The following is a 55,075-nucleotide window of genomic DNA, read 5'->3' as shown; positions in this document are numbered from 1 at the left end:
TCGTAGGCGGAACGTTCCCGCAGGAGGAGCACACCTTCCACTGACCATCTCCGGCACCAACGACAGCCCGCCGACTTCCCCCATCGGCGGGCTGTCGGCATGAGGTCTCCGACGGCCGCGCGTAGCCTGAGAAGTGGACTCGGGGTCAGCAGAGGGTGCGCCCGGAAGGCGGACGGTCATGGCCGCGATCAAGCACAGGAACTTCGACAAGGCCGATGTCACCCGCACATTCGAGGACGGCAAGGGCAGACTCGACCTCCTGTCCACCGAGCAGGGGCCGGTCGGCCGCGCGGTGTTCGAGCCCGGCTGGCAGTGGACCAAGCACGTCAAGCCCATCGCCGGCACCGCCACCTGCCTGGCGTCCCATGTCGGCTATGTCGTCAGCGGCCGGATGAAGGTCGTGATGAACGACGGCGAGGCCGACGAGTTGAGCGCCGGCGACTTCTTCACCGTGCAGCCCGGCCACGACGCATGGGTGGTCGGCGACGAGACGTGCGTCATCCTCGACTGGGTCGGCTTCGGCGACTACGCGGTACCGGCCGGCTCCTGACCCGATGACCTTCTGACGCGCCCGTCAACAGGCTTGCCGGGAGCGCGAGTTCGAGCCGACGGCAGCCTTCCGACAACCCTGTCGGCGATCTTGTCGGCTGCTTGTCGGCGGGCTGTCTGCGGTCTGTCGGCGGCGACCGGCAGTGTCTACGGCATGACGCGAATCGACAAGAACCCCAGGGCCGGCGAGGGCATCGCCGTCCAGGTACGGGGCCTGGTCAAGCACTACGGCGAGACCAAAGCGCTGGACGGCGTGGACCTGGACGTGCGGGAGGGCACCGTCCTCGGCGTCCTCGGCCCCAACGGCGCCGGCAAGACCACCCTCGTACGCTGTCTGTCCACCCTGATCGTCCCGGACGCCGGGCACGCCACCGTCGCCGGCTACGACGTGGTCAAGCAGCCCCGGCAGCTTCGCCGCACCATCGGCCTGACCGGGCAGTACGCCTCCGTCGACGAGAAGCTCTCCGGCTGGGAGAACCTCTACATGATCGGGCGGCTGCTCGACCTCTCCCGCAAGGACGCCCGCCGCCGCGCCGACGAGATGCTGGAGCGCTTCTCGCTCACCGAGGCGGCCAAGCGGCCCTCGATGCAGTACTCCGGCGGTATGCGCAGGCGACTCGACCTGGCCGCCTCGATGATCGGGCAGCCGGCCGTGCTCTATCTGGACGAGCCGACGACGGGCCTCGACCCCCGCACCCGCAACGAGGTCTGGGCCGAGGTCAGGCGCATGGTCGCCGACGGCGTGACCGTGCTGCTCACCACCCAGTACATGGAAGAGGCCGAGCAGCTGGCGAACGAGCTGACGGTCATCGACCGCGGCCGGGTCATCGCCAACGGCGAGGTGGACGAGCTCAAGGCGAAGGTCGGCGGCCGGACCCTGCAGATACGGCCGTCCGATCCGGCGCAGCTGGCGGCGATGGCCGCCGCGGTCGCCGAGGCCGGGCTGGACGGGCTCGGGGGCGCGCAGGCCGTGCCGGACGACGGACTGGTGTACGTGCCGATCCTGAGCGACGAGCAACTGACCGCGGTCGTCGCGCTGCTGGCCGCCCGCGGCTTCGGCATCGCGCACATCGGCACCCATCTGCCCAGCCTGGACGAGGTGTTCCTGGCCATCACCGGCGAGAAGGCGCCGACATCCGACCCGTCGACCGACACGATCCCCGAGGAGGTCGCGGCATGAGCGCGGCAACACTCACCGCCCCCGCCGCCTCCCCCGCCGGGGAGGGCAGGATCGGGCTGCGCGCCAACCTGCGGCACATCGGCGCGCTGACGAGACGCAACGCATTGCAGATCAAGCAGGACCCGGAGTCGATGGCCGACGCCGTCCTGATGCCGATCGTCTTCATCCTGCTGTTCGTGTACGTCTTCGGCGGGTCGATCGCCGGCAAGGGCAACCAGGACGTCTATGTGAACTATCTGGTGCCCGGCCTGATGGCCATGACGGGCATGAACATCGCCATGGCCGTCGGATCGGGCGTCAACGACGACTTCAAGAAGGGCGTGATGGACCGGTTCCGGACGATGCCCATCGCCCGGTCGTCCGTGCTCATCGCGAAGGTCGTCGTCGAGATCGGCCGGATGGTGGTCGCCATGACGATCCTGCTGGCCATGGGCTTTCTGCTCGGGCTGGAGATCAAGTCGTCGGTGTTCGAGCTGCTCGGCGCGGTCGGCCTGTCGCTGGTCTTCGGCGCCTCGCTGATGTGGATCTTCATCCTGCTGGGGCTGGCCCTCAAGTCCGCGCAGGCGGTTCAGGGGATGGCGATACTCGTGCTGATGCCCCTGCAGTTCGGATCCTCGATCTTCGCTCCGCCGACGTCGATGCCGGGCTGGCTGGAGACGTTCACCGACTACAACCCGCTCTCCAATCTCGCGGACGCGGCACGAGCGATGATCAACGGCACCCCGGTCGGCGACTCGGTGTGGATGACCCTGGGCTGGGCCGCGCTGATCACGCTGGTCACGGCGCCGCTGGCGGTCTCCAAGTTCCGCAAGAAGACCTGACCGGGCGCGGGCGCCGCCTCGGGCGGGCGCCCGGCCCCGGGTCAGACCAGAGCGACGGCCTCCTCCAGCGTGCGGCCGTCGCTCTCGGCGCGCGCGGCCTCGTACGCGCACTCGTACGCGGCGTCGCCGAGGAGGGCACGGGCGGCCTGCTCGACCTCCTCACGGCTCTCGCGCTCCAGGGAGGGAGCGAAGTGGCCGGCGGGAAGCAGCTGTTCGTACGCGCCGAGCAGGCGGACCGCGTGCCGGACGCGGTCCTCGCCGCCGATGGCGGTGAGGGCGAGGGCGGCGGTCAGCACATGCGAGGCGGGCAGCTGCGGGGCGATCATCATCGAGATGGGGGCGAGGGCCAGCGCCAGGGCCCGGCGCGCCCGGTCGAGGGCGCGGGCGCCGTGGCCGTCCACGGTGTCGAGCCAGGCGAGGCAGCCGAGCACGATGCCCTCGAAGACGGCGAGGGTCTCGGACCGGAACTCCTCGCGGAGCAGGCCGAGTTGCTCCCGGGCCTCGGCGATACGGCCCGTGCGGCCGAGCCGCATCGCGATATAGAGCCGGGCGGCCGGCATCGCCTCGTGCCCGCCCTCCGGGCCCCCGGCGATGACCTCGCGCAGGATGGCCTCGCCCTCCTCGCCGTGGCCGGTCTCCATCAGCACGGACGCGAGGCGGGAGCGCAGCAGCGAGACCTGGCTCTGCGCCCCGAGCCGCTGGGCGTGCACGATGGCGACCTTGAAGTCCTCGGCGGCCTCCGCGTAGTCGCCGCGCCGCTCGAAGGCCTCGCCGCGCGCGGAGAGGGCCTCGGCGGTGCCCCAGGAGTCGCCGAGGCGTTCGTAGATCGCGTAGCTGCGGTCGGCGTCGCGGTGGGCGTCGCCCGCCCACTGGCTGCGGTTGGCCAGGATGTTGGCGCGCATCTGGAGCGCGGTGGCGAGGTCCCATGCGTGGCCCGTCTTCTCGACGGCGCGGACGACGTCGTCGAGCACGTTCCGCAGATCCTCGCCGTCGCCGGTGAGGAGCGAGGCGAAGAACCAGAGCGAGCCGGGGTGGCGGGTGCTCTGCGGGAGGTCGGGGCGGTAGACGCTGACGACGGCCCGGAGCCAGGCGCGCTTGTCCGGGGTGGTCCACTCCTCGAGGTGGTGGTCCATGCTGACCATCCCGACCAGCCGCACCTGCCGCCGGGCCTCCAGGTGGAGCTCGGGCCGCATGGGCGGCGGCGCGTCCGTGCACCGCTCGTGGATCGGGGGCGCGGGCGCGACGGGCGGCGCGAAGGGGTCGGGTCCGAGGTCCGCGACGGCCTGGGACCAGTGCCGGGCCTCGGACCGCAGATCGCGCATCTGCCAGTACCAGGAGAGGGAAAGCACGAGGCAGAGGGCCTCCTGCTCGTCGCGCAGGGCGACGGCGCGGCGCAGGGCGGTGCGGAGGTTCTCGTACTCGAGCTGAAGCCGCGCGATGGCGTCGCGCTGGCCGTGGCCGCGCAGGAGGGGGTCGGTGGTGCGGGCCAGCTCCCGGTAGTGGACGAGATGCCGCCGCTCGACGGCGGCGCGCTCCCCGCTCTCGTCGAGCCGCTCGCCGGCGTACTCGCCGACGGTCTCGAGCAGCCGGTAGCGCATGGCGCCGTCGGGGGCGGGGGCGGCGACGACGAGGGACTTGTCGATGAGCGACCCGAGATACGCGGCGACGTCCTCACGACCGACGACCGGGACGGGGACGCTGGGCTGGCCGGGGGCGGCTCCTGGGGCGTCCGGCGGGCTGGCCGGGGGCGACTGCTCCGCGGGACGCGTCGACCCATCGGCCCCGGCGCCCGCCCGGCCGTCCGGACCGGAGGCCACGGCGGCGGGGGTGCCCGGCTGCCCGTCGACGCGAGCGGGGGTGCCCGGCCCGTCTGCAGGGCCCGCGGGCGCGGGCGGGTGCGACGGGCTCGCGGAGGCGGGTTGGCCGGGGACGGCTCCCGAAGCGTCCGGCGGGCTGGCCGGGGGCGACGGCTCCGCGGGACGCGGCGGCCCATCGGTGCCGGCGCCCGCCCGGCCGTCCGGACCGAAGGCCACGGCGGCGGGGCCGCCCGTCCGCCCCTCCGCGCCAGCGGGGGCACCCTGCTGCCCATCGGCGGCCGCAGGGCCGCCCGGCCCGTCCGCAGGGCCCGTAGACACCGCCCCGTCCGTCGGGCTCGCGCCGCAGACCTCCTCCGCCGCGCTCAGGTCGCAGCCGCCCGCGAATGCCGCCAGGCGGCGCAGGACCGCCCGTTCCGGCGCCTCCAACAGGTCCCAGGACCAGTCGACCACCGCGCGCAGGGTCTGCTGGCGCGGCAGGACCGTGCGGCTGCCGTTCGTCAGGAGGCGGAAGCGGTCGTCCAGGCGGTCCGCGATCTGGCGCGGGGTGAGCATCCGCAGCCGGGCCGCGGCCAGTTCGATGGCGAGCGGCAGGCCGTCCAGGCGGCGGCAGATCTCCCGCGCCGCCTCGGCCGTCCGCTCGTCCTCGTCGATCCGGAAGCCCGGCCGCGCCGACGCGCCCCGCTCGGCCAGCAGGCGCAGGGCCATCGGGTCGGGCAGCGGGTCGACCGGGCGGACCAGCTCGCCCGGCACGGCGAGCGGTTCGCGGCTGGTGGCCAGGATCGTGAGGTTCGGGCAGCTCTCCAGCAGGCGTTCGGCCAAGGTCGCGGCCGAGGCGACGACATGCTCGCAGTTGTCGAGGAGGAGCAGCATGCGCCGCCGTGAGCAGTGCTCCACGAGTCGTACGAGGGCGTCGTCGCCGTGCCTCTCGGCGGCGCGCAGCTCCTCGGCGCCCGCGCCGCGCAGCACCGTCTCGCGAGCGCCGAGCGCGGTGAGGACGGCCTCGGCGACGTTCTCCGGGGCGTCCACGGGGGCGAGTTCGGCCAGCCAGACGCCGTCGGGCCAGGCGTGCGCGGCCTGTTCGGCAGCCTCCTGGGACAGCCGGGTCTTCCCGGCCCCGCCCGGGCCGAGGAGGGTGACCAGACGGGCCTGGGAGAGGTCGCCGCGGATGGTCTCGATGTCCGCCTCGCGCCCGACGAAGGACGTCAGACGGGCGCGCAGGTTCCCGGGCCGCGGCACGGTGTGCGACGAGCCGGGAGCCGGGGCCGGGGTCGGGGACGACACCGCGGGAGCCCGTACGGGATCGGGTATCCGGGCCGGCACGGGCGCAGGCGCAGGCACAGGCGTGAGCAACTGCGCGTGCAGCGAGCGCAGTTCGGCCCCCGGGTCCGCCCCGAGCCGGTCCGCCAGCTCTCTGCGCACCGCCTCGTACGCCTCCAGCGCCTGCGCCGCCCGGCCCGCGTCCCGCAGCCCCCGGATGCGCAACGCGTGCAGCGGCTCGTCCAGCGGGTGCTCCTCGCAGAGGGCGGCGAGCTCCGGCAGCGCCTCCTCCGCGCGCCCCAGCGCCAGCGCCGCCCCGAGGCGGGCGCGACGGGCGTCCAGTCGGCGAGCCTCCCAGCGCGCGGTCTGAGCGCCGCGGTCCGGCAGATCGGCGAGCGCCGGTCCGCGCCACAGCGCGAGCGCGTCGTCGAGCAGCGCGGCCGCCTTGTCGGCGTCGCCCTCCTCCAGCGCCCGCGTCCCCTCGCCCGTCAGCCGGTCGAAACGGTGCAGGTCCACGTCGTCCGCGTCCGCGCACAGCCGGTAGCCGCCGCCCTCCGCCGACGCCACGGCCTCGTGCCCCAGCGCCCGCCGCAGCCGGCCGACCAGCGCCTGCACCGCGCCCACCGCGTCCGCGGGCGGGTCGCCGTCCCACACCTCGTCGACGAGCACGCCGACCGGGACCGTGCGCCCTGCCCTGAGCGCCAGCACGGTCAGCAGCGCGCGCAGCCGCGCCCCGCCGAGGGAGACAGGCGTCTCGTCGTCGTGGAATGCCTGAGAAGTGCCGAGTACGCGATAGTGCACCGGCCCATTGTCCCCGCCGCCCGTGCGGGCCCGTACGGCAGGAACCAGGCGGCACCCACGGGACGTTCTCCCCACGTCACCGGTACGGTCCACCGGTACGGTCTACTCGCACGTCCCGCCACCACTGCCCCGCCACAGGAGCCGCGCCCATGTCCTTCGCCGCCACCCGCCACAGCGACCGGCGGATCAGTCCTGTCTTCATAGGGATCGTCGCCGTCATGGCGGTGACCGGGTGGGCGGTGTGGACGGAGTTCGCGGCGAGCGCGGGCCTTGCCGTGTTCCTGTTCGTCACCTCGGCGTGGATCGTCTCGCTCTGTCTGCACGAGTACGCCCACGCCCGCACCGCGCTGCACGGCGGCGACATCTCCATCGGCGCGAAGGGCTACTTGACCCTCAACCCGCTCAAGTACACGCATGCCCTGCTGAGCATCGTGCTCCCCGTGCTGTTCGTGATCATGGGCGGCATCGGCCTGCCCGGCGGCGCGGTCTTCATCGAGCGGGGCCGGATCCGCGGGCGCTGGAAGCACAGCCTGATCTCCGCGGCCGGGCCGCTGACGAACGTGCTGTTCGCGCTGGTGTGCACCGCGCCGTTCTGGCTGGACGCGCTGGACGGCGTGCCGCTGCTCTTCCGCTTCGCGCTCGCGTTCCTCGCGCTGCTCCAGGTCACCGCGGCGATCTTGAACTTTCTGCCGGTGCCGGGCCTGGACGGCTATGGCGTGATCGAGCCCTGGCTGTCGCACAAGATCCGCCGCCAGGTCGAGCCGTTCGCGCCGTTCGGTCTGCTCGCCGTCTTCGTCGTCCTGTTCATCCCCGAGGTGAACCACGCCTTCTTCGACGCGATCGACGCGATCATGCGCGGGCTGGGCGTGAGCCGCGACGAGACGTGGTGCGGCCAGGAGTTCTACCGCTTCTGGCAGACGGACGAGATGTGCGAGGTGGCGGTCAACCGGTAGCGCCGCGGGCCTCGCGCTCCGCCTTGGCCCTGCGCAGGTAGTACCAGGACATGTTCGAGGAGAGGCCGACCAGCAGCACCCAGACGATCCCGAGCCAGCTGCCCTGCGCGAAGGAGACCACGGCCGCGGCGACGGCGAGGGCGCAGACGACGAGGGAGTAGAGAGCGAGGCGGGGCATGGGGCAGGGCTCCTGTCGGGGTGCGGTACGTCCCGCCCAGTGTCCCCCATGTCCGCCTCGCGCTCGCACGTCGGGCGGCGGGTCGCCGCCGCCGGGCTGCCGGGGCGGCTAGACCGCCACGCGGGGATCGCGGCGGGCGCTCGACGCGTGGGGCCCTGTCTCGGAGGCGGTCGGGGACGGGTCGAAGCCCTTGGCGATGAGCCGGATCGCGAGGGTTGCCTCCCAGGCGAAGACGGGGACGGCGGCGATCGACCCCGGCACGGAGACCTGCTCGTAGAGCCCGAACATCACGGCGGTCGCCGAGAGGCAGATCAGCGGGCCCCCGACGAGCCCCAGCACGGCGATGAACCGCGGCACCAGGCGCGACCGGTACATCAGCCAGGCCAGCAGCAGCGTGTTCGCCCCGAGGGCGACATTGGGCCCGAGCAGGAACGTCCAGTCGTGGATCGCGACCAGGGCCCTGCCCGCGGCGACGAAGGACGACGCGTCGGGGTCCGGCGCCCCTCCCGCCCCTTCTACCCCTCCTGTGAAGTCCCGTCGCAGTGTGACGACCGACAGCACGCTGACGATGCCGACGACGATGACGGCGGCTTCGAGGAGCCGGCCGCAGACATGGCCCAGAGCGGCCCCCTCGCTCTGCCTCCTGATGACCGGGAACAGCGTCACCCCGGTGCCGATCACGGCAGTCGCGAGGACGATCTCGAACAGCGCCCCCAGGAGCACCTGGGTGTCGGCGCCGGCGCCGGCCACGTAGTCGGCCCCCTCCAGCACCGGCCGGTACAGCGCGAGCCCGCCGATCGCGGCGACCTCGGTGACCAGGAACAGCACCCCCGCGACGACCGCGGTTCTTCTCGTCGAGCTCATGTGCACACCCTCCCCAGAGGTGTACGGCGTACACCTGCGGTCGAGACTAGGCGTACGCCGTACACTCGTCAAGGCGGAGAGCCGGTCCACGCCGGAACACGACTGGACACGACCGGACGCGCCGCGACACGACGGGACACGAGGGAGCTGGTCGACATGGCCCAGCAGTCGGAGCCGGCGCGCCGGGCGCCCCTGAGCAGGGATCGCGTGCTGCGCGCCGCCGTCGCGCTCGCCGACGACATCGGGATCGAGGCGCTGAGCATGCGCAAGCTCGCCCAGGAGCTGGGCGTGGTGCCGATGGCGCTCTACAAGCACGTCGCCAACAAGGAAGAGCTGCTGGACGGCATGGTGGACGCCGTCGTCGGAGAGATCGAGCCCCCCGGCCTCGGACCCGACTGGCAGAGCGCGGTCCGGCAGCGGATCCTCTCGGCGCGACGGGCCCTGCTGGGGCACCCCTGGGCGGCGCAGGTGATCCAGTCGCGGACCCGCCCGACGCCGGCGGTGCTCGCGTACATGGACTCGGTGATCGGGATGTTCCGGGCCGGCGGCTTCTCCGTCGATCTCACGCACCATGCGATGCACGCTCTGGGCAGCCGCATGCTGGGCTTCACACAGGAGCTGTTCGACGACGCGCCGAGTGCCGATCCGGCCGGGCAGGCGGCCGCGCTGCGCGAGATGGCGGCGACGTACCCGCACCTCACGGAGCTGGCCAGGGGGGCGGCCCACGACGAGGACTCCGTCGTGGGCCCGGGGTGCGACGACGCGTTCGAGTTCGCCTTCGCGCTGGACCTCCTGCTGGACGGATTCGAACGCCTCCGGCAGCAGGGCTGGACGTCCGCGCCCCGCTCAGCCGAGGACGCGAGGGCGGGGGCGGGGGCGGGGGCGGCACGAGGGGACGCCCCGGCCTAGCCGGGGCGCCCAGGCGTCTCGACGTCGCCTAGACGTCGGTCACGCGCAGACCCGCGTGCGCCTTGTAGCGGCGGTTGACCGAGATCAGGTTGGCGACCAGCGACTCCACCTGGTGGGCGCCCCGCAGCCGGCCGGCGAAGACGCCGCGCATGCCGGGGATGCGGCCGGCCAGCGCCTGCACGATGTCCGTGTCCGCGCGGGCCTCGCCCAGGACCATCACATCGGTGTCGATCTCCTCGATCGACTCGTCCTGGAGCAGCACCGCGGACAGGTGGTGGAAGGCGGCCGTCACCCGGGAGTCCGGCAGCAGGACGGCGGCCTGCTCGGCGGCGCTGCCCTCCTCCGGCTTCAGCGCGTACGCGCCCTTCTTGTCGAAGCCCAGCGGGTTGACGCAGTCGACGACGAGCTTGCCGGCGAGCTCCTTCTGGAGCGTCTCCAGCGTCTTGGCGTGCCCGTCCCACGGCACGGCCACGATCACGATGTCGCTGCGCCGGGCGCACTCGGCGTTGTCGGCGCCCTCGATGCCGAGGCCCAGCTCGGCGGCGGCGGTCTCGGCGCGCTCGGCGGCGCGGGATCCGATGATCACCTTCTGGCCGGCCCGGGCGAGCCGGTAGGCGAGCCCGCGGCCCTGGTCGCCGGTGCCGCCCAGGACGCCGACGACCAGGCCGGATACGTCGGGGAGGTCCCAGGGGTCCTTCGCCGGAGCCTTCGGCGCGGCGGCTGCGCTGTCGTTGGAAGTCATGCGCCGACCCTACTTGCTGGTACACGCGCTCGATCGGGTGAGCCGCGGGGAACCGCTCCCGCCCGCGGGCGGCCTGGTGCAGGATGCACAGCCATGGATGCCGTACGCGTCGCGCTGCTGCGCGAAGTCCTGGCCGGCACCGAGTGGCCGGCGGCGACCCGGCGGTTCGCGGGGGTGCTGCGCTCCTCGGTGGTTCCGCAGGGCGGCGGGCTGCTGCTGGTGGGCACCGAGGAGTACGAGCCGTGGCACCTGGCGGCGCACCTCGTGGACGAGGCGGCCTGGTCGGGGCAGCCGGAGCTGGCGCCGACGCTCGTACGGCACCGGGTGCGGGCCGGGGACCCCGCGCAGCTGGCGGTCGGCCTGGGGCGGATCGAGGCGGCGCGGCGCGGGGAGACGCTGCTGGTGGTCGCTCCCGAGCGGCCGGACGCGGGGCTGCTGGAACGGGTGCACGACGCACGGCGGGCCGGAGCGACGGTGCTCTCGCTGGACGGCGGCGACCGGGAGGTGCACGGCCTGGCGCACGAGACGCTGACGGTGGCGGACGAGGCGGAGGTCGACCTCGACACGGTGCAGCATCTGGTGAGCGCGGCCACCGGGGAGAACAGCCTGCCAGGCCCGCGCGGCCGCAAGCGGCTGCGGGACCGCCTCTCGCGCCTCGCGGACCATCTGACGGCGCCACCGCCGCCCCGCTGGTGAGGGGGGCGGCCCAGCCGCCGGCAGGCGCGGGCCGGCGAGGGCGGTTGCCCCAGCCTCCGGACCGTAATTCGGTTGCTCCGGGCCACTAGCAGCGCAGAGCATGGCCGGTTGTGACCTCCAAGCTCTCCTCGATACTCCCCGACCTGTCCCCCTGGCGGTCCTCCCGCGACTTCCGGCTGCTGTGGGTCCAGGGCCTGGTCACCTTCTTCGGCAGCTCCATGGCGCTGATCGCCCTGCCGCTCCAGATCAAGGAACTGACCGGGTCGCCGCTCGCGGTGGGCGTGATGGGCGCGGTGGAGCTTGTGCCGCTGGTCGTCTTCGGGCTGTACGGCGGGGCGCTCGCGGACGCCGTCGACCGCCGCAAGCTGATCCTCGGCACCGAGGCGGGCATGGGCCTGCTGGCCGTGATCCTGCTGGTCAACGCGGTGCTTCCGGAGCCGATGCTGTGGCCGCTGTACGTGGTCGCGGCCGGCGTCTCGGCGCTGGCCGGTCTGCAGCGGCCGGCCCTGGACTCGCTGATGGCGCGGATCGTGCCGCACGACCAGCTCACCGCGGGGGCGGCGCTCAACGCCCTGCGCTGGCAGCTCGGGGCCATCGCCGGCCCCGCGACGGCGGGACTCGTCGTGGCCTACGCGGGCCATGCCACGGCGTACGGGGTCACGGTGCTCAGCTTCGTCGCCTCGGTGCTGCTCTGCCTCAAGCTGGCCTCGGCCCCGCCCGCGCACGACGCGGAGAAGCCCTCGCTGCGGGGGATCGCGGAGGGGGCGCGGTACGCGTGGTCGCGGCCGGTGCTGCTCGGGACGTACGCGATCGACCTGGCGGCGATGTTCTTCGCCTTCCCGAACACGATCTTCCCCTTCCTGGCGGACGATCTGGACGCGGAGTGGGCGCTGGGGCTGATGTACGCGGCGGGGTCGGTCGGCTCGCTGGCGCTGAGCCTGACCAGCGGCTGGACCTCGCGGGTGCGCCGGCACGGGCTGTTCGTGGTCTTCGGCGCGGCGCTGTGGGGCGTGTCGATCGCGGCGGCGGGATGGTTCGGCAACGTATGGCTGGTGCTGCTGTGCCTGGCGTTCGCGGGCGGCGGCGACATGCTCAGCGGGCTGGGCCGCTCGACGATCTGGAACCAGACGATCCCGGAGGAGCTGCGGGGCCGGCTGGCGGGCATCGAGGTGCTCTCGTACAGCGTCGGCCCGCAGCTGGGCCAGGTCCGCGCGGGCGCGATGGCGGGCTGGACGGGCACACGCGCGGCGGTGTGGAGCGGCGGCGTGGCGTGCGTGGTGTCGGTGGGGCTGCTGGCGGCGGCGCTGCCGAAGCTGGTGACGTACGACGCGGAGACGGACGAGGACGCGCTGCGCCGCAGGGCCCAGAAGGAGGAGGCGGGGGTCTGAGGCCGAGGAGGCCGGGGAGGCGGGGGTCTGAGGCCGAGGAGGCCGGGGAGGCCGCCGTCTCGCCTCCCCGGCGCGGACGCCCCGCGCCCCGCCCCTCAGGCGCCCGACGAACCGGGCGCCCCCGCCACTACGCCGCGCCGCCCTCCCCCGTGGAGGACTTGTCGTGCCACTTCGGGTCGGTCTCCCACTCCTCGTTCCGCTCCTGCGCCTTCTCCATCGCGTGGGACGCCTCCTCGGGGGAGGCGTACGGGCCGAAGCGGTTCTTCGCCGGGCACTCCGGGCCCTCCTCGACCTTCTTGTGCTGGAGGCAGTAGTACCACTCGCCCGGCTTTCCGGCCGTACGCTTCTTGAACAGGGCCATCGTCGGCTCCTTCCTCTCCCGCCATGCTGCCCCATCCCCCCTGGTTAGACTCGCTGGCATGTCTGGCCAGTCGCTGCTCGTACCAGGGGAGCTCTCCCCCACCCGTTCCGTTCCCGGATCCATCCGGCGTCCCGAGTACGTCGGGAAGCCCGCGCCCACGCCGTACACCGGGCCGGAGGTCCAGGACTCCGACACCGTGGAGCGCATGCGCATCGCGGGGCGCATCGCCGCGCAGGCGATGGAGGAGGCCGCCAAGCACATCTCCCCCGGCGTGACCACGGACGAACTGGACCGGGTCGCCCACGAGTTCATGTGCGACCACGGCGCCTACCCCTCGACGCTCGGCTACCGGGGGTTCCCCAAGTCGCTCTGCTCCTCGGTCAACGAGGTCATCTGCCACGGCATCCCCGACTCCACGGTGCTGCGCGACGGCGACATCGTGAACCTGGACGTCACCGCGTACATCGGCGGCGTCCACGGCGACAACAACGCCACCTACCTCTGCGGCGACGTCGACGAGGAGTCGCGCCTGCTGGTGGAGCGCACCCGCGAGTCCCTCAACCGCGCCATCAAGGCCGTCAAGCCCGGCCGTCAGATCAACGTCATCGGCCGTGTCATCGAGTCGTACGCCAAGCGCTTCGGCTACGGCGTCGTGCGCGACTTCACCGGGCACGGGATCAACTCCTCGTTCCACTCCGGCCTGATCGTCCCGCACTACGACGCGGCGCACGCCACCACGGTGATCCAGCCCGGCATGACCTTCACCATCGAGCCGATGCTCACCCTGGGCACGCACGAGTACGACATGTGGGACGACGGCTGGACCGTGGTGACCAAGGACCGCAAGCGGACCGCGCAGTTCGAGCACACCTTGGCAGTGACGGAGACCGGAGCGGAGATTCTCACGTTGCCGTGACCCGTCAGGGGGGTAGTGTTTTTACCGACAGCTCGTCGGGAACACATTGACTTAGGTAAGCCTAAGTAGAAAGATCGGTGGTGGCAACCGCCACCACCGACTCCTCCCTGGAGGCCGCCTTGGACGCCAGCGTCACCGCTACGCCGTTCTCCACGCTCATCCGCGTCGCCTCGCACGAGCAGCACACCCAGGCGGAGACCTCCAGCTTCATGAGCGACCTGCTGGGCGGCCGGCTGGGCGTGGACGCGTACGCCCGCTACACCGAGCAGCTGTGGTTCGTGTACCGGGCGCTGGAGGAGGCCGCCGAGCGGCTCCAGGACGACCCGGTCGCCGGACCCTTCATCCAGCCCGAGCTGATGCGCACCGCCGAGCTGGAGCGCGACCTCGCGCATCTGCGGGGTCCCGACTGGCGTGAGGGGCTCCTCCCGCTGCCCGCCACCCTCGCCTACGCCGAGCGGGTCGCCGAGTGCGCCCGCGGCTGGCCCGCGGGGTATGTGGCGCACCACTACACCCGGTATCTCGGCGACCTCTCCGGCGGCCAGATCATCCGCGACAAGGCCGAGAAGACCTGGGGCTTCGCGCGCAAGGGCGACGGCGTGCGGTTCTACGTCTTCGAGCGGATCGCCAACCCCGCCGCCTTCAAGCGGGGCTACCGCGAGCTGCTGGACGCCGTGAACGCCGACGACCTGGAGAAGCAGCGGATCGTCGACGAGTGCAAGCGCGCCTTCGACTTCAACAGCGCGGTCTTCCGGCAGCTGGGCGCGGAATTCCCGCTCAGCGCGTAGCGGCGAGCGGGACAGACCGGACGGGGGCCGCGAAGCGTACGCGGCCCCCGATCTCGATCTCGCCGTGGGGGCCGGGTGCCGTCAGGATCTGCGACCCCCGGCCCTGCCGGATGTTCAGCGCCCGGCCGAGCAGGTCGGTGAGCAGCAGCGCCGCGGCGCCCGTCGCCTCGTCCTCGACGATCCCGTCGTCCCTGCGCGGGAAGGCACGGGCGCGCACCCGGCCCGCGGCCTCGTCCTCCCAGGCCCAGGCGTAGAGCCAGCCCTCGCCGGGCGGCGGCGCGGGCAGCGCGTCGACCTCGGCCGAGGACGCGTACTGCCGCAGCTCCCGCGGCGGCGCCCACTCGGCGCGCGCGGTGATCCAGGTGAACTCCCCGTCCTGGCGTGCCCACACCTCGCCCGCCGGCGGGTTCACGGCCTCCACGTCGAGCAGCCACGCCGCGCCGACGAGCGGGTGCCCGGCGAAGGGCAGCCGCAGTCCCGGGGTGTAGATGTCGACGACGCCGCGCTCGGGGTCGTCGACGAACACGGTCTCGCTGAAGCCGAGTTCGGCGGCGAGCGCCTGGCGGGACGCCTGGTCGGGGTAGGCGCGGGGGTCGCGTACGACGCCGAGGGCGTTGCCGTGCCGCCCGTCGGCGCCGCAGAAGACGCTCAGTACCTCGAGGGCCTTGTTCTCGTTCACCCCCGCATTCAAGCAGGGCCGTACCGCGGCTGCGGTACGGCCCTGGAGAAACAGCGGGGTACGAGGAGGACGAGGTCAGGAACGGGCGGCCTCACGGCGCCGGATCGCGAAGACCACGCCCGCGCCGGCCGCCGCCGCGACGCCGGCCGCGGACAGCAGCGCGGCGGTCGGGACCGTGGCGCCGGTGGTGGCCAGCGCGCCCGATCCGCCGACGGAGCCGCCGGAGCCGCCGCCGACCGTGCCGCCCGTCGAGCCGCCGGCCGTGCCGCCGGTGCCGCCCGAGTCGCCGCCCGTGGAGCCCGCGGAGTCGCCGCCGGGGGCCGGGGTCTGGTCGCCGGGCAGTTGCGCGTCCTCGTCCAGCGCGACCGAGACCGTGAGCGCGTCCAGCTTCTCGCCCTTCTTGTACATCCCGCCGAACGCCTTCTCGCCGTCCGCGGTCAGCTCCGCCGGGACGCCCGACAGCGTGACCACGTCGCCCACGGCCTTCGGGCCGCCCGCCGGGAGGGTCAGGGTCGCGATGCCCAGGTTCTCGTAGACGGAGACCTTCTGCGTCTTCTTGTCCTTGGTGGACACGTCGGCGACCAGCGTGCCCTTCGCGCCCTTCGCCTCGACCTCGAAGCCGCTCAGCGACAGGTCCATGAGGTACTCGTCGCCGGTCTTGTGGCCCAGGAAGCGGACGCCGCCGTCGAAGGAGGCGGCCAGGGACTTCTCGTCCGCGTCGAAGGAGCCCTTGCCCTTGGGGAAGCGGTAGCCGGCGGCCGAGTTCGCCGCGCCGCCGCTCAGCTCCACCTTGCCGTGGGCGATGGGCCCGGTGACGTAGCTGCGGAAGGACTTCTTCACGCCCCAGTCGAGGTTGCCGTCGACGATCGCGCCCTCCTCGGGGCCCGGCCTCCCCGTCGTGCTCGCCGTCGGCGACGGAGTGGCCGTCGGCGCTTGCGTGGGCGCGGTGGCGGTCGGGCCGGGCGACGGCGCCGTGGCCGTGGCCGACGGGGTGGGCTTGGGGGACGGCTGCCCGTCGCTGACGGGCGTCACCGTGAGGGTGGCCGCGTCGAGCGCGTCGCCCTCCTTGTACATGCCGTTGAACGCCTTCGCGCCGTCCGCGGTGAGCTTGGTCGGGATGTCCTTGAAGACCATCGCGCCGCCCGGCCCCTGCCCCGGGGGCACGTTCGTCAGGTCGAGCTGGGCGACGGCGATGTCGTTCTGGGTCGCGCCGTTGAGGGTGACGTCGGCCTGGATGGCTCCGCCCTTGCCCTCGGTCACGACCTTCACGTCGGCGAGCTTGATGTCGAAGGCGTGGATCTTGGAGGAGAACAGGACGCTGCCCTTGAAGGCGGTGTCGGTGCCCTTCTTTGCCGTGTCGTACGTGCCCTTGCCGTCGGTGAAGGTGAACGGGCCGTTGTTCGCGGCCTGCTTCGCGCCGTCGGCGACCTCGATCTTGCCCGCCGCCATGCCGGTCACGTACTTGCGGAAGGACTCCTTGAAGCCCCACTCCAGTGTGCCGTCCTTCAGCTCCACCGTCGGGCCGGCGGCCGGCGCGCCGGCTGCGGGAGCGCCTGCCGCGGGGGCTTTGTCGGCCGCGAGCGCGGGGAGCGCGAACGCGGTGGCGCCGAGAGCGGTGGCGGTGGCGACCGCGGCGGCGAGTGCTATGGGGCGGCGGGTGGCTGGCATGTCCGAGTTCTCTCCTCAGTTCTGGGTGGTCGTACGGCGGCGCCGGACGACGTACAGGGCGATGGCCGCGGCGGCGAGCACTCCCGCGCCGACGGCGATGTAGGCGCCCGTGTGGGCGCCGGAGCCGGACGCGGCGGGAGCGGCCGCGGAGCCGGCTTTCTGGTTCTTGGTCTGGGAGTCGGCCCCCGGCTGGGCGGACGGCGCGGCGTCGCTGCCCAGGTCGGGCAGGGCGGGCAGCTTCGCCTTCTCGTCGACGGCGACGGCGAGCGAGACCGGGTCCATGGCCGTGCCCGCCTTGTACATCCCGCCGAAGGCCTTGGCGCCGCCCTCGGTGAGGGTCGCGGGGGCCTCGGTGATCCTGGCGAGGCCGTCCTTGGGCGCGAAGTCCTTCGCCTCGAAGGCGATCAGGGGGACGGCCTCTTCGGTCCTGCCCTCGCTGACGACGTCGGCGAACAGCGTGCCCTTGCCGTCCTTCACCTCGGCGGCGACCTTGGCGAGGCTCAGATCGAGATGGGCGCCGGTGAAGCGGACCGTGCCGGCGAAGTCGGCGTCCAGGGTCTGCTTCTCGGCGTCGTACGAGCCCTTGCCCTTCGGGAAGCGGAACAGCGCGCCGCCGTCCTGGGCGCCGTCGGAGAGGGTCCACTTCCCCTTGGCGATGGCGCCGGTGACGTACTCGCGGAAGGTGCGGCGGACGCCCCAGTCGACGGCGGCGTCCGTGAACGCGCCCTCGGCCCGCGGCTTGTCGCCCTTCTTACCGTCCTCGTCCTTCTCGTCGTCCTTCTCCTCGGCCGACGGGGCGGGCGAGGGCTTCTCGGGCGCGGCGGCCGCCACGTCGACGCTGAGGCTGACCGGGTCGAGCGGGGTGCCGGCGGTGTAGTAGCCGGCGAAGGCGCGGGCGCCCTGGGAGGTGAGGGTCGCGGGGACGCCGTTGAGGGCGACCGGACTCGAGCCGCCCCTCATGTCGACGCCGGAGAGATCGAGGGCGGCGAAGGGCACCTGGGAGGAAGTGGTGACCTTGCCGGTGGACCTGGCCTTGCTGACGATGTCGACGTAGACGGAGCCGCGGCCGCCGGAGATCTTGACGGTGGGGCGACTGATGGCCAGGTCGAGCTCGTGGGAGCCGTCGGGCTTGCGGTGGCCGGTGAAGTGGACGCCGCCGGAGAACCCGGACTGGAAGGCGCCGCTGTCAGGGTCGTACGAGCCCTTGGCGGAGTGGAAGCGGAACTGGCTGCCGCCGACGGTGGCCGCCCCGCCGGTCAGGCTCCAACCGCCGTTGGCGATGGGCCCGGTGACATAGCTCTGAAAAGACGATTTGATACCCCAGTCGAGTCTGCCGCCCTGCACCGGTGCGCTCGCCGCGTGAGCGACGCCGGCCGGCAGCAGGGCGCCCAGCAGCGCCACGAGCAGCGCCACGGGGAACACGCGGTCCGGTCTGGACGACGACATGGGAACCCCTCCGAGGGTCTGGCCAGCAAGGTAAGGCTAACCTAAGCTATCTCCAGTCCGACTCGGAAGCCCTCCGGTCACAGAAGTCTCAAGTGCGTTGCTTCTCAAGTGCGTTGCACCGCACGGCAGAAGACGACCAGGGGGCGACGACGGCGGGCCACGGCCGATGGACGACCACAGACGACGATCGACGGGACGGTGCCTCCGGTGCGCACACCTCGCATGGCGAGTGCGGTGATCACACTCCTCGCCCTCGCCCTGACGGCGACGGGCTGTGGGGGCACGGACACCGGCCCAGGCAAGCCCAAGGCGACCGCGTCGTCCGCCGCCGACCGGGTCGAGCCGCTGGCCGCCGCCCCCGAGTCCACGCTGCCGGTCACGGTCGCCTCGGCGGACGGGAAGCAGGTCACGGTCTCGTCGACCGACCGGATCGTGCCGCTGACCGGATCGCTGAACGAGATCGTCTTCACGCTCGGCCTCGGCGAGCGGGTCGTCGCCCGCGACATCACGGCGACCTTCGAACAGGCCTCGGATCTGCCGGTGGTGACCCGTGCGCACGACGTCTCGGCGGAGAGCGTGCTCTCGCTCAAGCCGACGGTCGTCCTCGCCGACACCTCGACGGGCCCCGCGGAGGCCGTCGCCCAGATCCGCGACGCGGGCATCCCCCTGGTCGTCGTGGAACCGGCCAAGAGCCTGGCCGACGTGGACAGGCGCATCGACGCGGTGTCGGCGGCGCTGGGCGTGAAGGCGGCGGGCGAGGAGCTGAAGAAGCGTACGCAGGCACGGATCGCGGCCGTGCAGAAGGAGATCCCGCCGCCCGCGGACGAGGGGAAGAAGCCCCGGGTGGCCTTCCTCTATCTGCGCGGCTCGGCGGCGGTCTATCTGCTCGGCGGCAGCGAGTCGGGGGCGCCGTCCCTGCTCGAGGCGGCGGGCGCGGTGGACGCGGGCAAGGAGTCCGGCCTGACGAAGGACTTCACCCCGATCACGAGCGAGGCGCTGGCGAAGGCGGCGCCGGACGCGATCCTGGTGATGCGCAAGGGCCTTGAGTCCGTGGGCGGTCTGGACGGCCTGGTGGAGATCCCGGGGGTCGCGCAGACCCCGGCGGGGATGGACCGCAGGGTCGTGTCGATCGACGACGGCGTCCTGCTGAACTACGGCCCGCGGACCGACCAGGTGCTGAAGTCCCTGGTCGCACAGCTCTACGCGAACGGAAAGTAGCGGATGGCGACCTCAGCCGAGGAGACCGAGGGATCCCCCGCGCCCCACGCCTCGCGCACGGGCGGGCCGAAGCCCTCTGCGCCCGGGGACGGTTCGCCGGCGGATGCGGGGGTGGCGCGGGTCGCGCCGAAGACGGCCGCGCTGGAAGCGGCCACGACCTCCGGACCCCACGACCCCGACACGGGCGGGACGAAGCCCTCCCCGTCCAGCGGCAGCTCGCCCGACGACGCCCAGGTCGCGCCCAAGCCCGCCGCCCCGACGGACGCGTCCGCCGCCCCGGAAGCCCCCGACCGCCCCAAGGCCCCCCGCAGTCACGCCCCCCTCCTCGGGCTCGGGCTCGTCGTGGCGCTGCTGGGGCTCTCCCTCGTGTCCGTCGGGCTCGGGGCGTACGAGATCCCCCTCGGCGACGTCCTCGCCTCCGTCCAGCACCGGCTCGGCCTCGGCGGGGCCCCGCTGGACCGGGTCGGGGAGAGCGTCCTGTGGAACGTCCGGCTGCCCCGCGTCGTCCTCGCGCTGCTCGTCGGCGCGTCCCTCGGGTGCGCGGGGGCGCTCATGCAGGGCGTGTTCGGCAATCCGCTCGCCGAGCCCGGGGTCATCGGCATCTCGTCGGGCGCCGCCGTCGGCGCGGTCGGCGCCATCGCGCTGGGGCTCAGCTTCCTCGGGAACTGGACCGTGACCGTGTGCGCCTTCGTCTCCGGGCTGGCGACCGTGCTGCTCGTGTACGCCGTGTCCCGCTCGGGCGGACGGACCGAGGTCGTCACCCTCATCCTCACCGGCATCGCCGTCAACGCGTTCGCGGGCGCCCTCATCGGGCTCTTCATCTTCTTCGCCGACAACGCGCAGATCACCCAGATCACCTTCTGGCAGCTCGGCTCGCTCTCCCAGGCGACCTGGCCCAAGGTCCTCGCCGTGCTCCCCTGCGCCGTCGTCGGGCTGATCGTCGCTCCGCTCTACTCGCGCAAGCTCGACCTCCTCGCCCTCGGCGAACGGCCCGCCCGGCACCTCGGCGTGGACGTGGAGCGGCTGCGGATCGTGCTCGTCCTGGTCGTCGCGCTGCTCACCGCCGCCGCCGTGGCCGTCGCGGGGATCATCTTCTTCGTCGGGCTGCTCGTCCCGCACCTGCTGCGCATGGCGAACGGCTCCGGCCACCGCTTCCTCGTCCCGGGCAGCGCCGTGGCCGGCGCGCTCGTCCTGGTCGCCGGCGACCTCGCCGCCCGGACCGTCGCCGATCCCGCCGAGCTGCCCCTGGGCGTGCTCACCGCCCTGTTCGGCAGCCCGTTCTTCTTCTGGCTGCTGCGCAGGACCCGTCGCAAGCAAGGTGGTTGGGCATGAGGGCCGTACGGAGCCGGTCGGCGGCGCGGAGCATGTCGGCGCTGCGGAGCCTGTCCGCCGTACGGAGCCTGTTCGCCGTACGCGAGCGGGAGCTGCCCGCCCGGCCGGAGCCCGGCGACGCGCTCGCCGAGACGCTCGGCCTCCATGTCCGCCTGGGCGCCCGTACCGTCCTCGCCGGCATCGACGTCGCCGCCCGCGCCGGCGAGGTCCTCGCCCTCGTCGGGCCCAACGGCGCCGGCAAGTCGACCCTCCTCGCCGCCCTGGCCGTCGACCTGCCCGCCGCGCGGGGCGAGGTGCGCGTCGCCGGGCGGCCCGCCGCCGACTGGTCGGCGCCCGAACTGGCCCTGCGCCGGGCCGTGCTGCCCCAGTCCGCCGCGCTGTCCTTCCCCTTCCCCGTGGCCGACGTCGTACGGATGGGCCGGGCGCCGTGGGCCGGCACCGCGGCCGAGGACGAGGACGACATCGCCGTCGCCGAGGCCATGGCCGCCACCGAGGTGTCCGAGTTCGCCGCCCGGCCCTTCTCCGCGCTCTCCGGCGGCGAGCGCGCCCGGGTCGCCCTCGCCCGCGTGCTCGCCCAGCGCGCCCCGCTCCTGCTGCTCGACGAGCCGACCGCCGCGCTCGATCTGCGCCACCAGGAGCTGGTGCTCCGCGTCTGCCGTGCGCGCGCCGCCGCCGGGGACGCCGTCGTGGTCGTCCTGCACGACCTCGGCCTCGCCGCGGCGTACGCGGACAGGGTCGCCGTCCTGCACGGCGGGCGCGTCGCCGCGGAGGGCCCGCCCGCCGAGGTCTTCGACGGCGAACTGCTCGGCGCCGTCTACCGCCAGCCGGTCGAGGTGCTCGCGCACCCCCGTACCGGCGCCCCTCTTGTCCTCCCCCTGAGAACACTTTGACCCGCCTTTGACCACGCCGTGATCCGCCCGTATCCGGGGCCCGGAGGTGAGAGCGGGATCACTGGACGGGCAGGCGCCCATCAGGTAAGCCTCAGTTAAGTTAGGTCCGCCTCACCACCGCTCAGCCCCGTAACTCAAGCCCTTGTGGAGCCCGTATGCAACCCGCCAGATCCTCAGCCGTCACCGTCGCCGTCCTCGCCACGGCTCTGGCCGCCGTCACGGGCTGCACGCAGAAGAGCGACGCCAAGGGCGACGGGTCGGTCCAGGTCGTCGCCAAGGACGACGCCTGCGAGGTGTCCAAGAAGGAGTTCCCCGCCGGCCACGTCGAGCTGGCGATCGAGAACAAGGGCTCCAAGGTCACCGAGGTCTACATCCTCTTCCCCGACGACCGCATCGTCTCCGAGCGCGAGAACATCGGCCCCGGCACCAAGCAGAAGCTCACCGCCGAGGTGAAGGCCGGCTCGTACGAGATCGCCTGCAAGCCCGGCATGAAGGGCGACGGCATCCGGCAGAAGGTCACGGCCACCGGCGACGGCAAGGCCGTCAAGCGCAGCCCGGAGCAGGACGCGGCCGTCGCCGCCTTCCGCAAGTACGTCCAGGCGCAGGCCGACGAGACGCTGCCGAAGGCCAAGGTCTTCGCGGACGCCGTGAAGGCGGGCGACATCGAGGCGGCCAAGAAGGCGTACGCCGACTCCCGTATCGGCTGGGAGCGCACCGAGCCGGTCGCCGAGTCCTTCGGCGACATCGACCCGAAGGTCGACCTGCGCGAGGACGGCCTGGAGAAGGGCCAGGAGTGGACCGGCTGGCACCGCCTGGAGAAGGCGCTGTGGCAGGACAAGAAGCTGGGCGCCGCGGAGGCGAAGCTCGCCGACACCCTCATGGCCGACCTGGCCGTATGGCAGAAGAAGGTCGGCGCCGCGGAGATCACCCCGACGTTCATCGCCAACGGCGCCAAGGAGCTCCTCGACGAGGTCGCCACCGGCAAGGTCACCGGCGAGGAGGAGCGGTACAGCCACACCGACCTGGTCGACTTCAAGGCGAACGTCGAGGGCGCGCAGAAGGCGTTCGAGCTGCTGAAGCCGGTCGCCGTGAAGAACGACCCCAAGCTGGTCGCCGAGCTGGACAAGCAGTTCGCGGCGATCAACACGCTGCTCGACAAGTACCGCAAGGACACCAGCTCGTACGAGTTCACGTCGTACGAGAAGGTCGGCAAGCCGGAGCGCAAGGAGCTCTCGGACGGCGTCAACGCGCTCGCCGAGCCGCTCTCCAAGCTGGCCGCCGCGGTCGTCAAGTAAGAGGGGCCACGATGTCAGAGGAGACCGGCGGCCGGGCCCCGTCCCGCCGCGCGCTGATCGGCTGGGGCGGCGCCGGGCTCGCGCTCGGCGCCGCCGCGGCCGGCGGGGCCGTCGCCCTGTCCCGCGGCGAGGAGACCGCGCCCGCCGCGGCGGCCGGCGCGGCCGTCCCCTTCCATGGGGCGCATCAGGCCGGCATCGCCACCGCGGTCCAGGACCGGCTGCACTTCGCCGCCTTCGACGTGAAGACGAAGGACCGGGCCGAGCTGGTCCAGCTGCTCAAGGACTGGACGCGGGCGGCGGAGCGGATGGCGGCCGGACGGCCCGTCGGCGAGGGCGCGTTCGGCGGTCTGGAGGAGGCCCCGCCGGACGACACCGGCGAGGCGCTCGGCCTCAAGCCGTCCCGGCTGACGCTCACGATCGGCTTCGGCCCCTCGCTCTTCGCCAAGGGCCGCTTCGGCCTGGAGGGCAGGCGCCCGGCGGGCCTGGCGGAGCTGGAGAAGTTCCCCGGCGACAACCTCGACCCGGCGCGCAGCGGCGGCGATCTGTGCGTCCAGGCCTGCGCGGACGACCCGCAGGTCGCGGTGCACGCGATCCGCAACCTCGCCCGCATCGGCTTCGGCAAGGTCGTGGTGCGCTGGTCGCAGCTGGGCTTCGGCAAGACCTCGTCGACGACGCCCGAGGCGCAGACCCCGCGCAACATGATGGGCTTCAAGGACGGCACCCGGAACATCGCGGGCACGGACTCGGCCGAGCTGGACAAGCATGTGTGGGTGTCGGAGAAGGACGGCCCGGCGTGGCTGTCCGGCGGCTCGTATCTGGTGGCCCGCCGGATCCGGATGAACATCGAGACCTGGGACCGCACCTCGCTCAAGGAGCAGGAGGACATCTTCGGCCGGGACAAGGGCGAGGGCGCGCCGGTCGGCAAGGCCGCGGAGCGCGACGAGCCGTTCCTGCCGGCGATGCTGCCGACCGCGCATGTGCGCCTCGCGCACCCCGACACCAACGGCGGGGCGAAGATGCTGCGCCGCGGCTACTCCTTCACCGACGGCACGGACGGTCTGGGCCGGCTGGACGCGGGCCTGTTCTTCCTGGCGTACCAGCGCGACGTCGACAAGGGGTTCGTCCCCGTGCAGCGTTCGCTGGCGGCCGCCGACGTTCTCAACGAGTACATCCAGCACGTGGGTTCGGCGCTGTTCGCCGTCCCGCCGGGCGTCCGCGACAAGGACGACTGGTGGGGCCGTGCGCTGTTCTCGTAACCGGAAGGGACCGACGTGTTCGGCAACTATCTGATCGGCCTGCGCGAGGGCCTGGAGGCCAGTCTGGTCGTCTGCATCCTCGTCGCGTATCTGGTGAAGACGGGGCGGCGCGACGCGCTGCGCCCGATCTGGATCGGCGTCGGGGTCGCGGTCGCGATCTCGCTCGGCTTCGGCTTCGCGCTCGAATACGGCTCCCAGGAGCTGACGTTCGAGGCGCAGGAGCTGCTCGGCGGCTCGCTGTCGATCCTCGCGGTGTGCCTGGTGACCTGGATGGTCTTCTGGATGCGGCGCACTGCCCGGCATCTGCGGGCCGAGCTGCACGGCAAGCTGGACGCGGCGCTGGAGATGGGCCGGGGCGCGCTGGTCGCGACGGCGTTCTTGGCGGTGGGCCGCGAGGGTCTGGAGACCGCGCTGTTCGTGTGGGCCTCGGTCCGGGCGGCCACCGACGAGGCCAACAGCACGCAGGAGCCGCTGCTCGGCGTGCTGCTGGGCATCGCCACCGCGATCCTGCTGGGCTGGCTGTTCTACCGAGGGGCCCTGCGGATCGATCTGGCGAGGTTCTTCGCCTGGACCGGCGGGATGCTGGTGGTCGTGGCGGCCGGCGTGCTGGCGTACGGAGTCCACGACCTCCAGGAGGCCCGGTTCCTGGGCGGCCTGGCGGACAAGGCGTTCGACGTCTCCACGACGATCCCGCCGGACAGCTGGTACGGCACGCTGCTCAAGGGCGTCTTCAACTTCCAGCCCAATCCGACGGACCTCCAGATCACGGTGTGGGCGCTGTATCTGGTCCCGACGCTTGTACTCTTCTTGGCCCCGGTAGGGTTTCGACGGTCAGTGGGGGTCGAGGATCAGAAGGCAACCGATGAGAAGGCTGGGTCGGGCGGCGACGGGGCTCGCGGCGACGGCGGTGCTGTCCTTGACGGCGAGCGCGTGCGTGACGGTTCACGGGGAGCGGGAAGTCGTTCCGGCGGCGAAGAAGGATGAGGCCGCCGAGGCCCTGAAGGCCTTCACCGACGCGTACAACAAGGCGGACAAGGCCTACGATCCGGCCCTGGACGCCGCGTACGTCACCGGCGCGCTCGGCGCGATCAACCAGGCCGGGCTCAAGGCGCGGCAGGTGAACTTCCCCGACGGCAACCCGAGCCATGTGCCGCTGGAGCTGACGGACGCGAAGTTCACGATCCCCAAGAAGGCGGGCTGGCCGCGCTGGTTCGTGGCCGACGCCGACTCCAACCGCGATGTGGACAGTGGCCCGCAGGACAACCGCTGGCTGCTGGTCTTCGTGCGCGGCGGCGTCGACGAGACGTGGAAGGCCGCGTATCTGACGATCCTGGCGCCGGACGCCATACCGGTGTTCAAGACCGACGCGGACGGCTGGGGCGAGCCGGTGGCAGCCGACAGCGCCGCGCTGGCGGTGGCGCCGCGGAGTCTGAGCGAGGACTACGCCTCGTATATGCAGAGCGGGAAGCCGGAGACCTTCAAGGACGGTCCGCACACCTCCGTCTGGCGGGCCGACCGCAAGAAGGAAGCGAACCTTCCGGGCATCTCCACCCAGCACCTCGACCAGCCGCTGGACACCGACGACTTCGCCCCGCTGGGGCTGGCCACGCAGGACGGCAGCGCGTTCGTCTTCTTCTCCGTGCGCAACTTCGAACGCCAGACGGCGGCGAAGGGCCTGAAGCTGAAGGTCCACCCGGATGTGAAGGCGCTGCTGACCGGCGAGGTGAAGTCCACGATCACCAAGGAGCGGGTCTCCAGCCAGGCCGCGGTGGTGCCGGCCAGCGGGCAGGTGGAGATACGGGGTCGGCTGACGGGTCTGACCGCGGCGACGGGGTCGTAGCGCGGGCTGTCACGGCGATCGGGTCGTAGCCCGGCTTGTACGCGATGGGGCGTACGGGGGGCTCGGCTCAGGCCGGGCAGCCGTCGGGCGTACGGGGCTCGGCTGTTCGGCTCGGGCCGGGTAGCCGGGGAGGCGCCGGGATTCTCGTGAGGCGGCGGGTCGCCCGTCGAGCAGCGTGTGGCGCGACGGGTCGCCCGTCGAGCAGTGCGCGAGGCGATGGGATCGCGGGCGCCGGGGCGCGTACCGTTCCCGGCCCCGCCCCCCGGCTCCCGTCCTCGGCTGTCAGCGGCGCAGCGGCCAGGCCACCTCGTGGCCCTCGCTGTCGCCCGCGTACCGCGCGCACGCGTCCGTCAGGGTCTCCAGCAGCGTCAGCGGATCCGGCAGCGGATGCTCGAGCCCCCGCACCCAGCTCACGCCGAGGTCGTCGGGGAGCCGCGCGGGCGGTACGAGGACATAGCTGCCGCGGCAGTGCCAGCGCAGCCCGGGGTGCTCGTCCATCGTCTCCGGGTGGCAGTCCAGCTCGCACGGCCACCACTCGTCCTCGTCCTCCGGGGTGCCCCGGGTGGCGGTGAAGAAGAGCATCCGGTCCCCGCCGGACTCGGCGACCGGACCGACGTCGATGCCCTGTTCGAGCAGGCGGGCCAGAGCGCTGCGACCGGCGTCCACGGGGACGTCGAGGACGTCGTGGACCATGCCGGTCGCGGTGATGAAGTTGGCCTGCGGCTGGCCGCTCGCCCAGCGCTGGATCTGGGCGCGGTCGGTCGTGGACTGCGTCTGCCAGGCGAAGGAGACGGGGTGCCTGGCGGGGGTGGGACAGCCGACGCGCTCACAGGAGCATCGGAAGCCGACGGGATGCGCGGCCGGTGCGATCGGCAGTCCAGCGGCGGCGGCGGCCAGGAGCAGGGCCTCGCGCTGCGAGTCCTCGGCGTCCGTGTTCTTGGGGCGCCGGCGCAGCCACTGGGGCAGCCTGCTCTCCCGGGACACTCTGCTCTCCGTGCCGCGGTAGCGGCCGATACCGTCGCCCATCTATCCCCTCACACCTCGTGCTCGCCCCAGGTGGACTCTCCCCATGGTCCCACCATCCTGCTCCCCGGGTGGCCACGATCCCCAACCGGGGTACTCATCGGTATCTGCCGGAGGCAATCACGGCCGTCCGGCGGGGGCAGTCACGGGCGGGGGGCGAGGCCGTTCAGGGCGTAGTCGACGATCTCGTCGGCGTACTCGTGGGTGAGCGGGAGCGTGCGCAGCAGCCAGCGGTGGGCGAGCGGTCCGGTGAACAGCTCCAGGGCGATGCGCAGGTCGATGCCGGTGCGCACCTCGCCGGTCTCCTGGGCGGCCCGCAGCCGCTTCACGTACAGCTGGAGCTGGGGCTCGAGGAGCTTGTGCACGAACTGGCCGGCCAGCTCGGGGCTGACCACGCTCTCGGCGGCGAGGGCGCGGGCGGGGGCGTCGTAGGCGGGGCTGTTCATCTCGTCGACGGTGGCGCGCAGCACGAGGCGCAGGTCGGCGGCGAGGTCGCCGGTGTCGGGGATCTCGGTCTCGCCCTGCGCGGCCTGCTCGGCGAGGTCGAGGAAGGCTTCGAGGAGGACGGCGGCCTTGGAGGGCCACCAGCGGTAGATCGTCTGCTTGCCGACGCCGGCGCGGGCGGCGATGCCCTCGATGGTCGTCTTGGCGTAGCCGATCTCGCCGACGAGGGCGAGGGCGGCTTCGTAGATCGCGCGGCGGGAGCGCTCGCTGCGGCGAGTGGAGTCGGGCTGCCTGGAGTCGGTCATGGCGTCAATCTACCAATGGGGAACCGAGACGTATCGTCTCCGAATCTCCCGCGGCGCTCCCCCAGCACTCCCCCGGCGCCCTCCCGGGCGAGCGCGTCGAGGGGTGTCGCCTCGCAAGTCGAGGGATGTGGCCTCGTAAAGCGGATGAATCACCCGATCGGTCCACATCCGGATCAGCTCGCAGGCCCGACCATGGCAGCAGCCGACCGACTCGTCCGTGAGGAGCCCTCATTTGCCACACCATCGCCCGGCCGCCCCGCAGCGAGGCGCTTCGCTCCACCCCACACCTCGTCAGGCCACCCCGCGGCGCTATCTGATGTGCCCGCCGGCCCACTTCAAGGTCACGTACTCCATCAACCCCTGGATGGACCCGGCCAAGCCCGTGGATCTGCCGCTCGCCCTCGCCCAGTGGGAGGACCTGCGCGATCGCTACCGGGCGCTCGGCCATACCGTCGAGCTCCTCGACGCCCAGCCCGGACTGCCCGACATGGTCTTCGCGGCCAACGGCGCGACGGTCGTCGACGGCCGGGTGCTGGGCGCGCGCTTCGCCCACCGGGAACGGGCGGGCGAGGCGGGCGTCCATCTGGACTGGTTCCGCGCGAACGGCTTCGCCGACATCCACGAGCCCGCGCACGTCAACGAGGGCGAGGGCGACTTCGCCGTCACCGCCTCCTATCTGCTGGCCGGCCGGGGCTTCCGCTCCAGTCCGCTCTCGCACGACGAGGCCCAGGAGTTCTTCGGCCGCCCGGTCATCGGCCTGGACCTGGTCGACCCGCGCTACTACCACCTGGACACCGCGCTGTGCGTCCTGGACACCGCGGGCGACGAGATCATGTACTACCCCGGGGCCTTCTCGCCCGGGAGCCGGTCGGTGCTGGCCCGGCTCTTCCCCGACGCACTGATCGCGGACGAGCAGGACGCGGAGCAGCTCGGCCTGAACGCGGTGAGCGACGGCCGCCATGTGCTGCTGCCGCAGGCCGCGCTGGGCCTGTTCGAGCCGCTGCGCAGCCGGGGCTTCGAACCGATCGGCATGGACCTGGGCGAACTGCTCAAGGGCGGCGGCAGCGTGAAGTGCTGTACGCAGGAGCTGCGCCCCTGAGGGCGGCGGCCCTCGGGAGCGGCGGCGGGGCGGGTCCGACGGGCCCGCCCGGCCGCGACGTCCGGCGGGCCCGCGGGCCTGCCGCGACGGTCCGCGTCAGTCGTAGCTGTCCGGCGGGCACGCCGCACTGCCGCGACGGTCCACGTCAGTCGTCACGTCAGTCGTCGGCGTCCGCCACGTCGTGTCCGCCGCCGGGGCGCGACGGTCCCCTTCAGTCGTCGGTGTCCGCCGGCGGGGGCCACTCGTCGCCCCAGGACGCGTTCCGGGCCGCGCGGTAGACGTCGCCCTGGCGTTTGGCGACCTGGTCGCGGCGCAGGCCCTCCTTCTGGGTGCACAGGTCGAGCAGGACCAGGCCCTTGCGGATCTGCGGCTTGCGGGTGATCCGGGCGGGCGTGGGGGACGCCGGGAAGCGGACCGCCGCGACATAGCTGAACTTCTCGTCCTCGTACGGCAGCGAGCCGCCCTTCACCTGGCGGTGCAGGGAGGAGCGCGCGACCCGGGCGGCGAAGTGGCACCAGTCCGTGCCGGGCACGATCGGGCAGTCCGCGCTGTGCGGGCAGGGCGCGGCGACCCGCATGCCCGCCTCGATCAGCCGGTCGCGCGCCTCGATGACACGGGCGTAGCCGTCGGGCGTGCCGGGCTCGACGATCACGACGGCCTGGGCGGCGCGAGCCGCCTCGGCGACGACCGCGGCGCGGTCCTGATCGGTGAGCTCGTTGAGGACGTACGAGACCGTCACGAGATCACTGCTCTCGATTCGGAGCGCCGAGCTGATCCGTGCGCGCTGCCATGTCACGTCCCGCAGCGCGGGCGACTGGGAGGCGACGGCCAGCTCGCGGCCCAGCGCCAGCGCGGGCTGGGCCCAGTCCAGGACCGTGGTGCGCACCCCCGACGGCCACGCTTCCGCCACCGCCCAGCTCGCCGCGCCCGTACCGCCGCCGATGTCGGTGTGCGTGGCGGGCGACCAGTCGGGGGCCGCCGTCCGCAGCCCGGCGAGCGCGGACCGTACGGCCTCGAAGGTCGCGGGCATCCGGTACGCGGCGTACGCGGCGACGTCGGAGCGGTCGCGCAGCACGGGGGCGTGGGTGGGAGTGGCTCCCCGGTAGTTGGCGATCAGCCGGTCGACGGCCTGCGCCGCCTGCTTCGGCGGCAGCCCGTCGAGCAGCCCGGCGAGGGCGCCGCGCAGGGATTCCGCGTCGGGGAGGGGGGTGACGTTCACCGCCGAATTCTAGGCACGTCCGACGATCAGAGCGCCGCCGGGCGTCTGCGGGGCCGCCTCGGGACACCCGCCGACCGTCCGCGGCCCGGCTCCCGACAGTCGCCGACCCCCGCACCTCCCGGGACCGGGGAGCGCGAACCGGGGCCGGGCACCGGGGGCCGGGACCGCAAGACCGGCACCAGGCACCGGGCCCGCTAGACCGCCTCCGCGCGCTGCTGCCACGGGCGGCACAGCCCCAGGAAGCACGCCACCGCTCCCAGCGCGCACGTCAGCTGGACCACGGCCATCGGGACCGCCGTCGCCTCCCCCGCGATCCCCACGAGCGGCGAGGCGACGGCGCCGATCAGGAACGCGGACGTGCCGATCAGCGCGGACGCCGAGCCCGCCGCGTGCGGGGTGCGCAGCAGGGCCAGGGCGTTGGTGTTGGGCATCGCCAGCCCCATCGCCGACATCAGCACGAAGAGGCCGACCGCGACGGGGAGCAGCCCCACCTTCCCGAAGACGCCCGCCGTCATCAGCAGCAGCGCGGTCGACGCCAGCACGATCACCGTGAGGCCGAAGCCGAGCGCCTTGTCCAGGCTGACCCGGCCCACGAGCAGCTTGCCGTTGATCTGGCCGACCGCGATCAGGCCGACGGAGTTGACGCCGAAGAGCAGGCTGAAGGTCTGCGGGGACGCGCCGTAGATCTCCTGCACCACGAACGGCGAGGCCGAGATGTACGCGAAGAGAGCGGCGAAGGCGAGGCCGCCGGTGAGGGTGTAGCCGGTGAAGACGCGGTCGGAGAGCAGTCCGCGCATGGTGCGCAGCGCCTGGCCGACGCCTCCGCTGTGCCGCTTCTCCTCGGGCAGCGTCTCGTGCAGCCACTTCGCCGCCACGAGTGTGAGCAGGACGCCGACGCCGGTCAGCACGAGGAAGACGCCGCGCCAGTCGGTGATCCGCAGCACCTGGCCGCCGATGAGCGGCGCGATGATCGGGGCGGTTCCGGAGATCAGCATCAGGGTGGAGAAGAAACGGGCCATCTCCACGCCGTCGTACAGATCGCGGACCACGGCCCGCGCGATCACGATGCCGGCCGCGCCGGCCAGCCCCTGGAGCAGCCGGAAGCCGATCAGCAGCTCGATGGTGGGGGCGAGGGCGCAGATCGCGGTGGCGGCGACGTACACGAGCATGCCGACGAGCAGCGGGCGGCGGCGTCCCCACCGGTCGCTCATCGGGCCGACGACCAGCTGGCCCAGCGCCATGCCGGCCAGGCAGGCGGTGAGCGTGAGCTGGACGGTCGCCGCGGGCGAGCCGAGCGAGGCGGTGACCGCGGGCAGAGCCGGGAGGTACATGTCCATCGAGAGCGGCGGCAGCGCGGTGAGACCGCCGAGGACGAGCGTGACCAGGAGGCCGGCGCGGCGGGCCGCGGTCTGGGGGGCCGTCTCAGAAGGAGGTAGGGGCGCCGGGTCGGCGCCCGATATCGGTCCTGGTGTGCTCTGGCCGCTCTCCGGCATCGACGTCTCCTGTTCTCGGCATCGGTGCCTATGCTCTCAGCTCGTCTGCCCTCAGCTAGTCCGCAGTGGTCGAACCTCTTGTCGGTTCGCTGTGACGCGGACACGGTGACGCGGAGCTGGTGGCGCGAACACGGCGACGCGGACGCTCGACGCGGTACGGGACCGCGTCGGCGTCCGCTTCCCCGGGGCGGCCGCGGGGCTCACGCCGGCTTGAGCCCCTGGTCGCCGACCTCGGTGACGAAGGAGGCGGCGGTGACGATGGCCGAGCCCGGCGTGGTGACGTGCGTGAGCGTCCTGAAGTCGGCGCGCGCCCGCTCCTCGCCGAGGGCGACCCTCACATAGCCGCGGCGGCCGTTGTAGAACTTCAGATGCGGGTTGGCCTTGGTGTACGTATCCCAGCTGGACGGCTTGTCCGCGCCGTCCTTCCCGCTGGAGATCGAGGTCGCCACGATCTCCGTGCCGACGGTCTTCGCGCCGGGCGTGCGGTAGTCGCGCTTGACGTCGAAGGCGTACGCCACATGGACGTCGCCCGTCAGCACCATCAGGTTCTCGACGCCGGCCGCCTCGGCCCCGTCGAGGATCCGGTCGCGGGAGGCGGGGTAGCCGTCCCAGGAGTCCATGCTGACCTTGGCCACGGGGTTGAGGTCCAGCAGCCGCTGGGCGAAGGTGACCTGCTGCGGCACGACGTTCCACAGGGCCCTCGACGCGTGCCAGCCGTCGATCAGCCAGCGCTCCTGGGCCGCGCCCGTCATGGTGCGCGAGGGGTCCTCGGACTCCGGCCCTGGAATGTCCAGGCCGTCGCCGTACGCCTGGTCGGAGCGGTACTGGCGGGTGTCGAGGACGTCGAACTGCGCGAGCCGCCCGAAGTGCAGCCGGCGGTAGAGGCGCATGTCGTGACCGCTGGGCCGCTGCGGCCGGCGCAGCGGCTGGTTCTCCCAGTACGCGCGGTAGGCGGCGGCCCTGCGCAGCAGGAACTCCTCCGGCGGGACGTCGTTCTCGGGGATGTCGTCGGCGTAGTTGTTCTCGGTCTCGTGGTCGTCCCACGTGACGACGAAGGGGTGGGCGGCGTGCGCGGCCATCAGGTCGGGATCGGACTTGTAGAGCCCGTAGCGCAGCCGGTAGTCCTCGAGGGTGGCGGTCTCGCGGTTGTAGTGGGCGGGCAGCAGCCGGTCGGTGTAGTTCCTGGCGCCGCCGACGGCGTTGACGGGATACTCGTAGAGGTAGTCGCCGAGGTGGAAGACGACGTCGAGGTCCTCGTCGGCGAGGTGCCGGTACGCGGTGAAGTAGCCGTCGTGGTAGGCCTGGCAGGAGACCGCGGCCAGCTTGAGCTCCCGGATGCGGGCGGAGCGGGCGGGGGCGGTGCGGGTGCGGCCGACGGGGCTGATCCAGTTTCCGGCGCGGAAGCGGAAGTAGTAGACCCGGTCGGGGTCCAGGCCCTCCGGCTCCAGGTGGACGCTGTGGTCGAGCTCCGGGTGGGCGGTGACGGTTCCGCGGCGCACGACGCGGGCGAACCGGGCGTCGCGGGCGATCTCCCAGCGGAGGGTGAACCTGGCGCGGGGCATTCCGCTGCCGGGCTCGTACGGGCGGGTGGCCAGGCGCGTCCAGAGCACGACGGAGTCGGGCTTGGGGTCTCCGGAGGCGACGCCGAGGGTGAAGGGGTTCTCGGCGATCTTCTTCGAGTCCAGCTCGGCGGCGTGCGCGGAGCCGGGCAGATCGACGGCGAAGGCGAGGGCGGCGGCCGCGCCGGCGCTGGTGAGGAAGCGTCGGCGGCCGATGTGCCGGGCGGCCGCTCTGAGCTCGGGTGCGTGGGCTGAGGCGTGCGTGCGGGCGTGGTCGATCGTCGCGGGTGTCATCGGGCCCTCCCCTGACGGCTGTTGTCAGTCGCATTGGAGTGGGGGCCGACGACCCTGCGTTGTCGAGTACAGAACATCCGGATGGCGGTCGGATGAGTTCCCGGTACAGATACGCGACTACGCTGCGCGTCCATGAACGCAGGAGCGAGAATCGCGGTGGTCACGGGAGCGGGCTCGGGCATCGGCCGGAGCGTCGCGCTCGAGCTCGCGGGCGCGGGCTGGTCGGTCGCGGCGGCGGGCCGCAGGGCCCAGGCGCTGGCGGAGACCGCGTCGCTGACGGACGCGCAGATGCTGACGGTTCCGACGGATGTGACCGACCCGGAGGAGGTCGCCGCGCTCTTCGCCGCGGTGCGCGAGCGGTACGGCCGGGTGGACCTGCTCTTCAACAACGCGGGCGTGTTCGGCCCGAAGGGCGTGCGCTTCGAGGACCTGTCCTACGAGGACTGGCGGGCGGTCGTGGACGTGAACCTGACGGGAACGTTCCTGTGCGCGCAGGCGGCGTTCCGGGCGATGAAGGAGCAGTCGCCGCAGGGCGGCCGGATCATCAACAACGGCTCGATCTCCGCGCATGTGCCCCGGCCGCACTCGGCGGCGTACACGGCGACGAAGCACGCGACGACGGGCCTGACGAAGTCGCTGTCGCTGGACGGCAGGGCCTACGGCATCGCGTGCGGCCAGATCGACATCGGCAACGCGGCGACCGAGATGACGCAGACCATGCAGGCGGGGATCCTCCAGGCGAACGGGGAGACGGCGCCGGAGCCGGTGATGGACGCGCGGGACGTGGCGCGGACGGTACGGCATATGGCGGAGCTGCCGCTGGAGGCGAACGTCCAGTTCGCGACGGTGATGGCGACGAGGATGCCGTATATCGGGAGGGGGTAGGGGGGCGGCGGGCGGGCGCGGGGCCGGTCTCCGGGGGACCCTAGGCGCACCGGGCCTGGCCGGTCTCCGGGCGGCGCATGCAAGGACGTCAGGCCTGGCCGGTCCGGGGGCGACCCAGGCGCCGGCCGTGATCCTCGTACGCCACGCCCCTCGCCGTGTCGCGCGTTCGATCCGACGGCCGCATGTCGAACGTCAGTACCGCTCAACTCGCTTGACCTGCCCTTGAGATGAGCCGCGAGAAGGACGCTCTATGGTGGTCGCCATGTCCGCCCCTGAACTGATCCGCATCGTCTCCCGCTCCTCGCCCATGGCCCTCGCTCAGGTGGAGCGCGTACGCGCCGAGCTCGCCGCGCTCCACCCCGGCGTCCGCACCGAGGTCGTCCCCGTCACCACCTCGGGCGACCGCTGGATGGGCGATCTCGCCAAGCTGGGCGGGAAGGGCGCGTTCACCAAGGAGGTGGACGCCGCGCTGATCGCGGGAGAGGCCGATCTGGCGGTGCACTGCGTCAAGGACGTGCCGGCGGACCGCCCGCTGCCCGCCGGCACGACGTTCGCGGCGTTCCTCAAGCGCGACGACATCCGCGACGCGCTGGTGCACCCCGACGGCCTGACGCTGAACGAGCTGCCCGCCGGAACGCGCGTGGGCACCTCGTCGGTCCGCAGAATCGCCCAGCTCGCCGGCTCGCACCCGCACCTGGAGTGCGTGCCGATGCGAGGCAACGCCAACCGCCGCCTGGAGAAGCTGGCGGCCGGCGACGCGGACGCGCTGCTGCTGGCCGTCTCGGGCCTGGAGCGCATCGAACGCACCGACGTCATCAGCGAGATCCTGTCGGTGGAGACGATGTGCCCGCCGATCGGCGCGGGCATCCTCGCCCTGCAGTGCCGCGAGGACGACACGACCACGATCGACGCGGTGAGCGGCCTCGGCGACCCGGCGGCGTTCCGCGAGGCGACGGCCGAGCGGATGTTCCTCCATGTGCTCCAGGGCCACTGCAACTCCCCCATCGCCGGTTACGCGCTGTCCGAGCGGAGCGGCGACCTGTCGCTGCGCGCCCGGGTCTTCACCCCCGACGGCAAGACGGTGCTCAACGCCCACGAATGGGCGGGCCGCCTCGACCCGGCGACCCTGGGCACGTCGGTGGCGGTCGCACTGCTGCGACAGGGTGCGCGGGAGCTGATCGACGGCATCGCGCACTGAACGCGACCTTGCGGGGGGGCCGGGCTGTGCGCCGGGGAGAGCGTGTGGAGTCCTCGCGGCGGCCGGTTAGGGCTAGTTGGGCGCGCCGACGCTCCGGGTACGGTCCGAGGACGCCGTACGAAGGAGGCCAACCGTGGCTGAGTACCTGACCGTCCTGACGACCACCGACGCCGCCGAGAAGGCCCAGGCTCTGGCCGCCAGCGCCGTGGAGGCCAAGGTGGCGGCCTGCGCGCAGATCGACGGGCCGATCACCAGCGTGTACCGGTGGGAGGGCGCGGTGCAGACAGACCAGGAATGGCGCGTGCTGTACAAGACGACGGCCGAGCGGTACCCGGAGCTGGAGGCGCACATCAAGCAGGTGCACGACTACGACACCCCGGAGATCATCGCCACGCCTGTCACCCACGGGAGCGACGACTACCTGTCGTGGGTGCGCGAGGAGACGACCAAGGACTGATCAGGCGGCGAGTGCGGCGCGGATGGTCTCGGCGAGATCCCGCGCCGCACCGTGCTGTGGTGGCAGCAGCTCCGCGAGCGAGGCCAATCGTTCCCGGCCCATCGCCGTGGGCGTGGTCGTCGCGGCCTGCACGAACCGCTTGCCCACCTCCACGCCCTGGTCCACGTCGCCGGACACCACGTAGCCGGTGGCCACATCCGCCAGGACCGCGATCCTGACCTTGGAGTCGTCTCGGCCAAGGTGGGTGAGCGCGTCCTGCGCGGTCTGCTCCAGGTCACGGTGGCGCAGCCGGGCGTACGTGGAGACCATCAGGGAGCCCAGGCGGGGGCGCTGGTAGAAGCGAATCCACGCCTGTTCGGCATCGGGGTCGGCGTAGTCGAACGCCGTGGTGGCCCGGTCCAGGGCGCGCACCGCGCCCTCCCGGTCGCCGGTCGCGGCGGCCTCCTCGGCTTCGCGGGCGGCCAGCCAGGAACGGGCGGCGGCGTACCCGGCACCGCGTACGTGGGTCTGGGCGGCGGCCAGCATGTCCCGGGCCTTGTCCGCAGCCACCGCGTACGAGGCGTAGCCCATGGCCAGGGCTACGACCGCCGGCTGTCCGGCCTCCCGGCCAGCCAACGCGGCCGTCTTGTAGTAGTTCCGCGCGGCGTCCATGTCGCCCAGGTCGAAGGCAGCCCAGCCCGCCAGTGCGGCGGTCTCTCCGGCAGCCACGGTCAGCGCCTGCCGGTGAGGGCCGGAACGGGGAATCAGGGCGGTCAGGGTCTCCAGGTGGGTGCCCAGACGTTCGGCCAGCAGCCGCGCGGGAAGGTGGTGTTCGCTGACGAACATGTCAGCCGTGGCATCCACCAGCTTGTCCGTGACCTTGCCGTCCACCCTGGGGCCGGCGACCGCAGCGGCCAGCCGTCCCCATGGTTCGGCGGCCATCCCAGCAGCCAGCACCGAGACGCCGAGGAATTCTCTTCGCTCCACGGGGGATACCTCCTCCTGGTGTTCCAGCAGTACCGATGTTGACACGAGCCTTCGGAACCGGCGGCTGGCGGCCACCGCCCGCCGGACCTCCTCCACGGAGATGCCGTAGCCGCCTGCAATCAGTGCGTGCCAGTCCGGAATGGGGAGCCGCTTCTCCGTCTCCCACCGCTTGACGTTCTCCGGATCGACGTACCGGCCGCTGACCTGCTCCAAGTGCTCGGCCTGTTCGCGTCTGGTCCGCCCGGCCTCCTCGCGGAGAGCACGCAGCAGGTGGCCGATGCCGTCCGGACTCGTCATGCGCCGTCCTCAAGTCTCGTTCGTGATCCCGGGTTTCATCCTGGCCCTCTGAACTGGCCCCCGCTGGAGAACGCACCCTTTTCCGGCCCTCCCAGCCAAGCCTGACAGGTCGTTGAACTAGTCATGTGCCCACTCCTTTCCAGGGGGACACGGCTCTTCGCCCACGACCGACGAGGCCCTGATGACTGTGACCGCTTCCGCTCGCCCCACCGGGCACCCGGGCTACAGCGAGACCCTGCCGTGCGAGGAGGCCAGCGTCTCGGCCGCGCGTCGGCTCGTCCGTACGGCGCTCGCCGCCTGGCAGCTGGACCACCTAGCCGACGACGGCGCCCTGATCGTCTCCGAGCTGATGACCAACAGCGTGGAGCACACCAAGTCCCGCAGCGTCCGAGTCACCGTCAGCCGCCCCACCCCGGACTGGGTCCGGGTGGCGGTCGTGGACAAGTCCCGCGCCCAGCCCGCACCTCGTACGGCCTCCACCACGGACACGGACGGGCGCGGCCTGGTGGTCGTGGAAGCACTCTCGGAGCGGTGGGGAACGGACCTGCTGGGCTGGGGGAAACGGGTGTGGGCAGAGCTGCACACGAAAGCCGGGCAGTGACCGGGCAGCCCATGGGCGGCCTGCCGGACGTGGCCCGGCTCCGCCCCCGCCAGCAGATGGCCATGGACTGCGCCCGCTGCGGCCGTCCCCTGGGCCGGAACGGCCGTATCTGGGGCGAGGTGCGCCACCTCGGCCTGCTGTTCCGGCTGTGGATCTGCGAGCCCGAGTGCCGGCCTGCGACGGGCCAGCCCATGGCGTCACCTGAACCGCTGCTCCGTCTCCGGACGCCGAACACCCCGGAGCCGGGGTGGCCTTGACCGCCTCCCTCCCCGCCACCCCCGTCGGGGAGGGAGGCCCCACTCTTCCTGCCCGGGCGTCGTTCTCAGGGGTCAGACGGTCTGCTCGATGCGCTCGAAGATGTCCGAGTCCGTCTCCTGCTGCCAGGCCGGCAGGTCGGCCCAGTCGGCGACGTATCCGGGCTTCGGGTCCTCGAAATGCTTGAACATCTGGGCGGTCCAGCAGATCGCGACGAAGCGGCCCTTCTGCTCACGAGTGAGCCGTGTGGCGTGCCCTTCGCTGATCCTGATGAAGTCGCGTACCTGTCCGTACACGGCGGCGGCAGCCTCGCGCTCCCACTCGGGTGTCTCGTCCCACGGAGTGACGTAGCCGGGCTTCGGCTCACCGGGGTAGTGCTTGTTCACACCGGCGATCCACGCCTCACGGAAGATCCGACCGTCACTCATGCACGTGTCCCTCTCGTCATGCGGTGCGCGAAAGCGCCGCGATTCGTTGATCCAGATCGGAGACTCGACCGCAGGATGTCCAATTCCACGGCTACTTGGAGTCGGTCTCCAGCGTGCGCACCATCACCGCGTACATGGGAGAGTCGTCGGAGGGCTTGGCCTCGTCTCGCTTCTCATAGCCCCACTTCTCGTACAGGGCTTGCACCTTGGGGTGCGAGGAGTCGACGAGGAGTGTCACGAAGTCCACGTCGACCGATTGAATCAGCGCGTCATGGATCTGCTGCGCCCGGCCGGTGCCCTGCCACTGGGGCATCACCATCAGCTCGGACAGGGCGAAGATCCGGCCGCGCACGCCTCTGGGCCGATCCGTTCCCTTCCACCAGCCGCCCGGTTTGAACTTCGAACCGTACGTGTACCCGACCGGGCCGCCGTTCTCCCACCCTGAGACGCACCGCCAGTCCTCGCGGCCTGACCACAAGTCGACGAAGTACGAGAACCTTTCGCGCGAGTGGAACGGGGCAGGATCGTTCGCATACACCTCGTCGTGAATGTCCAGGAGCATGGAGCGGACGTCCCCTGCGTCAGCGTGCGTGTACCACCTCAGGTCCATCGGCGTGACTCCTCGATCCAGCGCACAACCTCGGGCGCCTTCGTGTCTGCGGCCTCGATGACTTGGCGCGTTCTGGCAAGCGTGTTCGTCGTACGCTGCGACCCGGACACGGGCAGCAGCATCTCGTACGCCCTCCGTCCGGTTGCGCAAGCCAGTTCCGCTTCCCCCTGCCTTGCCTGGGACAGCGACAGGTGCGCCGTGTAGAGCCCCTGGTTGCGGATCATGCCGCCTGGGATGGCTGCGAGGGCACGATGAAGGCAGAACTCGGCCCGCTCGTGATCCCCGAGCGCTGTCCAGACGTACGACGAGAGGGCGTCGAACTCGGCCCGGCTGTAGAACGCGATCCATGCCGATGGCTGCTCGTCTCGGGCCCGTCCGAATGCCTTCCCAGCGAGGTTCAAGACCCGCAGCGACTCCGTGGGCTGATGCAGCCTGGCCAAGGCGTTGGCATGCCGCAAGTGCCCCAGCGATGCGTACAACGGGTCGCGCCGGGCCACCGACGAACGCTTCATCACCTCCGCGCCGGCCGCAGCCTCGGCGTGGTTCTCCCGCTGGCTGGAAGTGAGCATCAAATGGTCCCAGACCCGGTACATGGTCTCGCTGTCGCGCGCGAGGCCCGCGAGGGTGAGGGCCTTGTCCAGGTGTGCGCGTGCGCGCTGCGGAGCGCTCGCATCGATGGCCGCAAAAGCCGCCAAGCACGTGACGTCGGAGGCGAGTCGGTACATCTGACGCCGAACGCGGTCCGAGGCAGCGCCGTCGGCGAGCGAGGACTGAATACGCGACGCGAGCTCGACGCCCCTGTTCTCGATCCGCCGCGTTCCGCCGACCCGCGAGTCATCGCCCAGCAGGTCGGCGTACTCCAAGTGAAATCGGTCGGCGTCGGACTGCCCCAGCCGCAAGCGTCGTGCCGGGGTGGCAGCGGCGACGGCAGTTCCGGTCGCTGCGACAAGGAAGGTACGGCGGTGCACTGGGTCCTCCGCTTGTGCGGCAGTACGTGGTGGCTCGAACCCTAAAGCCGAGACGGGACACCCGAACACTGCTTCCAGCGCGGCGCAGGTGCGACCGATCGGCCTGCGAGTGCTCCCGTTGAGCAGATTCCGCACCGTCCGCGCAGAGACGTCGCCCGGCCTACCTCCGAGCGCTTCGAGCGCGACATTCATCTGACGCGCCAACTCCTCCTGAGTAAGGCCGAGTTCGTCCATCCGGCGCTTGAGGATGACGTTCGCTCCCATGCAACAGAACGTAGCCGGGTCCGTACTGTCCGAACCAGCCGCTGGGTATTGCGGGCGTAAAGTCTTCCGGTTCCGTGCAGGCAGCTCTACGGCAACCTTTCCTGTCCGTCGCCGTCTCACGGTCGTTGACTGGTCATACCTCGCACGGCTGATGACAGGCCGAGGCGGATGCATCACCACTCGAAAGACCGTCGAGAGGAGCACCACCATGAGCACCACCACGATCGAGCGCCGCGAGCTCGGCCGCTTCCTGGCCATCGCCGGGCAGCGGTTCGAGAGCGGCGAGGGTCTGACCGAAATGTTCTCGCGGGCGGTGGACGCCGAGTGGCACCACATGCTCGCCACCCCCGAGTACGCCGCTTTCAGCACCGAGCATGCCGGGGCCGTCCTGGGGCACCACGAGATGAACGGCACCGGCCCGATCGGCTGGGTGGCCGCGTACGAGGAGGTGTACGGGCCGCTGCCGGAGGTCTGGTTCACTGACGAGAAAGGCGTCCTCGACGAGGCCGCGCTCACCCGCTACAGGGAGACCGGCAAGGTTGTGGCCGAGTGGGACTGCGGCCCCACCAGCGGGGACGGCGACGACGCCGCTCCGGGCCCTCGGTGACCGTCACGCGCATCGACGGAGCGTCCCGGTCGACTGCTGGGGCGCTCCGCCTCGTTGAGGGCAGCACCACCAAGCCGCAGTCCATCGACATCACGGGGTACCTACGGCAGATGACGGACTACTGCCCTTACCTCTCCCCCTCCGTCAAGCAGGGGCTGACCACCTGGACCGTCTATTACGCCGACGGCAGCGCGGACGCTGTGGAGGCCGAGATGTTCCATGCCGGCGTACAGGCCGCCGAGTGGCTGCGTCCCCTGATTCACCGGCCGCATGGGTTACTTCGGTGCGAGAACATCGTCATCCTGGGCGAGGGCCCCTGCACTCGGCTTCACGACCTGTTGGCGTGGCCGCACTGGGCCCTCAAGCGTCTGTACGGGCCCGTGGGGATCATGTTCGGCAAGTTCTACGCGGGCGAGGAAGAGAACACGCGGGTCGGCGAACGCATCCCGGCCGCTCCGGTCTCGTTCCTCCCCGTGAGAGCCGCCGTCCGCCGACGCGACCCGAAGTTCCTCCACGCAACCCCCGACCTGGCCGCCGCGCTCGCCGTGGCTGACGACGACGGCCACGACGTCTTCGAGCACATCCCCTATGACTGGACGGAGATCCGCACATGGGCGAAGCGCTTCCTCCTCCCGGTGAAGCCGTCGGCCTCCTCAAGGACCATGTCGGTGAGCCCCTGACGACCCGGCTCCTGAGCGATCGGCGGGGCTCTCGGGCTTGGAAGGTCCAAGGCCCCAAGGGCGCCGTCGCGTTGAAGGCGAATAGCCCCGACGGCGAGACCTCACGTGACAAGGCCGCCGAGATGGCCCAAGAGGACGACCACATCGTCCGCCTCACCGACGCGGGCGCGCTCAATCCCGGCTATCGGGTCGCCGCCGGTCCGTGGGAGGGCGGCCGGTGGCTCGCGGTTCGCTGGGTCGACGGCGCTCCGATGTGGCGAGCGTTCGCTCTGGCACGTGGACCCGAGGGCGACCGTCCCTCCGTACGCCCCTGGCTTCTGGGCGTCGCCGGGACGTGGGCTGAGCGCCTCGCCCGGATGCATGCCGCTGGGTGGGCCCATGCCGACGTCCAACCCACCAACACCCTGATCACGAACAACGGCTGCGCTGTGGTCATCGACTTCGCCCTCGCATGCGGCCCCAACGATGGGTCGCGCCTGCCCTACCGTGGCGCGCTCACCCACACCACAGCCCCCGAGATCGCGGACGCCATCCTCGCGACCACCCCGGACACGCATATCCAGGCAGAGCCGTCGGCCGACGTCTGGGGACTGGGCGCGACGCTGTTCTGGTGCTGGACCGGACACCGGCCGGTCTCCTACGAGGACGGCACCCCGCGCGAGGACAAGCTCAAGGCGATCGCAAAAGCCACGACGCTCCCTCTCGACGACGTCCGCCCATGGGCGTTCCCCCAGTTCGAGGAAGTCATCCGCGCGTGCCTAGCCGCCGCCTCGGAGAACCGGCCGTCCTCAGCGGATCTGGCAGCCGTCCTCGGGGAATCGTGACCGCGCTCCGGCCACTCGCGTCCTCAGACGCTCCGGCGATTCGCCGCATATACAGCGGGACCGCCGTGACGTTTCTCGGGCGCCCGGAAATGACCGATCCGGAGGCCGAGGAGTACGTGGTGCGGGTGCGGGAGTGGGCCGCCGCCGACCCGATCGAGCAATACATCCTCGGCGTGGACATCGGCGGGGACTTGGTCGGCGTCGTCAAACTAGGTCGCCGCCCCGGTGGGCACGGACGGCTGAGCTACGTCGTGCGTGGAGACTGCTGGGACCGGGGCTACGCGACGAGCGCCGTCCGGGACCTCGTCGTCTTCGCATTCACCACCGCCGGCCTCGAATCCCTCGGAGCCAAGCACCACCCCGGCAACCCGGCCTCGGGTCGCGTGCTGACCAAGGCGGGATTCACGCGGCTCGGGATCCGACACGGGATGATCGAGTACCACCTGACCGACAGACCTTGAGCGTCCAGCGGTCTGGCCATCACGTCATGGCTGCGTACGTAGTCGCACGGTCCCGTATGAACCGGTGCGGACCCAGGGTCGAGCGAGACTCGCCCACACATGGAAAAACCTCTGACCTGCATTTCCACTGGTCAGAAGCCCTGAGGGGCAGACGAACCGGATCGACGACTGCCCGTCGCTGCGCTGGGAACACCGGCTCGCCTGAACCGCTACCCTCCGAGGGAGCCGCCCCCAGCCCGTAGGAAGCACGATGGACGACGAGCCGCTCTCCGAATGGGCCGAGCGCCGTGACATGAAAGTGGGACGGCTCCGTGCGGTCCCTCTCGTCCCTGGCAAAGGCTTGCAGGGGGCGCATCTGAATCCTGACGCGCCCCGCGTGATCGAGCGATGGAACGGGCACATCTGGGAGTTCCACGGCTTCGCTGTGAACCTCGCCGAGGCACAGCGCGTCCTGTATCCCGACAGCACGGTCGCCCCAGCCACGGGGCCGGCGCCGAAGCTCGGTCCCGGAACCGGTAGGCACCGGAAGCCTCAGGCTCCGCGATAGTCCTGGCAACGAGCTTCATCCGCGATCCAGATTCGTTGCCACCCTCGAGAACCGCCCTCGCGGCCCGTGCCCCCCTCTCGCCCTCGTACAGCTCCCCCTAGTCCCTCCGGCCGTTGGAGGACGGGCTCACCGGCTCGTAGTACTCGGTGAACAGCTGGCCCACCAGCTCGCCGCGGCTGGTCACGCCGAGTTTTTCGAAGATCGCCTTGATGTGGTCGCGCACGGTGTGCGGCGACAGATGGAGCTCCTCGGATATGCCCCGGGTGGACAGGCCGCGCGCCACCCGCTGGGTGACCTCGAGTTCGCGTTCCGACAGCTCGTAGGCCTGCACGATGAGCGGCGTGACGTCGGAGATCGGGGCGCGTTCGATGATCACCGCGGAGGTGCCCACCCGTCCGTCGGCCCCCCGCAGGCAGGACGCGTGGCACACCAGCCAGCGGCCGGTGCGGGTGCGCATCCTGATCCGCGCGGTCTCGCCGCCGTGCTCCTCCGCGATCGCCCTGGCCCGCATCGCGGTGCCGTGCACCCACAGCGGTACGCGGATGCCGAGCGCGGTGAGCGAGTAGGGGCCCTCCGGCATCTCCTCCAGATAGCGCCGCGCCTCGTCGTTGGCCGAGACGAGCGCGCCGTCGGCGTCGAACAGCAGCAGCCCGGTGCCGGTCAGAGGGTCGCCGGAGGGCTCGGGGCGCTGCTTGGCGTACGCCCTGAGCAGGCGGGCGATCGGCGTGCCCAGATCCTCGACGAACCTGCGCTCCCCGGCCTTGAACTCGGCTCGCCCCTTCTCGCGGAACAGGCTGACGTACCCGTGCGGCCGGCCGTCCACCCGCAGCACGGCCCGCAGTTCGTCGTGGACCCCGCGCGGCGCCAGGAAGCCTCGGTACAGAGAGCTGCGCTCGGGCTCTCCCCCGGTGCTCTCCCACAGGCTCGCCACCGGAACCGGGGCCAGCGCGAGGTCTCGGAACAGGTTGATCTTCTCCGTGAACAGCTCGTACTGCCAGTAGACGGCGCAGCTGTGATCCTCGATGTTCTCCGCGAAGATCGGCGACGTGATCATCCCGGTCTCCGGGTCCGTGGCCCGCCAGACGGCGGCGTCGTACGGGACCGCCCTGCGCAGTTGCGTCGCGAGCGTGCTGAACAGCGTGTGCGGGCTGTCGGCACGTCCGGCACGCGAGATGAGCTCGTCGCGACCGATCGCAGTGGGCATGCTCCGGCACTCCGTTCCGAGGTGGCCTACGGACATTGAGGTAAGCGTGCATGTCTCCAACTGAGTACCACCGTACGCTACTTGGCGATTCCAGGCCGGTGACGGCGGCCGGAGCCGGCCGTCACCACACCTCGTCCGGCAGCCACTGCACGTGCCGCGGCGTCCCCGCCAGGACGGGCCCGTCCGCAGGGACGTCCATGGCCGACAGGTCCGCCGCCTCCGGCATCCTCGGCATCTCCGGTCCGACGTAGAGCGGGTCGACGCGGATGTTTTCGATCTCGAGCGGCCTCAGCAGCGCCAGGAGTGCGGGCCGGGACAGCCGGATCCACCGCTGGGTGGGCCCCAGCGCCGCGTGGAGCCGTTCCTCGCCGGTGAAGGCGAGGCCGACTCGCTCCTGGTCGGCGCCGAGCCGGGCCGTACGCACGACGGCCGGCGCGCCATCGAGGTCGTCGACCCGGACCGGGACGAACAGAAGCGCGTCCACTACGTCACGTCTCGAGGCAGAACTCGTCGAGCGGGTAGCCGACGTGCCGGTCCTCCGTCGGCAGGAAGCCGAGCACCTTGTCGCCGGGCTTGAGCTCGGTGCTGTTGAGGACCTTGCCGCCCGGGCCGAGCACCCGCACATGCCAGTCGTCCTGGAGGATCAGGTTGACCTCGCGGCCGTCGGCGGCGACCGCGTTCACCGAGATCAGCGGCCTGGTCTCGATCTTGACCCGGCCGACGGTGACGAGCCGGGTACGGCCCTCGACGTCCGCGGCCACGATCTTGCTGCCCGCTTTCAGCTCGCTGAGGTAGTTGGTGCGGCCATCCTTGGACAGCGTGTACGAGTGGATGGCGCCGGCGTTCACCCGGAACGGGCGGGTCGGCATGTACGGCAGCGGGTGGGTCTCGCTGACACAGAGGATCATGCCCTTGGAGTGCGACCCGACCAGGATGCCCTCGTCCTTGCGGAAGTAGGTGCACGTGTCGACGCAGGCCCGCTCGCCCATGCCGACGTGCTCGGTGCTGACGACCTCGAGCTCGGTCAGGGTCAGATCGGGGGTCTCGGCGTTCACCACGGTCTTCAGGGCGGTCGCGTCGCCGACCTTGCGGGGCGCCATCATGACGCCGTCGGAGCCGTGCTCGAGCACGCCGAAGATGATCTCGGCCTCCTCGACGTCGGCCGCCACCGTGATCAGGCTGCCCCGGGAGGCGGCGGACGCCGCGATGACGATCTCCAGCGGGATCTTGGTGGGGTCTCGGAACAGCAGCAGGCTCCACTGCTCGGTGCGCGCCGACTGGCAGGCGTCCTCCAGCGTCTTCGCATCGACGATCTCCACGAACCGGCCGAACTCCAGCCCCGGGTGCTTGAGCGCCAGCTCGGCGGGGGTGATGTTGTGGAAGTCGGGGTCCACGATGACCACGGTGGCCTCGCCGAAGTCCTCCGGGAGGGCCTTGCCCCGGGGGAACAGCACCTTGGCGACGGTGGGGGGCAGACCCTCCAGGGCTGCCGGGTCCGCTGCGACGATGCCGTCGATCCGCTGATGCAGCGCCTCTTGGACGATGGCGTCCCGCGCCTCGTCGAGGTTGCGGATGTCCAGCCAACTGAGCTTCATGCGTAGGGCTCCTAGAAGTCACTCACTGTGGATGAGGCCGGCCAGCTTCGCGGCCATGACGCCGGGATCGGGCGCCTCGAAAACGTTGCGGCCCATGGCCACGCCTGCGACGCCCGCGCTCAGCGCCTCGCTGACATGGGCCAGGACCTGGCCCTCGTCGTCGTTGCGCGGACCGCCGACGGTGATGACCGGGACGGGCGAGCGGGAGGTGATCTCCTTCATCTCCGTCACCGAGCCGACGTACGGGACCTTCACCAGGTCGGCGCCGAGATCGGCGGCCAGGGTCACCGCGTGCGCCACCAGTGCGGGGTCGCGCGGATCGCTGATCCTGGGGCCGCGGGGGTACATCATCGCCAGCAGCGGCACGTTCCAGCGGTCGCAGGCGTCGGCGACCGCCGCCAGGTCGGATATCTGCCGCTGCTCGCCGTCCGAGCCCAGGTTGACGTGCACGCTCACCGCGTCCGCGCCCAGCCGCAGGCTCTCCTCGACCCCGGCCACCAGGTACTTGGCGTCCGGGTCGGGAGCGTGCACGGTGCTGGCGCTCAGATGGACGATGAGCGAGGTGCTGCCGAACCAGGCGGGATCGACGTGCCGGAGACTGCCTTTGTGCAGGACGATCGCGTCCACCCGGTTGGCGGCCAGCCGGCCCACGAGCGCGTCGAGCCCCTCGCCGCCGGTGATCGGTCCCTGGCTCACCGAATGGTCCAGCGGCACGATCAGCAGCCGTTCGGGATCGTTTCGAAAGAGGCGCCGCAGGCGGAGCCGCCTGCCGAACGCGCCATTGGAGATCATGGGGTTCCTCATTTCTCCGTGCCGGTCTTGGACCAACCCTGAAGAGCGCGGGTTTCTTCGGCGTCTCGTCCGCATATCGCGTGCGGCGCGTTTCCGATATCGACGGGAAACATCAGCCGTCAAGACTCGTGGGCAACCGGCGAGAAAGGTGTCCACAAGTGACGACCATAAAGATTGACGGGCACGGCCTGAGCATCGGCCAGGCCGTGGCCGCCGCATCCCGCGAAGGCTCGGATTTCGCGGTCTCGGAGGACGCGTTGCTGGCGATGAACGCCTCCCGGAACCTGAAGCTGGAGATCCTCGCGACCGGCAAGCCCATCTACGGGGTGACGACGGGCTTCGGCGACAGCGTCAACCGGCAGATATCGCCGGAGAAGACCGCACGGCTGCAGAACGAGCTGATCCGCTACCACCTGAACGGAACCGGCCCGCTGGCCTCCGACGAGGTCGTGCGCGCCACCGTGCTGATCCGCGCCAACTGCCTGGCCCGGGGCAACTCCGGCGTCAGCCTCCCCGTCGTGGACCGGCTGCTGGACTTCCTCCGGCACGACATCCTGCCGACCATCCCCGAGCGCGGCTCGGTCGGCGCCAGCGGCGACCTCGTCCCGCTCTGCTACCTCGCCTACGCGCTGACGGGCCAGGGCCAGGTGCGCTACCGCGGCGAGACACGCCAGGCCGCGGACGTACTGGCCGAGCTGGACCTCGAGCCCGTGACGCTGGAGGCCAAGGACGGTCTCGCGCTGATCAACGGCACCTCCTTCAGCTCGGCGTTCGCCGTCCTGAACACCGAGGCGGCGGCCGAACTCGCCGACGTGGCGGACATCTGCACCGCGCTGGCCAGCGAGGGCATGCTCGGCAACCGGGGCCACTACGCGCCGTTCATCCACAACGAGAAGCCGCACAGCGGCCAGGGCGCCAGCGCCGCGCTCATCCACGAGCTGCTCGAGGGCTCCGCGCTCGCGATGACCTACGACCAGGTCGTCGACCTGAACGTCCCGCTGGCCGGCCGGCACTACCAGAAGCTCGAGCGCAGCATCCAGGACCGCTACTCGCTGCGCTGCGCCCCGCACGTCAACGGCGTGCTGCGGGACATGCTGGACTGGATCCGCACCTGGATGACGGTGGAGATCAACTCCTCCAGCGACAACCCGCTGTTCGACCCCTCCACGGGCGCCGTGTACAGCGGCGGCAACTTCTACGGCGGGCATGTCGTCACCGCGATGGACTCGCTGAAGACGGCCGTCGCCGGCGTCGCCGACCTGCTCGACCGGCAGCTCGCGCTCCTGGTCGACGAGAAGTTCAACAACGGCCTCACGCCCAACCTGATCGCCCGGGTCGACGACGACGACACCGAGGCCGGGCTGCAGCACGGCTTCAAGGGCATGCAGATCGCGTGCTCGTCGCTCACCGCCGAGGCGCTCAAGCACGCGGGCCCGGCCTCCACGTTCTCCCGCTCCACCGAGGCGCACAACCAGGACAAGGTCAGCATGGCCCCGATCGCGGCGCGCGACGCGCGCAATGTGATCGAACTGACCCGTGAGGTCGCGGCCATCCATCTCCTCGCCGCCTGCCAGGCCGTCGAGCTGCGCGGCGTCGACGAGATGAGCCCTCGTACCAAGGCCGTGCACACGCGCATCCGCAAGGAGGCCCCCTTCGCCGCCAAGGACCGGCAGATGGACGGCGACATCGCCGCGGTCGTGGAGATGATCTCCTCCGGCGCCGTCACCGAGGCCGCGCGGGCGGGAGCGGATCTGTGACCGTCGCACTGAACGCCGAGGCCGCCGGCTCCGGGCCGGCGCCCGGCGCGCTGCCGGCCATCGGCGACTGGAAGACCTTCGACGAACTGCGGGCGCTCCAGCGGGAACGCATCGGGCCGACGCTGCGGCACGCCCTCGACTCGCCTTTCTACGCGAGGCGTCTTCAGGCCGGGCAGGAGCTGTCCGCGGTGGGCCTCACGGGGAAGTCGGACCTGCGCGACAGCTACCCCTTCGGCATGCTCGGCGTGCCCAAGGAGCGCCTGGCCACCTACCACGAGTCCAGCGGCAGCACCGGCAACCCCACCCCCGCCTACTTCACCGAGGCGGAGTGGACCGATCTGGCCGACCGGTTCGTCCGCAAGACCGTCCCGCTCGGTCCACAGGACACCCTGCTGGTGCGCATCCCCTACGGGCTGGTGCTCGCCGGGCACATGGCCCACTGGGCCGCCATGCGCGGCGGCGCGACCGTCGTCCCCGGCGACTGCCGCTCTCTCGCGGTGCCCTACTCGCGGGTCGTGCGCGTGCTGCGCGACCTCGAGGTGACGCTGACCTGGTCCACACCGAGCGAGTGCCTGCTGTGGGTCGCGGCGGCCAAGGCCGCCGGCTACCCCGCGGGTTCTTTCACGTCGCTGCGGGCGCTGTACGTGGCGGGCGAGCCGATGAGCAGCGCGCGTCGCCGCCGGATCGAGGAGATCTGGGGCGCCGCGGTCATCGAGGAGTACGGCTGCACCGAGGTCGGACCGCTGGGCAGCGACTGCCCGTACGGCCGGATGCACTTCTGGGCCGACCGGGTGCTGCCGGAGATCTACGACCCGCAGACCGGCGACGTCACCGCCGAGGGCACCGGTCAGCTGGTCATCACCCCGCTGTACCGCGAGGCGATGCCGTTGGTGCGCTACAACCTCGAGGACCTGGTGGAGCTGCGGTACGAGGACTGCCCGTGCGGGTGGAAGCTCCCCACCGTGCGGGTGATGGGCCGGCTCGGCCAGGGCTACACGGTCGCCGGGCGGCGCATCGGGCAGATCCAGGTGGAGGAGCTGGTCTACCGGCTCCCGGCCTTCTACGGCGTGCTGTTCTGGCGGGCCAGGGCCGAACAGGACCGTCTGGTCGTCGAGATCGAGGCGCCCGGCCCGGACGGCGAGGACGCCGCCGCGGCGCTCGCCGCGTCCGTCGAGGCGGAGCTCGAGGTGCCCTGCGTGGCCGGCGCGGTGCCCGAGGGCACGCTGGTGCCGACCGCGTTGCTGGCGGAGCAGCTGGACGCCATGAAGCCGCGGAAGCTGTTCGGGCCCGACGAGGACTGGGGGCAGGCCGTCGTCCGGGGCTGAGACAGGGTGATCGTGATGCTGCCGCGGTCCACGACGTCGGACCTCGCCGCGGTCGTGGCGCGGGTCGAGCCGGCGGGCGGCGAGGCGTTCGTCGGCCGCGGCACGAGCTGCGCCGTCGTCGGACTGGTCGGCGACGACGAGCAGTTCGGCACGCTCGTCCCGCTCGGGGGCGCGACCTCGTGCCGCCTCTCGCCCGGTCGGCGCCGGCCGTCGGCGCCGACGTGCGCCCCGACCCGGCGACCGCGCTGTGCGACGGACCCCGGGCGCTCGTCCTCAAGGACCTGGAGGAACTCGGCGCGGTGATACGCGGCGAGAGGGCCGGGCAGCTCCGGATCCTCGGCGGGGTCGACCCCCTGCCGTGACGGCGGAGGCTGCCGGGTCCGCCCCGGCGGCCGGTCGCCCACATCCTCCTCAAACGGGGGATGGGACGCGGCCTTGGCGGTTGGAAGAGTCTTCCCGTCCCGACAATCGACCGGGTCCGGGAGGACTGAGGATGACGACAGGCAAGAGCATCACGAAGCCGGCCACGGCGGAACTCTCCGAACGGCTCCGCGGGCGGGTCCTGCTGCCGGGAGACGACGACTTCGCCCAGGAGCTGGACGGGTTCAACCAGATCACCGAGCACTCCCCGGAGCTGATGGCGGTCGTGGCCGGCGCCGAGGACGTGCGCGAGGCGGTGGCCTTCGCCGCCGCCCGCACGATGCCGATCGCCGTCCAGGCCACCGGCCACGGCCCGTCCGTCGCTGCGGACGGCGGGCTGCTGATCAGCACCCGCCGGATGCGGGGCGTGAGCATCGATCCGGCCACGCGGACCGCCCGGGTCAAGGGCGGCGCCCAGTGGTTCGAGGTGATCGAGGCGGCCGCCGAGCACGGCCTCGCCCCGCTCAACGGCTCCTCCCCGCTCACCGGAGTGATCGGCTACACCCTCGGCGGCGGCCTCGGGCTGATGGCCCGCAAGTACGGCTACGCCGCCGACCGGGTCACCGCCGTGGAGATCGTCACCCCCGACGCGCAGTGGCACCGGGCCACCGCCGACCAGGACACCGACCTCTTCTGGGCCGCGCGCGGCGGCAAGGGCAACTTCGGCGTCGTCACCGCCCTCGAGTTCGACCTCGTACCGGTGTCGCGGCTGTACGGCGGCGGACTCTTCTTCGCCGGCGAGGCCGCCGCGGAGGTGCTGCATGCCTGGCGCGAGTGGACCGCGACCACACCGGAGGAGCTCACCTCCTCCCTGGCCCTGCTGCGGCTGCCGGACGTCGAGGCGATCCCGCCCTTCCTGCGCGGCCGGCTGACCGTGCACGTCCGGATCGCCTACCTGGGCTCGGCGGAGGACGGGAACAAGCTGGTCGAGCCCCTGCGCGCGGCGGGCCCGCTGGTCGTCGACACCCTGGCCGACATGCCGTACACGAGGTGCGGGGAGATCCACAACGACCCGACCGAGCCGATCCCCTACAACGAGCGGTCGTCGATGCTCCGCGAGCTGGACGAGGCGGCGACGGACGCGCTGCTGGCGCTGGCCGGCCCGGGCGCCGACTGCATCGACCTGGTGGTGGAGCTACGGCAGCTGGGCGGCGCGGTCGGGCGGCTGCCCGAGGCGCCGAACGCCGTCGACCACCGCGACGCCGCGTTCGCGCTGTCGACCCTCTCCCTCCCCGACAACCGGCCCCCGCTGGTGGTGGACGGCATGGCGGCGTGGGGCACCGGGCGCCGCTACCTCAACTTCCTGGCCAGTCCCGACACCGCGGACCTCGCCGAGAGCGGCTATGAACCGGCCACCTACGCCCGGCTGGCCGATATCAAGGCCCATGTCGATCCGGACAATCTCTTCCGGTTCAACCACAACATCGCGCCGCGTCCCACCGGCCTGACCTAGGAGAAGAGCCGAGCAGCACCGCTACGGACGCGCCGGCCACCGGCGCGCGATACACCACCGATATATCCCCTTGGCAGGCTGGCGCGGGACGCCTACCACTATTTGGCGGTTTGTCAATCGGGAGGACAAGAGTGAAACGACGTGACCTGATGAAGGGCATGGCGGGCGCCGCAGCGATCGCGGCGGCGCCCGCCGCCGTCATCCACGCGGGCAACACCTGGGCCGCCGCGAACGACGACGCGGCCGCGCCTCAGGGGGCCGAGGAGTCCGGGGACCTGCACACCGAGCAGTACCGGGGCCGCACGATCACCGTGTCGAAGAGCACCGAGAAGGTGCACATCGACGGCAGGGAACTGCACCTCATGAAGCTGGGCGAGGGCGCCTACCTCAGCGCGACGTGCCACTACCGGTTCGAGCCGACCCCGCTGGCCGCCGGCCGCCAGGCCGTCGACGAACTGCGCGGGGCGAACCTGCTGCCGTCCGCCGGCCACCGCCATGCCTGACCCGGCCGCGAGAGAACCGAGAGGGAAGAAGCCGATGGTTCCCGTTCGCAAGAACCACCTCGACATGACCGCCAGGGAGAAGAAACGCTTCATCCGTGCGCTGCTCCGAGTGAAGGAGGCAGGCGTCTACGACGAGCTGGTGCGGATCCATATAAAGATCAACTCGGGCGACTACCTGGACAAGGACGGCGGCGTCGGCAAGCGCTGGGGTCATATGAGCCCGGGCCTGTTCCCGTGGCACCGCCAGTACCTGCTGATCCTCGAGAGGGCGCTCCAGCGGTTCGACCCCACCGTCACCATCCCCTACTGGGACTGGACCAAGGACCAGAGCACCGACTCGCCGCTGTGGGCCGACGATTTCATGGGCGGCAACGGCCGGCCCGGCGACCGCAAGGTCATGACCGGCCCGTTCGCCCGCTGCAACGGCTGGAAGCTCAACATCAGCGTGGTTCCGGTCGGCGACGAGCACCCCGCGTTCAACGGCCACTACACCTCGGACGACCGGGACTACCTCGTCCGCGACTTCGGCGCCACGAACCCCGTACTGCCGACGTCGAAGGAGCTGGAGGACACCCTCGCCATCCCGGCGTACGACACTCCGCCCTACAACTACACCTCCGGCTACGGAACCGAGACGCAGTCCCTGCGCAACCACCTCGAGGGGTACGCGAAGTTCCCCCATGAGGCCAACCTCGGCAAGCTGCACGGCGCCGGCCACACCTGGGTCGGCGGCCACATGCTGTACATCGGGTCGCCCAACGACCCCATCTTCTTCATGCACCACTGCTTCCTCGACAAGGCATGGTCGATCTGGCAGCAGCAGCACCCGGACGTTCCGCAGTACCTGCCGGTGGAAGAGCACCCGGACGTCCCCTCGCTGCACACCAAGCTCGCGCCCTGGTACACCATGGCGCCCGCCGATCTGCTGGATCACACGAAGTTCTACCGCTACGAATAGCATTTCCCGGGGGGACCAGGAAATACTTTTCACGATCGCCGCCCTGCGCCGAAACCACAGTTGCCATCGACATTCCTCTAATGCCGATGGCAGCTCTATTGGCACAGTCACGGGCGTTCGCTCGCTCGCGCTTCAAATTTTCGCACATCACTCACGGGGGTATGGATATGTGCGCCGACTATATATTCGGAATACTTGGCCCGCTGCTCGTGACGGACGGCGGGGAAGAAATCGAGATAAGCGGGACCCGCAGGCAGAAGTTATTAGCGGCGCTGCTTCTGCAGCCGAACCAGATGGTCAGCCTCGACCGGCTCGTCGACGCCATGTGGGAGGACCAGCCGCCCGCGTCCGCCCACGGGCAGATCCGTATCTGCGTCTCCGGCCTGCGCCGCCTGCTCAGGGGCGGCGAGCGCGACAGCGTGATCGAGACGCACCCGTCCTGCTACCGGATCAGGGTGCACGACGACGCCCTGGACCTGTTCGCGTTCGAGCGGCTGGTCTCCCAGGGGCGGGCCATGGTCCGCGACAACCAGCTGGAGCGCGCCGAGAGTCTGCTGCAGTCCGCGCTCGCGCTGTGGCGCGGACCGGTCACGGCGGGCCTCGACAGCTCGGCGCTGGCCGCGCTCGTCGTCAGGCTCCACGAGGACCGGCTGACGGTGCAGGAGGAGTACTTCGACGTGGCGCTGATGCTGGGGAGGCATCAGCAGATCATCGGCGATCTCACCGGCTTCGTCACCGAGAACCCCTTTCGGGAGCGCGCCTGCGCCCAGCTGATGCTGGCGCTGTACCACTCGGGCCGCCAGGCGGACGCCCTGGAGACCTTCCGCACCGTCAGAATGCGCTTCTCCGAGGATCTCGGCATCGAGCCGGCACGGGACCTGCGCGTCCTGCACGAGTCGATCCTGGTCGGGCGGCTCCCCTCGGCGGACCCGCATCCCTCGGACGCACTGACGCCGCCTCCGGCGCGCTCCCATGGTCGCCAGAGCTGCCCGGCCGGCGTCGCACTGCTCTCGCGGACCTCGCCGAACACCGTTGCGGACGACCGGATGGAGCAGCTGCGCCACGAGAACGACCTGCTCCGCGTCGAACGCGACGGGCTGCGGCGGATCCTGTCCCGGCGCCTGCATCTCACCGACACCGATCCGGACGCCCCGGCCTCCTGAACACGCGGACGGCAACGCCCCTCCCCTGGTTCCCATCGGAGCGAGCCAAGGGAGGGGCGCTCTCATGTCGTCGCCGGCACGGTCCGGGGCCCTCCCACGGGACGGGCCCCGGCCGTACGCAGCCCGGTCAGGCCTCCTGCTGCGCCCGGGCGGGCGGGAGCATCGTGGCGATCAGACCCGCGAGCAGCGGAAGCGCCGCGACGACGGCGAGCGCGCTGGTGAGGTCCATGTGCTCGGAGAGCGTTCCGGCCGCGGCGGAGCCGATGCCGCCGCCGACGAAGAACAGCAGGTTGAGCACGCCCATGGCGCCGCCGCGCTGAGCGGGCTCGAGCCGGCTGGAGAGCACGGCGGTGGTGAGCACCTGGGTGGCCGCGAACGTCGCCATGCCCATCGACGTGCCGATCAGCATGACGACGATGCCGCCGTCGACGATGCCGACGGTCCCCAGGAACGCCGCGCAGCTCACGGCGGTCCCGGCCAGGAGCAGGCTGCCGCCCTTGCCGACGGTGAGCTTGCTGGCCACGCGGGCGGCCACCGCGCCGACGACCGCGCCCGGCAGCAGCCAGGCGCCGATCTTGAA

57 protein-coding genes and 1 pseudogene (2 of these 58 only partly in view) are annotated in these 55,075 nt (G+C 71.7%); 36 read left to right on the top strand and 22 right to left on the bottom strand.

The features are described from left to right. The 4 genes from panB to AB0M39_RS03330 form a co-directional block, all read left to right on the top strand. Positions 1–44, top strand: the final stretch of a protein-coding gene (panB, locus tag AB0M39_RS03345) for a 3-methyl-2-oxobutanoate hydroxymethyltransferase (RefSeq protein WP_365359598.1). It extends 817 nt beyond the left edge of the window; 44 of the gene's 861 nt are visible here — the last part of the coding sequence; its start codon lies beyond the left edge, outside the window; its stop codon occupies positions 42–44. 134 nt (positions 45–178) lie between these two features. Then, entirely contained in the window at positions 179–550 is a 372-nt protein-coding gene (locus AB0M39_RS03340) for a cupin domain-containing protein (RefSeq protein ID WP_365359596.1), read from the top strand. Positions 551–703: 153 nt separating this feature from the next. Then, positions 704–1,729 carry an ATP-binding cassette domain-containing protein gene (locus tag AB0M39_RS03335; RefSeq protein ID WP_365359594.1) on the top strand — a complete coding sequence of 342 codons (1,026 nt, stop codon included), beginning with the start codon at positions 704–706 and terminating at the stop codon, positions 1,727–1,729. Beyond that, entirely contained in the window at positions 1,726–2,550 is an 825-nt protein-coding gene (locus AB0M39_RS03330; protein WP_365359592.1) for an ABC transporter permease, read from the top strand. The genes AB0M39_RS03335 and AB0M39_RS03330 overlap by 4 nt, the downstream gene beginning before the upstream one ends. A gap of 41 nt (positions 2,551–2,591) precedes the next feature. Here the strand turns inward: AB0M39_RS03330 and AB0M39_RS03325 are convergent, their stop codons facing one another. After that, positions 2,592–6,425 carry a BTAD domain-containing putative transcriptional regulator gene (locus AB0M39_RS03325; RefSeq protein WP_365359590.1) on the bottom strand — a complete coding sequence of 1,278 codons (3,834 nt, stop codon included), beginning with the start codon at positions 6,423–6,425 and terminating at the stop codon, positions 2,592–2,594. 149 nt (positions 6,426–6,574) lie between these two features. Here AB0M39_RS03325 and AB0M39_RS03320 point away from each other — a divergent pair, with 149 nt between their 5' ends. Beyond that, positions 6,575–7,378 (top strand): site-2 protease family protein, encoded by an 804-nt coding sequence (locus AB0M39_RS03320; protein ID WP_365359588.1) that lies wholly within the window; start codon positions 6,575–6,577, stop codon positions 7,376–7,378. Here the strand turns inward: AB0M39_RS03320 and AB0M39_RS03315 are convergent. Together AB0M39_RS03315 and AB0M39_RS03310 are read right to left on the bottom strand one after the other, a co-directional pair. Beyond that, positions 7,368–7,556 carry a hypothetical protein gene (locus tag AB0M39_RS03315; protein WP_365359586.1) on the bottom strand — a complete coding sequence of 63 codons (189 nt, stop codon included), beginning with the start codon at positions 7,554–7,556 and terminating at the stop codon, positions 7,368–7,370. The two genes, AB0M39_RS03320 and AB0M39_RS03315, sit on opposite strands and share 11 nt — an antisense overlap. Before the next feature lie 108 nt (positions 7,557–7,664). Further along, positions 7,665–8,420: a DUF4386 domain-containing protein gene (locus AB0M39_RS03310; protein ID WP_365359584.1), complete on the bottom strand. Its 756-nt coding sequence runs from the start codon at positions 8,418–8,420 to the stop codon at positions 7,665–7,667. Between the two features lie 156 nt (positions 8,421–8,576). On the opposite strand from AB0M39_RS03310, the gene AB0M39_RS03305 reads away from it, so the two are divergent. Then, positions 8,577–9,329, top strand: coding sequence for a TetR/AcrR family transcriptional regulator C-terminal domain-containing protein (locus AB0M39_RS03305; RefSeq protein WP_365359582.1), 753 nt, complete (start codon positions 8,577–8,579; stop codon positions 9,327–9,329). A gap of 28 nt (positions 9,330–9,357) precedes the next feature. Here AB0M39_RS03305 and npdG read toward each other — a convergent pair whose 3' ends face one another. Continuing rightward, positions 9,358–10,071: an NADPH-dependent F420 reductase gene (npdG, locus tag AB0M39_RS03300; protein ID WP_365359580.1), complete on the bottom strand. Its 714-nt coding sequence runs from the start codon at positions 10,069–10,071 to the stop codon at positions 9,358–9,360. 93 nt (positions 10,072–10,164) lie between these two features. Here npdG and AB0M39_RS03295 point away from each other — a divergent pair, with 93 nt between their 5' ends. Continuing rightward, entirely contained in the window at positions 10,165–10,767 is a 603-nt protein-coding gene (locus AB0M39_RS03295) for a hypothetical protein (protein ID WP_365359578.1), read from the top strand. A gap of 110 nt (positions 10,768–10,877) precedes the next feature. After that, complete coding sequence (locus AB0M39_RS03290; RefSeq protein WP_365359576.1) at positions 10,878–12,155, top strand: MFS transporter; 1,278 nt, start codon at positions 10,878–10,880, stop codon at positions 12,153–12,155. A 127-nt stretch (positions 12,156–12,282) separates the two neighbouring features. Here the strand turns inward: AB0M39_RS03290 and AB0M39_RS03285 are convergent, their stop codons facing one another. Further along, positions 12,283–12,516, bottom strand: a complete 234-nt coding sequence (locus AB0M39_RS03285; protein ID WP_365359574.1) for a hypothetical protein — start codon at positions 12,514–12,516, stop codon at positions 12,283–12,285. Between the two features lie 58 nt (positions 12,517–12,574). Between AB0M39_RS03285 and map the strand changes: the two genes are divergently transcribed. Both map and AB0M39_RS03275 read left to right on the top strand, forming a co-directional pair. Beyond that, positions 12,575–13,432, top strand: coding sequence for a type I methionyl aminopeptidase (map, locus tag AB0M39_RS03280; protein WP_365359572.1), 858 nt, complete (start codon positions 12,575–12,577; stop codon positions 13,430–13,432). 119 nt (positions 13,433–13,551) lie between these two features. Further along, a complete protein-coding gene (locus AB0M39_RS03275; RefSeq protein ID WP_365359771.1) occupies positions 13,552–14,217 on the top strand; it encodes a biliverdin-producing heme oxygenase in 666 nt (221 codons plus the stop codon). Here AB0M39_RS03275 and AB0M39_RS03270 read toward each other — a convergent pair. From AB0M39_RS03270 to AB0M39_RS03260, 3 genes are all read right to left on the bottom strand, one after another. After that, positions 14,207–14,896 carry a PhzF family phenazine biosynthesis protein gene (locus AB0M39_RS03270; protein ID WP_365359570.1) on the bottom strand — a complete coding sequence of 230 codons (690 nt, stop codon included), beginning with the start codon at positions 14,894–14,896 and terminating at the stop codon, positions 14,207–14,209. The genes AB0M39_RS03275 and AB0M39_RS03270 overlap by 11 nt on opposite strands. Before the next feature lie 75 nt (positions 14,897–14,971). Then, positions 14,972–16,564 (bottom strand): HtaA domain-containing protein, encoded by a 1,593-nt coding sequence (locus tag AB0M39_RS03265; RefSeq protein WP_365359568.1) that lies wholly within the window; start codon positions 16,562–16,564, stop codon positions 14,972–14,974. A gap of 15 nt (positions 16,565–16,579) precedes the next feature. Then, entirely contained in the window at positions 16,580–18,010 is a 1,431-nt protein-coding gene (locus AB0M39_RS03260) for an HtaA domain-containing protein (RefSeq protein ID WP_365359566.1), read from the bottom strand. Between the two features lie 222 nt (positions 18,011–18,232). On the opposite strand from AB0M39_RS03260, the gene AB0M39_RS03255 reads away from it, so the two are divergent. The 7 genes from AB0M39_RS03255 to AB0M39_RS03225 all read left to right on the top strand — a co-directional run bounded on the left by AB0M39_RS03255 (position 18,233) and on the right by AB0M39_RS03225 (position 25,841). Further along, the gene (locus AB0M39_RS03255; RefSeq protein ID WP_365359769.1) at positions 18,233–19,228 is read left to right on the top strand and encodes an ABC transporter substrate-binding protein; all 996 of its coding nucleotides are present in this window, start codon (positions 18,233–18,235) and stop codon (positions 19,226–19,228) included. Between the two features lie 3 nt (positions 19,229–19,231). Further along, a complete protein-coding gene (locus tag AB0M39_RS03250) occupies positions 19,232–20,560 on the top strand; it encodes an iron chelate uptake ABC transporter family permease subunit (RefSeq protein ID WP_365359564.1) in 1,329 nt (442 codons plus the stop codon). A 50-nt stretch (positions 20,561–20,610) separates the two neighbouring features. Then, on the top strand, positions 20,611–21,450 hold the full coding sequence (locus tag AB0M39_RS03245; RefSeq protein ID WP_365359767.1) for a heme ABC transporter ATP-binding protein: 840 nt from the start codon (positions 20,611–20,613) through the stop codon (positions 21,448–21,450). Between the two features lie 155 nt (positions 21,451–21,605). Continuing rightward, on the top strand, positions 21,606–22,745 hold the full coding sequence (gene efeO / locus AB0M39_RS03240; protein ID WP_365359562.1) for an iron uptake system protein EfeO: 1,140 nt from the start codon (positions 21,606–21,608) through the stop codon (positions 22,743–22,745). An 11-nt stretch (positions 22,746–22,756) separates the two neighbouring features. Next, the gene (efeB, locus tag AB0M39_RS03235) at positions 22,757–24,001 is read left to right on the top strand and encodes an iron uptake transporter deferrochelatase/peroxidase subunit (protein ID WP_365359560.1); all 1,245 of its coding nucleotides are present in this window, start codon (positions 22,757–22,759) and stop codon (positions 23,999–24,001) included. A gap of 15 nt (positions 24,002–24,016) precedes the next feature. Beyond that, positions 24,017–24,985: an iron uptake transporter permease EfeU gene (gene efeU / locus AB0M39_RS03230; RefSeq protein ID WP_365359558.1), complete on the top strand. Its 969-nt coding sequence runs from the start codon at positions 24,017–24,019 to the stop codon at positions 24,983–24,985. Beyond that, positions 24,936–25,841: a hypothetical protein gene (locus AB0M39_RS03225; protein ID WP_365359556.1), complete on the top strand. Its 906-nt coding sequence runs from the start codon at positions 24,936–24,938 to the stop codon at positions 25,839–25,841. The genes efeU and AB0M39_RS03225 overlap by 50 nt, the downstream gene beginning before the upstream one ends. Before the next feature lie 282 nt (positions 25,842–26,123). Here the strand turns inward: AB0M39_RS03225 and AB0M39_RS03220 are convergent, their stop codons facing one another. Next, positions 26,124–26,867 (bottom strand): bifunctional DNA primase/polymerase, encoded by a 744-nt coding sequence (locus AB0M39_RS03220; RefSeq protein ID WP_365359555.1) that lies wholly within the window; start codon positions 26,865–26,867, stop codon positions 26,124–26,126. Positions 26,868–27,007: 140 nt separating this feature from the next. After that, on the bottom strand, positions 27,008–27,613 hold the full coding sequence (locus AB0M39_RS03215) for a TetR/AcrR family transcriptional regulator (RefSeq protein ID WP_365359553.1): 606 nt from the start codon (positions 27,611–27,613) through the stop codon (positions 27,008–27,010). 232 nt (positions 27,614–27,845) lie between these two features. Here AB0M39_RS03215 and ddaH point away from each other — a divergent pair, with 232 nt between their 5' ends. Beyond that, positions 27,846–28,712, top strand: coding sequence for a dimethylargininase (ddaH, locus tag AB0M39_RS03210; RefSeq protein ID WP_365359551.1), 867 nt, complete (start codon positions 27,846–27,848; stop codon positions 28,710–28,712). A gap of 211 nt (positions 28,713–28,923) precedes the next feature. On the opposite strand, the gene AB0M39_RS03205 is transcribed toward ddaH, so the two are convergent. From AB0M39_RS03205 to AB0M39_RS03195, 3 genes are all read right to left on the bottom strand, one after another. Beyond that, positions 28,924–29,931: a small ribosomal subunit Rsm22 family protein gene (locus AB0M39_RS03205; RefSeq protein WP_365359549.1), complete on the bottom strand. Its 1,008-nt coding sequence runs from the start codon at positions 29,929–29,931 to the stop codon at positions 28,924–28,926. Between the two features lie 194 nt (positions 29,932–30,125). Continuing rightward, on the bottom strand, positions 30,126–31,424 hold the full coding sequence (locus AB0M39_RS03200) for a multidrug effflux MFS transporter (RefSeq protein WP_365359547.1): 1,299 nt from the start codon (positions 31,422–31,424) through the stop codon (positions 30,126–30,128). A gap of 200 nt (positions 31,425–31,624) precedes the next feature. Beyond that, positions 31,625–33,277 carry an alkaline phosphatase D family protein gene (locus tag AB0M39_RS03195; protein WP_365359545.1) on the bottom strand — a complete coding sequence of 551 codons (1,653 nt, stop codon included), beginning with the start codon at positions 33,275–33,277 and terminating at the stop codon, positions 31,625–31,627. Between the two features lie 132 nt (positions 33,278–33,409). Here AB0M39_RS03195 and AB0M39_RS03190 point away from each other — a divergent pair, with 132 nt between their 5' ends. The 3 genes from AB0M39_RS03190 (at position 33,410) to cutA (ending at position 35,817) form a co-directional block, all read left to right on the top strand. Next, the gene (locus AB0M39_RS03190) at positions 33,410–34,162 is read left to right on the top strand and encodes an SDR family oxidoreductase (protein ID WP_365359543.1); all 753 of its coding nucleotides are present in this window, start codon (positions 33,410–33,412) and stop codon (positions 34,160–34,162) included. A gap of 262 nt (positions 34,163–34,424) precedes the next feature. After that, positions 34,425–35,360 (top strand): hydroxymethylbilane synthase, encoded by a 936-nt coding sequence (gene hemC, locus AB0M39_RS03185; RefSeq protein ID WP_365359541.1) that lies wholly within the window; start codon positions 34,425–34,427, stop codon positions 35,358–35,360. 133 nt (positions 35,361–35,493) lie between these two features. After that, complete coding sequence (gene cutA, locus AB0M39_RS03180; RefSeq protein ID WP_365359539.1) at positions 35,494–35,817, top strand: divalent-cation tolerance protein CutA; 324 nt, start codon at positions 35,494–35,496, stop codon at positions 35,815–35,817. Here cutA and AB0M39_RS03175 read toward each other — a convergent pair whose 3' ends face one another. Then, positions 35,818–37,080 carry a helix-turn-helix domain-containing protein gene (locus AB0M39_RS03175; protein WP_365359537.1) on the bottom strand — a complete coding sequence of 421 codons (1,263 nt, stop codon included), beginning with the start codon at positions 37,078–37,080 and terminating at the stop codon, positions 35,818–35,820. Between the two features lie 181 nt (positions 37,081–37,261). On the opposite strand from AB0M39_RS03175, the gene AB0M39_RS03170 reads away from it, so the two are divergent. Together AB0M39_RS03170 and AB0M39_RS03165 are read left to right on the top strand one after the other, a co-directional pair. Next, entirely contained in the window at positions 37,262–37,681 is a 420-nt protein-coding gene (locus AB0M39_RS03170) for an ATP-binding protein (RefSeq protein WP_365359535.1), read from the top strand. Continuing rightward, on the top strand, positions 37,678–37,938 hold the full coding sequence (locus AB0M39_RS03165; protein WP_365359533.1) for a hypothetical protein: 261 nt from the start codon (positions 37,678–37,680) through the stop codon (positions 37,936–37,938). The genes AB0M39_RS03170 and AB0M39_RS03165 overlap by 4 nt, the downstream gene beginning before the upstream one ends. Positions 37,939–38,010: 72 nt before the next feature. Here AB0M39_RS03165 and AB0M39_RS03160 read toward each other — a convergent pair whose 3' ends face one another. From AB0M39_RS03160 to AB0M39_RS03150, 3 genes are all read right to left on the bottom strand, one after another. Continuing rightward, positions 38,011–38,364 carry a hypothetical protein gene (locus AB0M39_RS03160; RefSeq protein WP_365359531.1) on the bottom strand — a complete coding sequence of 118 codons (354 nt, stop codon included), beginning with the start codon at positions 38,362–38,364 and terminating at the stop codon, positions 38,011–38,013. Positions 38,365–38,455: 91 nt separating this feature from the next. Continuing rightward, complete coding sequence (locus AB0M39_RS03155) at positions 38,456–38,974, bottom strand: GNAT family N-acetyltransferase (protein ID WP_365359529.1); 519 nt, start codon at positions 38,972–38,974, stop codon at positions 38,456–38,458. Continuing rightward, the gene (locus tag AB0M39_RS03150; protein ID WP_365359527.1) at positions 38,965–40,206 is read right to left on the bottom strand and encodes a helix-turn-helix transcriptional regulator; all 1,242 of its coding nucleotides are present in this window, start codon (positions 40,204–40,206) and stop codon (positions 38,965–38,967) included. Before AB0M39_RS03150 ends, AB0M39_RS03155 begins: the two co-directional genes overlap by 10 nt. Before the next feature lie 208 nt (positions 40,207–40,414). Between AB0M39_RS03150 and AB0M39_RS03145 the strand changes: the two genes are divergently transcribed. The 5 genes from AB0M39_RS03145 to AB0M39_RS03125 all read left to right on the top strand — a co-directional run bounded on the left by AB0M39_RS03145 (position 40,415) and on the right by AB0M39_RS03125 (position 43,325). Then, positions 40,415–40,813, top strand: a complete 399-nt coding sequence (locus tag AB0M39_RS03145) for a hypothetical protein (protein WP_365359526.1) — start codon at positions 40,415–40,417, stop codon at positions 40,811–40,813. Then, positions 40,810–41,493, top strand: a complete 684-nt coding sequence (locus AB0M39_RS03140) for a DUF6875 domain-containing protein (protein ID WP_365359524.1) — start codon at positions 40,810–40,812, stop codon at positions 41,491–41,493. Before AB0M39_RS03145 ends, AB0M39_RS03140 begins: the two co-directional genes overlap by 4 nt. A gap of 71 nt (positions 41,494–41,564) precedes the next feature. Then, complete coding sequence (locus AB0M39_RS03135; protein WP_365359522.1) at positions 41,565–42,317, top strand: protein kinase; 753 nt, start codon at positions 41,565–41,567, stop codon at positions 42,315–42,317. After that, on the top strand, positions 42,212–42,778 hold the full coding sequence (locus AB0M39_RS03130; protein ID WP_365359520.1) for a GNAT family N-acetyltransferase: 567 nt from the start codon (positions 42,212–42,214) through the stop codon (positions 42,776–42,778). Before AB0M39_RS03135 ends, AB0M39_RS03130 begins: the two co-directional genes overlap by 106 nt. Positions 42,779–43,028: 250 nt before the next feature. Next, entirely contained in the window at positions 43,029–43,325 is a 297-nt protein-coding gene (locus AB0M39_RS03125; protein ID WP_365359518.1) for a DUF6087 family protein, read from the top strand. A gap of 97 nt (positions 43,326–43,422) precedes the next feature. Here AB0M39_RS03125 and bagY read toward each other — a convergent pair whose 3' ends face one another. From bagY to bagB, 4 genes are all read right to left on the bottom strand, one after another. Continuing rightward, positions 43,423–44,529, bottom strand: coding sequence for a LuxR family transcriptional regulator BagY/FevT (gene bagY / locus AB0M39_RS03120; protein ID WP_365359516.1), 1,107 nt, complete (start codon positions 44,527–44,529; stop codon positions 43,423–43,425). A 121-nt stretch (positions 44,530–44,650) separates the two neighbouring features. After that, the gene (locus AB0M39_RS03115) at positions 44,651–45,013 is read right to left on the bottom strand and encodes an SAV_915 family protein (RefSeq protein ID WP_365359514.1); all 363 of its coding nucleotides are present in this window, start codon (positions 45,011–45,013) and stop codon (positions 44,651–44,653) included. 4 nt (positions 45,014–45,017) lie between these two features. Continuing rightward, positions 45,018–46,124: a bagremycin/ferroverdin biosynthesis 3,4-AHBA synthase BagC/FevH gene (gene bagC, locus AB0M39_RS03110; protein ID WP_365359512.1), complete on the bottom strand. Its 1,107-nt coding sequence runs from the start codon at positions 46,122–46,124 to the stop codon at positions 45,018–45,020. Positions 46,125–46,142: 18 nt separating this feature from the next. Beyond that, positions 46,143–46,916 carry a bagremycin/ferroverdin biosynthesis DhnA-type aldolase BagB/FevI gene (bagB, locus tag AB0M39_RS03105; RefSeq protein ID WP_365359510.1) on the bottom strand — a complete coding sequence of 258 codons (774 nt, stop codon included), beginning with the start codon at positions 46,914–46,916 and terminating at the stop codon, positions 46,143–46,145. 158 nt (positions 46,917–47,074) lie between these two features. On the opposite strand from bagB, the gene bagA reads away from it, so the two are divergent. The 8 genes and pseudogenes from bagA to bagI all read left to right on the top strand — a co-directional run bounded on the left by bagA (position 47,075) and on the right by bagI (position 54,495). Next, entirely contained in the window at positions 47,075–48,673 is a 1,599-nt protein-coding gene (gene bagA / locus AB0M39_RS03100) for a bagremycin/ferroverdin biosynthesis tyrosine ammonia-lyase BagA/FevW (protein ID WP_365359507.1), read from the top strand. After that, positions 48,670–49,998 carry a bagremycin/ferroverdin synthetase BagE/FevW gene (bagE, locus tag AB0M39_RS03095; protein WP_365359505.1) on the top strand — a complete coding sequence of 443 codons (1,329 nt, stop codon included), beginning with the start codon at positions 48,670–48,672 and terminating at the stop codon, positions 49,996–49,998. Before bagA ends, bagE begins: the two co-directional genes overlap by 4 nt. A 15-nt stretch (positions 49,999–50,013) precedes the next feature. Beyond that, a pseudogene (locus AB0M39_RS03090) lies at positions 50,014–50,133 on the top strand (3-deoxy-7-phosphoheptulonate synthase); the annotation flags it as partial. A 44-nt stretch (positions 50,134–50,177) separates the two neighbouring features. Next, positions 50,178–50,360, top strand: coding sequence for a hypothetical protein (locus tag AB0M39_RS03085; RefSeq protein WP_365359777.1), 183 nt, complete (start codon positions 50,178–50,180; stop codon positions 50,358–50,360). Between the two features lie 131 nt (positions 50,361–50,491). Beyond that, positions 50,492–51,871 carry a bagremycin/ferroverdin biosynthesis FAD-dependent oxygenase BagG/FevA2 gene (bagG, locus tag AB0M39_RS03080; RefSeq protein ID WP_365359502.1) on the top strand — a complete coding sequence of 460 codons (1,380 nt, stop codon included), beginning with the start codon at positions 50,492–50,494 and terminating at the stop codon, positions 51,869–51,871. A 131-nt stretch (positions 51,872–52,002) separates the two neighbouring features. Next, a complete protein-coding gene (bagZ, locus tag AB0M39_RS03075; protein WP_365359500.1) occupies positions 52,003–52,374 on the top strand; it encodes a bagremycin/ferroverdin biosynthesis copper chaperon BagZ/FevE in 372 nt (123 codons plus the stop codon). A 34-nt stretch (positions 52,375–52,408) separates the two neighbouring features. Next, positions 52,409–53,332 (top strand): bagremycin/ferroverdin biosynthesis o-aminophenol oxidase BagH/FevF, encoded by a 924-nt coding sequence (gene bagH / locus AB0M39_RS03070; protein ID WP_365359498.1) that lies wholly within the window; start codon positions 52,409–52,411, stop codon positions 53,330–53,332. 209 nt (positions 53,333–53,541) lie between these two features. Then, positions 53,542–54,495: an AfsR/SARP family transcriptional regulator BagI/FevR gene (bagI, locus tag AB0M39_RS03065; RefSeq protein WP_365359496.1), complete on the top strand. Its 954-nt coding sequence runs from the start codon at positions 53,542–53,544 to the stop codon at positions 54,493–54,495. Positions 54,496–54,622: 127 nt separating this feature from the next. Here bagI and bagJ read toward each other — a convergent pair whose 3' ends face one another. Then, positions 54,623–55,075, bottom strand: partial view of a bagremycin/ferroverdin transporter BagJ/FevB gene (gene bagJ, locus AB0M39_RS03060; protein WP_365359494.1) — the final stretch only. The gene runs 906 nt beyond the window's last position; only the last 453 of its 1,359 coding nucleotides appear in the window; the start codon falls outside the window, past its right edge — the gene reads right to left on this strand; it ends in the stop codon at positions 54,623–54,625.

Origin of the sequence: Streptomyces sp. NPDC051907 (genome assembly GCF_040681075.1) — a bacterium.
Taxonomy (GTDB): Bacteria; Actinomycetota; Actinomycetes; order Streptomycetales; family Streptomycetaceae; genus Streptomyces.
This window is presented reverse-complemented; position numbering and strand designations above follow the sequence as displayed.

Coding starts and splice junctions, on each gene's coding strand:
- AB0M39_RS03340 (WP_365359596.1), top strand. CDS start 179: ATGGCCGCGATCAAGCACAGGAACTTCGACAAGGCCGATGTCACCCGC.
- AB0M39_RS03335 (WP_365359594.1), top strand. CDS start 704: ATGACGCGAATCGACAAGAACCCCAGGGCCGGCGAGGGCATCGCCGTC.
- AB0M39_RS03330 (WP_365359592.1), top strand. CDS start 1,726: ATGAGCGCGGCAACACTCACCGCCCCCGCCGCCTCCCCCGCCGGGGAG.
- AB0M39_RS03320 (WP_365359588.1), top strand. CDS start 6,575: ATGTCCTTCGCCGCCACCCGCCACAGCGACCGGCGGATCAGTCCTGTC.
- AB0M39_RS03315 (WP_365359586.1), bottom strand. CDS start 7,556: ATGCCCCGCCTCGCTCTCTACTCCCTCGTCGTCTGCGCCCTCGCCGTC.
- AB0M39_RS03310 (WP_365359584.1), bottom strand. CDS start 8,420: ATGAGCTCGACGAGAAGAACCGCGGTCGTCGCGGGGGTGCTGTTCCTG.
- AB0M39_RS03305 (WP_365359582.1), top strand. CDS start 8,577: ATGGCCCAGCAGTCGGAGCCGGCGCGCCGGGCGCCCCTGAGCAGGGAT.
- npdG (WP_365359580.1), bottom strand. CDS start 10,071: ATGACTTCCAACGACAGCGCAGCCGCCGCGCCGAAGGCTCCGGCGAAG.
- AB0M39_RS03295 (WP_365359578.1), top strand. CDS start 10,165: ATGGATGCCGTACGCGTCGCGCTGCTGCGCGAAGTCCTGGCCGGCACC.
- AB0M39_RS03285 (WP_365359574.1), bottom strand. CDS start 12,516: ATGGCCCTGTTCAAGAAGCGTACGGCCGGAAAGCCGGGCGAGTGGTAC.
- map (WP_365359572.1), top strand. CDS start 12,575: ATGTCTGGCCAGTCGCTGCTCGTACCAGGGGAGCTCTCCCCCACCCGT.
- AB0M39_RS03265 (WP_365359568.1), bottom strand. CDS start 16,564: ATGCCAGCCACCCGCCGCCCCATAGCACTCGCCGCCGCGGTCGCCACC.
- AB0M39_RS03260 (WP_365359566.1), bottom strand. CDS start 18,010: ATGTCGTCGTCCAGACCGGACCGCGTGTTCCCCGTGGCGCTGCTCGTG.
- AB0M39_RS03255 (WP_365359769.1), top strand. CDS start 18,233: ATGGCGAGTGCGGTGATCACACTCCTCGCCCTCGCCCTGACGGCGACG.
- AB0M39_RS03250 (WP_365359564.1), top strand. CDS start 19,232: ATGGCGACCTCAGCCGAGGAGACCGAGGGATCCCCCGCGCCCCACGCC.
- efeO (WP_365359562.1), top strand. CDS start 21,606: ATGCAACCCGCCAGATCCTCAGCCGTCACCGTCGCCGTCCTCGCCACG.
- efeB (WP_365359560.1), top strand. CDS start 22,757: ATGTCAGAGGAGACCGGCGGCCGGGCCCCGTCCCGCCGCGCGCTGATC.
- AB0M39_RS03220 (WP_365359555.1), bottom strand. CDS start 26,867: ATGGGCGACGGTATCGGCCGCTACCGCGGCACGGAGAGCAGAGTGTCC.
- AB0M39_RS03215 (WP_365359553.1), bottom strand. CDS start 27,613: ATGACCGACTCCAGGCAGCCCGACTCCACTCGCCGCAGCGAGCGCTCC.
- AB0M39_RS03200 (WP_365359547.1), bottom strand. CDS start 31,424: ATGCCGGAGAGCGGCCAGAGCACACCAGGACCGATATCGGGCGCCGAC.
- AB0M39_RS03195 (WP_365359545.1), bottom strand. CDS start 33,277: ATGACACCCGCGACGATCGACCACGCCCGCACGCACGCCTCAGCCCAC.
- AB0M39_RS03190 (WP_365359543.1), top strand. CDS start 33,410: ATGAACGCAGGAGCGAGAATCGCGGTGGTCACGGGAGCGGGCTCGGGC.
- hemC (WP_365359541.1), top strand. CDS start 34,425: ATGTCCGCCCCTGAACTGATCCGCATCGTCTCCCGCTCCTCGCCCATG.
- AB0M39_RS03175 (WP_365359537.1), bottom strand. CDS start 37,080: ATGACGAGTCCGGACGGCATCGGCCACCTGCTGCGTGCTCTCCGCGAG.
- AB0M39_RS03170 (WP_365359535.1), top strand. CDS start 37,262: ATGACTGTGACCGCTTCCGCTCGCCCCACCGGGCACCCGGGCTACAGC.
- AB0M39_RS03160 (WP_365359531.1), bottom strand. CDS start 38,364: ATGAGTGACGGTCGGATCTTCCGTGAGGCGTGGATCGCCGGTGTGAAC.
- AB0M39_RS03155 (WP_365359529.1), bottom strand. CDS start 38,974: ATGGACCTGAGGTGGTACACGCACGCTGACGCAGGGGACGTCCGCTCC.
- AB0M39_RS03150 (WP_365359527.1), bottom strand. CDS start 40,206: ATGGGAGCGAACGTCATCCTCAAGCGCCGGATGGACGAACTCGGCCTT.
- AB0M39_RS03145 (WP_365359526.1), top strand. CDS start 40,415: ATGAGCACCACCACGATCGAGCGCCGCGAGCTCGGCCGCTTCCTGGCC.
- AB0M39_RS03130 (WP_365359520.1), top strand. CDS start 42,212: ATGGGCGTTCCCCCAGTTCGAGGAAGTCATCCGCGCGTGCCTAGCCGC.
- AB0M39_RS03125 (WP_365359518.1), top strand. CDS start 43,029: ATGGACGACGAGCCGCTCTCCGAATGGGCCGAGCGCCGTGACATGAAA.
- bagY (WP_365359516.1), bottom strand. CDS start 44,529: ATGCCCACTGCGATCGGTCGCGACGAGCTCATCTCGCGTGCCGGACGT.
- bagC (WP_365359512.1), bottom strand. CDS start 46,124: ATGAAGCTCAGTTGGCTGGACATCCGCAACCTCGACGAGGCGCGGGAC.
- bagB (WP_365359510.1), bottom strand. CDS start 46,916: ATGATCTCCAATGGCGCGTTCGGCAGGCGGCTCCGCCTGCGGCGCCTC.
- bagG (WP_365359502.1), top strand. CDS start 50,492: ATGACGACAGGCAAGAGCATCACGAAGCCGGCCACGGCGGAACTCTCC.
- bagH (WP_365359498.1), top strand. CDS start 52,409: ATGGTTCCCGTTCGCAAGAACCACCTCGACATGACCGCCAGGGAGAAG.